We start from the raw sequence: 41,406 nt of genomic DNA on the forward strand, positions 1-41,406 counted from the left end.
CTCGACGATCAGCGCGTGACTGTTCGCGAAATGGATGTCGGGCAGCTCATACGATCGGAACCCTCGGCCTGGGATGTCATCCTGCTCGACGTCGACAACGGTCCGGAAGGGATCGTCCACAAGGCAAACGATGCTCTTTACAGTATGGCCGGGCTGATCAGCGCGAGAGCAGCGCTCAAGCCCGGCGGCGTTCTGGCGGTCTGGTCGCAGGGACCCGACAGCGGTTTTACCCGCAGGCTCAAGCAGGCGGGCTTCGCGGTCGAGGAAGTCAAAGTCCGCGCCAATGGCAAGCGCGGCGCGCGCCACGTCATCTGGATCGCGACCAACGGACCCCAGCCTGCCGCAACCGGCGCCAAGCTGTAGCCTGTTATCGGCCGTCCTTTGCCGACCGCCTCTCAATCCTCGTGCAGCACAAATTCCAGATAGAGATTACGCTGTAGCACCGAGTGGTTGTCGTCCGAGACCAGCGACACCATCAGCGCGCCGTCGTCGCGGGTCCAGACGTCGAGACCTTCCATATTGTCGATCTGGTAGCCCATGTCGGCTTGCATCAGCACCGGCCCGTCGGCAACGGCGCCCTTCTCGACGCTTTCGCCATAGATGCGCCGCAGCCGCATCTTGACGCCGCCGGCCATCGAAAAGCTGCGCTCCAAAAGCAAGAGGTCGCCGTCCGGCAGGAAGGCGCCGTCGGTGATATCGAAATCGCCGTTGCGCTTGACGGTGAAAACGCCTTTGTGCGGCCCTTCGATAACAGCCGCATAGATGTTGCCTGATTTGTCGAGGCTCTTTTCCGACACCACGACCAGCCCGCCTTCGTGCTGCCCGTGAGGATTGGCGTGGGTGATGGTCTCAAAGCCGCGATTCCGGCGAAGCTCCCAGGCAGGAACCAGGAAGTCAAGTTGCCTGAACGGCGGCTTCATCTCTTCCGGGGCAATGCTGAACTGGGCGACACGGGGGTTGCGCTCGAAGCCGACCGTGGCAATGCCGTCCTTGACCGCAAGCCCTTCGGCGTCGACATCCCATTTCTCGTCGATCAGCTGGCCCGCCTCGTCGGCCATTTCCTGCATACGGAAATTCTGGATGCCCGACGGGCGCTTTTCGGCATCGTGAGTAACGGTGCCGAAGAACCAGAAACCGGTATCGGCGACGCCGATGAAATTACTGCCGGGCTTGAGGAAGCGAAACGCCGACAGCGCGCCGAAATCGCGTGACGGCGAGGTCATTTCCAGCCCGCCGACGAATTCGAGCGGGCCGAACCGCTTCTCGTCACGGCCGATGTGAAACCGAGTTATGGTCCGTGCCGAGATTTCGATCGGCTCGACCGAAACGGTGCCGGCGGCGATGCAAGGCGACAAGGCGATGCCGGCAACGAACAGCGCTGTGGCGGCGAAAAGCGTGTGCCGAAAGCCGCCCCGCGAAAAAATCATCCGGCGCGCCGCATGCCGCCGCGTCGCGTGTCCCGCATACTTTCCTCGCCAAAAAGCGAGGCCAGTTGCTCGGTCATGGCGCCGGCCAGTTCCTCGGCATCGACGATGGTGACGGCGCGGCGATAGTAGCGGGTAACGTCGTGGCCGATGCCGATGGCCAGGAGCTCGACCGGCGAGCGCGTCTCGATCAGTTCGATCACCGCGCGCAGATGCCGCTCGAGATAGTTGCCCGGATTGACCGACAGCGTCGAATCGTCGACCGGTGCGCCGTCCGAGATCATCATCAGGATCTTGCGCTGCTCCGGCCGAGCGATCAGGCGGTTGTGCGCCCACAGCAGCGCCTCGCCGTCGATGTTTTCCTTGAGCAGGCCCTCGCGCATCATCAGGCCGAGATTGCGCCGCGCCCGCCGCCACGGATGGTCGGCGGATTTGTAGATGATATGGCGCAGATCGTTGAGCCGGCCGGGATTGGGCGGCTTGCCTTCCTTCAGCCATTTCTCGCGTGCCTGCCCGCCCTTCCAGGCGCGGGTGGTGAAGCCGAGGATCTCGACCGAGACGCCGCAGCGTTCCAGCGTGCGCGCCAGAATGTCGGCGCAGGTGGCGGCGACCGTGATCGGCCGGCCGCGCATCGAGCCCGAATTGTCGAGCACCAGCGTCACCACCGTGTCGCGGAATTTGGTGTCGCGCTCCTGCTTGAAGGACAGCGGCTGCATCGGGTCGATGACGACGCGCACCAGCCGCGCCGGATCGAGATAACCCTCTTCGAGATCGAAATCCCAGGATCGGTTCTGCTGCGCCATCAGCCGGCGCTGCAGCCGGTTGGCCAGCCGGCCGACGACGCCGGACAGGTTGGCTAGCTGCTTGTCGAGGAAGGCGCGCAGCCGATCCAGCTCTTCCTCTTCGCACAGATCCTCCGCACCCACCGTCTCGTCGAACGCGGTGGTGAAGACCTTGTAGTCGATCTCCTTCGACAGATTGGTGAAGGGATTGTCGTTGCGGCGCGCCTCGCCGGGCGTCTCGGCATCGGCGTCGTCATCGTCGGACAGGTCGTCGGCGGTGGCATCGGATGCCTCCGTCTCGGCCGATTGCTCGTCGTCCGACGACGCCTCGGTGTCGTCCGACTGCGACTGCTCGGAGCCGGAATCGTCCTCACCACCCTCTTCGCTCTGCTCCTCGCCTTGCGGCTGGTTTTCGTCATTGTCCTCGCTATCTTCGGTCTCCTGGTCGTCACCGAGCTCCTCGGCCATTTCCATGGAAGCCAGCATCTCGCGCACGACGCGGGCGAAGGCCTGCTGGTCGTCGAGCTTTGCCGACAGCCCGTCGAGATCGGCGCTGGCCTTCTCCTCGACCCAAGGGCGCCAGAGGTCGACCAGCCGCTCGCCGCTCTTCGGCACGGCGCGGCCGGTCAGCTTTTCGCGCACCATCAGGGCCAGCGCTTCCTCGATCGGCGCGTCCGCCTTGTCCTTGACGTCGATGAGGTTGGCCCTGGCGTATTTGTCCTCGAGCATCGAGCCGATATTGTCGGCCACCCCTTGCATGGCGCGCGAGCCGATAGCCTCGACGCGGGCCTGCTCGACCGCATCGTAGATGGCGCGGGCCTGTTTGCCCTCCGGCGCCAGCCTGGTGTGGATGCGCGTGTCGTGGCAGGCGCGCTTCAGCGCCATGGAATCGCCGAGACCGCGGGTGATGGCGATGTCGGCCTTCGAGGCTTTTTTTGGCAGTTCAGGCAGCCGGGCGCGGCTGCCGGCGAGCGCCGGCCGATCCTTGGCGAAACCGACTTCGAGGTCCTTGTCGCCGGCAATCGCGCGCATGCAGACGGTGACGGCGCGCTTGAAGCTGTCGGCTTCAGACCCCGTCTTCGATTTGTTGCGCGTGTTGTCGCCCGGACCCGCCATCGATCATTCCCCGACGCATGACCCCGAAAATCGGAATCGATTTTCGGAAAGGATCATGCGCGAAATCAAAGTTCTACAGCGTCCGTCGCGCGTCCAATTGGACGCGCGGCGCTGTAGCGCACGACCCTGTCCGAAAAGCGTTGCGACTTTTCAGAGCCATGCTTAGCCCAGAACCACGTTGGCGGCGCTCTCCGGCAAATCCTGGCCAAAGGAGCGCTGGTAGAACTCGGCCACGAGCGAGCGTTCCAGCTCGTCGCACTTGTTGAGGAAGGTCAGCCTGAACGCCATGCCGATATCGCCGAAGATCTCGGCATTCTCGGCCCAGGTGATGACCGTGCGCGGGCTCATGACGGTCGACAGGTCGCCATTGATGAAGGCCGAACGCGTCATGTCGGCGACACGCACCATCTTGTTGACGATCTCCTTGCCCTTAGCATCGCGATAGTGCTTGGCCTTGGCCAGCACGATGTTCACCTCATTGTCGTGCGGCAGATAGTTCAGCGTGGTGACGATCGACCAGCGGTCCATCTGCGCCTGGTTGATCTGCTGGGTGCCGTGATAGAGGCCGGTGGTGTCGCCGAGACCGACCGTATTGGCGGTCGAAAACAGCCGGAACGCCGGATGCGGGCGGATGACCCGGCTTTGGTCGAGCAGCGTCAGCCGTCCGGACGATTCCAGCACGCGCTGGATGACGAACATCACGTCCGGGCGGCCGGCATCGTACTCGTCGAAGCACAGCGCGACATTGTGCTGGTAGGCCCAGGGCAGGATGCCGTCGCGGAATTCGGTGATCTGCAGCCCGTCCTTGACGACGATGGCGTCCTTGCCGACGAGGTCGATGCGGCTGACATGACTGTCGAGGTTGACCCGCACCATAGGCCAGTTGAGGCGGGCGGCGACCTGCTCGATATGCGTCGACTTGCCGGTGCCGTGATAGCCCGACACCATGACACGGCGGTTGTAGGCGAAGCCGGCGAGGATCGCCATCGTCGTGTTCTTGTCGAACAGATAGTCGGGATCGATGTCGGGCACATGTTCGCTCGTCACCGAATAGGCCGGCACCACCATCTTGGACTCGAAGCCGAATTTCTCCTTCACCGGCACGGTGGTGTCGGGCAGGTTGGCGATGTCGCGATCGACCTTGTTCATCTTTATCAACGTCTCCACGGGCGAAGCGCCTGATTTCGCCGGCAATCGATTTTGTCCGGGGGCGGTCTTAGAGCCTTTTCCAACCTTATGAAAGTTGGAAAACGACACGGAGGTCGCTCAGCACAATCCTGCCTGCTTGAGCACGCGATAGGCCTGGAGCACATCGCGGAACCGGTCTTCCGAACCTCTGTCGCCGCCATTCGCATCCGGATGGTGGCGTTTCACCAGTTCCTTATAACGCGCCTTGATATCCTTGCCAGTCGCCTTTGTATCAAGGCCAAGCGTTTCCAGCGCCTTGGCCTCAAGCGGCTTGGCCTTGCGCTCACGCGCCTCACGCGGATCCTTCGGGCCTTTGAACAGGTCGAACGGATCACGCATGCGGTTGTAGTAGCCGGCGCGGCCGGAACGCTGCTGGGCGAAATCGGGCGAGGAGCGCGTCGAGGCGCCGTTGACGCCCATCTTCCATGTCGGCCGGTGGCCGGTCATCGCTTCCTTCTGGAAACGGGCGATCTCGGTATCGGGGACACCGGAGAAATAGTTGAAGCCCTTGTTGTACTCGCGCACATGATCGAAGCAGAACTGAAAATACTCGCCCTCCTTCATGCGTCCGACCGGCGCGCGATGGGTGCCGGCCTCCTTGCAACCGTCCCACTGGCAGATCGGCGAGCGAGACTTCAGCTCCGCATCCTTCTCCGGGCGGATGCGAATTTTCTCGAAATATTTGGGGTACGGTTTCATCTCACCCATTTATGGGCTGTTCGCCGGTGCGAAACAAGAATTGACATTTTCGCGATGATCGCCCTAACCGCTGAATCGCGGCATAAAGCGGGCGATCGGCGTATTCTGTCACGGGCGGCGGCGCCGCGCGTCGTTCCGGACGCGCAAAGGCCGCCGATTTTCGGGGTTCATGCGCCGGCCCTATGTGGTGAAGGGAAGTACGAATGTCCATACAGTCGACGATGGAAGGCAAGTTGAAGAAGGCGTTCTCGCCGGAGCGGCTGGTCATCATCAACGAAAGCCATCTCCATGCCGGCCATCACCATCAGGACTCCGATCATCACCGCACCTATGACGGCACCGGCGAAACGCATTTCCGCGTCCGCATCGTCTCATCGGCCTTCGCCGGCATGAGCCGCATCGAGCGCCACCGTGCGGTCAACGCATTGCTGGCCGACGAATTGAAGGCCGGTGTCCATGCGCTGGCGATCGAGCCGGCCGCGCCGGACGAAAAAACCAGATGGTAGGCATTAGAGCAATTCCAGGAAAAGTGTGAAACGGTTTTCCCGGGAAAAGCGCGTAGCGCTTTCCCTGGGGAATTGCGCGAAAACAAAGAGATAGAGGGGTTCGGCGTTTCCGTGACACGATGAACCGCTCTATCCGAGCGCTGCCTTCAGGAAAATCATCACCGCACCGGTCAAGGCATCGCCTTCGTCGCCGAAATTGCGATTGATCGACATGTGCGAATAGGCGCTGCCGTCGAACAGTGTCACCTCCGTTCCGGCCGCCTGCAGGCGGCCGGCGAAGGCCCGTGAGGCTGCCGCACGACCCGTTGCGCGCGAATAAGCGATGAAGGTCGGCGGATGTTTGCGGCTCCCGACATGGGTGGCAGGCGACAGCCCTCGCCACTGCGCCGGGTCGGGAAAGGCCTTTGCATAGGCCCGTGTCATGCCGCCGCTCCTCGCCAGCGCCTCCAGATCATAGGCCCTGGTATCGTTCAGAACCAGCGCCGCGACGCCGAGCAGACCGCCGCGCAGCCCGGTCAGTGCTGCGAGATGGCTGCCGGCCGAATGGCCCATCACCGCTATCCGGTTCGGATCGCCGCCGTATCCGGCGATGTTGGCGCGCACGTAGCGATAGGCCTGCTCGACATCGTTGGCCTGGGTGGCGACATCAGCCTCAGGCAGCATCCGGTAGTCGATCGAGACGAAGCAGAAGCCATTGTCGAGCAGGAAGTCCGGCTTGACGTCGACGTTGGCGCGATTGCCGGCTCGCCAGGCACCACCATGGACGAAAAGGATCACAGGCAGGGAGTTTTCGCCAGCGCGCGCGTAGATGTCGAGCCTGGCCGGTCCGTAGTCGACGGTTTGCGGAGATGGCGAAAGCCGGCGCGACGCCGCCGAAGCGCTGGCCGGCAACAACGCCATCGACATCAAAAGCAGGGTTCGCCGATCGATCACCGTCATCTCCAGACAGCCCAGTCGAAAGTGCCGGCGCGACGAGCATCCAGTCAAGGATTGATTAGCCGCGACATAATCTATCGGAACCTAAATGTCACCGGCCGGCCTGATCCTCAGCCTTGCGATCCGGTTCTTGTCGCGCTTCATGACGACGAAGCGCTTGCCGTGAAAGGTGAAAGCCTGCTTCTCGTCGGGGATCAATTGCGTCTCGTGGATGACAAGACCGGCAATGGTGGTGGCTTCTTCGTCAGGCAGGTCCCAGTCGAGCGCCCGGTTCAGGTCGCGGATCGACACGGTGCCATCGACGACGACGGAGCCGTCGGCTTCCTGCTTGACGCCCTGCACGTCGATATCGTGCTCGTCGGCGATCTCGCCGACAATCTCCTCGATGATGTCTTCCAGCGTCACCAGCCCCTCGACCTCGCCGTACTCGTCGACGACGATAGCGAAATGCGCCTTGCGCCGCAGGAAGGCGTTGAGCTGTTCCTGCAGCGTCGTGGTGTCGGGCACGAACCAGGGTTTTGTCGCGATCTTCATCACGTCGATCTGGGAAAAGTCGTTGCCGACATCGTTCAGCGCGCGCAGCAGGTCTTTGGCATGCAGCACGCCGACGATGTTGTCGAGCGAGCCCTTCCACAAGGGCATGCGGGTATGCGGGCTCTGCAGGATCTCGCGCACCACCGCCTCCGGCGCGTTGTCGGCATTGACCGAGCGCATGTTGGTGCGGTGCACCATGACATCGGACACTTCGAGCTCGTCGAGATCGGACAGGCGGCCGATGCGGGCGCGACTCTCGCGCACCACCTGGCCGTCGCGTCGAAAATCGTCGACGGCACCGTGCGATTCATCATGGTTCGAATGCTGCGGCTCGATGCGCCGCAGTTCATAGCCGAATGCAGCGAGCAGGCGCGCGCGAAAGGCAAAAGCGAGCAGGCCGAGCCCGGCAAGGACAGCAGCGACAATCCAGCCGGCTTCGTTCATCCGGGTCGGCCTCTCGGCCGACCCGGGCGGCTCTTCTGCTGACCCGGATGGTTCTCCGTCAGAAACGACAGCACTTCCGACGCCGGCACATCCTTGACGATGAAGGCCTGGCCGATGCCGCGCGTCAGGATGAAGGTCAGCGCGCCGCGCGATACCTTCTTGTCCTGGGTGATGAAGGCAAGCAGCGCTTCAGCGTCAGGCAATTCTCCCGGAATATCGGCCATGCGCGATAGCAGGCCAACGGCGCGAAGATGCGCCTCGACGCGCGCCGCATCGTCGGGACTTGCCAGGTTGAGGCGTGACGAAAAGCGATAAGCCAGCGCCATGCCGATGGCGACTCCCTCGCCGTGGACGAGACGGGCGCTGTCATATTGGGTGGCGGCCTCGAGCGCGTGGCCGAACGTGTGGCCGAGATTGAGCAGCGCGCGGTCGCCGGTCTCGAACTCGTCGCGGGCGACGACATCGGCCTTGGCGCGGCAGGCTTCGGCGATCGCCTCGGTCCGCTCCGGGCCGCCGGCAAACACTTTGCCCCAGTTTTCCTCCAACCAGGCGAAGAAGTCGGGGCGATCGATGAGCCCGTACTTGGCGAGTTCGGCGTAACCGGCCCGGAATTCCCGAATCGGCAGCGTGTCGAGCACTTCGGTGTCGGCCAGCACCAGTTTTGGCTGATGAAAGATGCCGATGAGGTTCTTGCCGCGCGCGCTGTTGATGCCGGTCTTGCCGCCGACGGAAGAGTCGACCTGCGCCAGCAGCGAAGTCGGGATCTGCACGAAATTCATGCCGCGGCGCACGATGCCGGCGGCAAATCCGGCCAGATCGCCGATGACACCGCCACCAAGCGCGACGACGACATCGCCGCGTTCCAGTCTTGCGGCGAGCACGCCATCCACCACCTCTTCGAGATGGGTGAAACTCTTGGTCTTTTCTCCAGCCGGCAGCGTGATGACGGCGGGCCGGATGCCGCCCTTTTCAAGGCCGGCCTTCAACGTCTCGAGGTGGGCGGCGGCGACATTGATGTCGGTGACCACCGCGGCGCGCGTGCCGGGCAGGCGGCGCGAAATCTCGGTGCCGGCGCGCAACAGCAGGCCGGAGCCGATCAATATGTCATAGGCGCGATCGCCGAGCCCGACTTCGACGGTGACTGTCGCATTGCTGCTCACGAGCGCACCTCGCCTGTCGCGGCTGCCACGCCGAAATACCCGCAAAGCGCGTTCACCACCTCGGCCGCGATGACCTCCTTGCGATCGTCACGGGTCGGCACGGTAACATCGGCGGTTGCGTAGACCGGATAGCGCTCGGCCATCAACTGCTCGATCACGGCACGGGGATCGGCGCTTTTCAGCAGCGGGCGGTTCTGCTTCTTGGAAACGCGGTCCATCAACAGGTCGATCTCGGCCTTCAGCCATACCGACACGCCATGCCCGGCAATGGCCTCTCGCGTCTGGGCGCTCATGAAGGCGCCGCCGCCCGTCGACAGCACCTGCGGGCCGTGTTCCAATACGCGCAGGATGACGCGCTGCTCCAGCGCCCGGAACTCGGGCTCGCCATAGCGTTCGAACAGTTCCGGGACGCTCATCCGCGACACGCTTTCGATCTCCTGATCACTATCCATGAAAGGCAGTCCCAGCATCGCTGCTACCTTGCGGCCGATCGCCGTCTTGCCGGCGCCCATAAGGCCGACAAAGACAATGGAACGGCTGCCCAGCCGGCCGAGCAGCGCGGCATGGCTCTCATCGGGAGGATTGGCTGGCAGCGAGTTCATGACACCATGATGTTTCTAAGCAGGTTCCGCAAAACTGTCGCACGGTTTTGCGACAGAACCTGCGGCAAGCAAAACAAACCAAGCAGGCCCTCTTTGCCGGCGTATCGACATCAAAAGCCTGATTGCGTCAAGCGTGGCGCGGCCGCGCGTCGTCCGAGCTTCGCCCTTGAATTGGCCGGATTGGCGTCTCATAAGGGCATAGGGTTTGGAAACGCAGAACAACAAGACGGGCGAGAATTGATGCCGACACTGTTCCGCTTTGTCGTGACGCTCACGATTCTGGCCGGCATTGTCTATGGCGCGATGTTCGCTCTGGCGATGTTCGTCGAGCCGAGAAAGGCCGAAATGAGCGTACGCATCCCTCCCGAAAAGCTCATTCCCAAGAAAAACTGAGAGACATGAACAGCGCGGCCCGCATCGAAGCCTTTCTGGAAATGATGAGCGCCGAGCGCGGCGCTGCCGAAAACACGCTTTCCAGCTATCGCCGCGACCTCGAAGACGCGTCAGTCGAGATCGACGGCGGGCTCGCTGGTGCCGCCGCCGCCGATATCCGCAACTATCTCGACGATATAGCCGCACGCGGTTTTGCCGCCACCTCGCAGGCGCGCAAGCTGTCGGCGATCCGCCAGTTCTTCAAGTTCCTCTATGCTGAAGGCCTGCGTCGCGACGACCCGACTGGAACCCTGGACAGTCCGAAGAAGGGCCGGCCGCTGCCGAAGACGATGAGCGAGGCCGACACCGGCAAGCTGATCGACCGTGCGGCGCAGGAGGCAGCTGACGCCTCGCTGAACGATGGCGACGGCCTGGCGGCACTGCGCCTGCATGCGCTGGTCGAGGTGCTCTACGCCACCGGCCTGCGGGTTTCCGAACTGGTCGGCCTGCCGGTGACGGTGGCGCTGCGCGACGATCGTTTCTTCATGGTGCGCGGCAAGGGCGACAAGGAACGCATGGTGCCACTGTCGGCAAAGGCGCGCGTGGCGATGCGGGCCTGGCTCGCTGCCCGTTCAACAGTGCCGGCTTTGGCAGATAGCCCGTTCCTGTTTCCGGCGGCAAGCGACAGTGGCCATCTCTCCAGGCAGGTCTTCGCCCGCGACCTGAAGGGCCTTGCCGCGCGGGCCGGCATCGCCTCGGCGAAAATATCGCCGCATGTGCTGCGCCATGCTTTCGCCAGCCATCTCCTGCAGAACGGCGCCGATCTCAGGGCCGTGCAGCAGTTGCTTGGCCATGCCGATATTTCAACGACGCAGATTTATACCCATGTGCTGGAGGAGCGGCTGGTGCGGCTGGTCAACGATCATCATCCGCTTGCCGACTAGGCGTCATATCGCTATGTGAGGACGACGTTCCACCGCCCGGAGCCTCTATTTCCCAGGTTCCGTCAGTCATTGCCTCCCGGCTTATCGGTCCGCCCAAGAATGTACAATTACCTCGATTTCGAAAAGCCGGTCGCCGATCTTGAAGGCAAGATTCTCGAGTTGAAGAAGCTCGCCGAGAATGGCGAGGCTGTCGACGTGGGCGATGAGATCAGCCGGCTCGAGAAACGCGTGCGCGATGCCTTGCGCGACACTTATAAGGCACTGACCCCGTGGCAGAAAGTGCAGGTGGCGCGCCATCCGGACAGGCCGCATTGCGTCGACTACATCAAGGGCCTGTTCAACGATTTCACGCCACTTGCCGGTGACCGCAATTTCGGCGAGGACCAGGCGATCGTTGGCGGCTTCGCCCGCTTCCGCGGCGAGCCGGTGGCGATCATCGGTCAGGAAAAGGGCTCGGACACGGCCAGCCGGCTGAAGCATAATTTCGGCTCGGTGCGGCCGGAGGGCTATCGCAAGGCGGTGCGGCTGATGGAACTCGCCGACCGCTTCAATATCCCGTTGCTGACGCTGGTCGACACGGCCGGCGCCTATCCAGGCGTCAATGCCGAGGAGCGCGGCCAGGCGGAAGCCATCGCCCGCTCGACCTCGGCCTGTCTCGGCCTGAAGGTGCCATCGATCTCGGTGGTCATCGGCGAAGGCGGCTCGGGCGGCGCCATCGCGATCGCCACTGCCAACCGCGTCTACATGCTCGAACACGCCATCTATTCGGTGATCTCGCCGGAGGGCGCCGCCTCGATCCTGTGGCGCGACACCACCCGCTCGAAGGATGCGGCGACCAACATGAAGATCACCGCCCAGGATCTGCTGGAGCTGAAGATCATCGACGCCATCGTTCCCGAACCGCTCGGCGGCGCCCATCGTGGCCCGGAAACAGTGATTGCCGCCACCGGCGATCTCATTGCGAAAACGATGAAGGAATTCTCCGGCGCCAACACCGATTTTCGTGAGCAGCGCCGCGAGAAATACCTTTCTATGGGGCGAAACCTTTAGCCGATGCTGTTTCGGCGCTGCAATGTGGCGAGATTGAGCACTTCCGCCACAAAAATGCCGCTGCGTTCGTTTCAATCGGATTGCCGTAAGCCCGGCGCTTGCGGTAAGGAATTTTCAAGGTTAACGGGCTTAGGTTGGGCCTGACGGCGCTGAGGCCTGCGCTCCGAAAGAAAAGACATAGCCATACCCATGCTTGCCAAGCTCGCCCGCACCGCACTTCTGATTGCCGCGATAGGCGTCGCCGGCTGCAATGATTCTTCGATGAAGGATTTTGCCCCCCACGCCAACAAGCCGCTGCCCGACAAGATCCTGGCCAGCATGAAGGCCAAGGGCATGACCCGCACCTCGCCGGTGATGGCCCGCATCTTCAAGGAAGAGGGCAAGCTCGAAATCTGGAAGGCCAAGACCAACGGCCGCTACGATTTGGTCGCCAGCTACGACATCTGCAAATGGTCGGGCAAGCTGGGTCCCAAATACACCGAAGGCGACCGCCAGGCGCCGGAAGGCTTCTATACGGTCCGTCCGGCGCAGATGAATCCGCGCTCGAGCTACCACCTTGCCTTCAACATCGGCTACCCCAACGTCTACGATCGCGCCAATGGCCGCACCGGTTCGCATCTGATGGTCCATGGCGCCTGCTCGTCGTCGGGCTGTTATTCGATGACCGACGCGCAAATCGAGCAAATCTACGCCTTCGGCCGCGACGCTTTCCAGGGCGGTCAGACCGAGTTCCAGATCCAGGCCTTTCCGTTCCGCATGACCGCCGCCAACATGGCGCGCTATCGCAAGGATCCGAACTACGAATTCTGGAAGATGCTGAAGGTCGGCTACGACAATTTCGAGATCACGAAAGTGCCGCCGAAGGTCGATGTCTGCGAGAAGCGCTATGTCTTCAACCAGGTCGCGCCTGACGGCGAGACCTTCGATCCGACCGGCGCCTGCCCCGCGACGACGCAGCCGGATTCGCTGAAGAGCGCCTTCAATGCCTATCAGAGCACCTACGAGGCGGCTTTCAGCGGCGCGGTCAAGGCCAGCGTGCCGGCGCCCAAGCCGACCATCGCCGGGATCAAGGAAGCCAGCATCGTTTCCGAGTGGTCGAAGAAGCGCGCCCGTGGCGAACGCGTGCCGATCGAGCCGCCTTCGCTCAACGCCGACGGCTCGTTGACGGCGACGGCGCGCATGGGCCGCATCGATTCGCCGGCGGGCCGCAAGATGGCCGCGCTCGACGCCGAGAAGGCCGCCAAGCAAAAGGCCGAGGAGCAAAGGCTTGCCGCGATAGAGGCGGCCAAGGCCGAGAAACAGGCGGCCAAGGCTCAGGCTCTGGCCGAAAAGGAAACGGCCAGGATCAATTCGCTGGCCGAAGAGGAGGAGGCCAGGGCCGCTGCCGAAGCGCCTGTCGCTACCGCGACAATCGCGTCGACCCCCGATGCCGCCCCGGCCGCAACGCAGGCGGCGAATGCCGGTGAAAGCAGGACGACAAGGCTGAAGAAGAAGCTGCTCGGAATGTTCGGCGGCTGAGCTTCATGCCCGAACAAGAAGATGGGGGCCAGGAAGACAGGCCCTCAACCAGCCCCGCCGCCGTCTACGACCTCAAAGGCCTGAACTGCCCGTTGCCCGTGCTCAAGGCAAAAAAGCGGCTGGCCACAATGCGGCCGGGCAGCCGGCTATGGCTCGAAACCACTGACCCCCTCGCTGTCATCGACATTCCCGCCTTCTGCACCGAGAGCGGCCATCGATTGATCGAAACGGCAGCGATACCAGGCGGCCACCGCTTCCTCGTCGAACGCGGCGGCGGCTGAGAGCAATTCCGCTCTGCGCTGCCCTCATTGTCCTGCCGGACATTTCTCCCCGTAAACGGGGAGAAAGAAGCTGGCCGCAACCTTGGCGCTCTTGCTGCAACGTTGCTGATTGGCGAAAGCGTCGGTGAGGGCGCCCTTCTCCCCGTCACTATACGGGGAGAAGATGCCGGCAGGCAGATGAGGGGCAGTGCGGCGTTCGGAAATTGAAGCTACCGCCCGGCGATGGCCAGCGGGTTGTTTTCCAGCGCCGCGCGGTCCGGTGTGTCGATCGACGGCCGGTTCGTGAAGGCGGCAAACAGCCGGCGGACGTAATCTTCCGGCATGTCGAGCGTGATCAGCACCAGCCTTGTGCCGCGTTGGCCGTCCGGCCAGGACGGCAGCCGCGCCGGCGGATGCAGGATCTTCTGGACGCCGTGGACGACCAGCGGCCGCGACGGGTCTTCCAGTAATTCGATGACGCCCTTCATGCGCAGCAGGCGCTCGCCATGCGCCGATCGCAACAGGTCGAGGAACATCTCGATCGCCGAAAACGGCACCGGCCCTTCATGAACCAACGAGTAGGAGCGCACGCGGGAATCGTGCCGATGGTCGTGGTCATGGTCGCCGTGATCATGATCGCCATGGTGGTGCTGATCATGGGCGGCTTCCTCGCCCAGCCAGCGCCGCACATCGGCGGACTTGCTGGCTGGGTTGTAGAGGCCGCAATCGAGCAGCGCCGCTGCATCGGTGCTTCTATCGCCGGCGTCGAACAGCTCGGCACCCGGATTGATCTGCCGCAGCCGCGCCCGCAAGGCCTCGACATCGCGCGGATCGGTGGCCAGATCGGCTTTCGTCAGCACGATGCGGTCGGCGACCGCCACCTGCTTCACCGCCTCGACATGGGCATCGAGCGTCGCGTCGCCGTTGACCGCGTCGACCAGCGTGATGACCCCGTCGAGCCGGAAAGCCTGGACAAGCGCCGGATGGGCCATGATCGACTGCAGCACCGGCGCCGGATCGGCGAGGCCGGTGGTTTCGATGACGACGCGGGCAAGCCGGGCGATGCGGCCGGTCTGCAGCCGGTCGACGAGATCGGCCAGCGTGTCGACCAGTTCGCCGCGCACCGTGCAGCAGAGACAGCCGTCGGAAAGCTGGATGATGCCGTCGGAGGCCTGTTCGACCAGGAGATGGTCGATCGCCACCTCGCCGAACTCGTTGATGATGACCGCGGTGTCGGCGAGCGCGGGATCCCTGAGCAGCCGGTTGAGCAGCGTCGTCTTGCCGGCGCCGAGAAAACCGGTCAGCACCGATACGGCGATGGGAAAGCCGCTGCTCATCAGGCTAGTTCATGGCCTTGGCCGGCTGGACGTTCTGGGCCGCGGTTGCGGAACCGATCACTGCCGGCTCGCCGCCGGGCGGCACCGGCAGGTCGGGCCGCCAGCTCGGCAGCGGCACGTCGGCATATTCCCGGCCCGATGCATCGAGCATGGCTTTCGGTATCGGCCCGGTGGCGCCGCCAAGGCCGACCGCGACCAATGTGGGCGCGTCGAGCTTTTTCTGGTAAGCCGATTTTGGCGCCTTCTTGTCGCCGACGGGGACGGCAGCTTCCGACTGCTCCTTAGCCGGCTTCTTCCTGCAAATCTCGTCATTCATGTCGTTGACCGATGTGGTGTCGCCATAGGAAGGCAGCGCCGCCACCGTCAGCCGGCCCGGTGTCGGCGTGGCAAAGCCGTGGTCGAGCAGCCTGGCGACGGTCTCGGCGCGGGTGATGGCCGATTTCTCGCCAAGCACCACCGCCACCAGCGTGCGCCCGTCGCGTGTTGCCGAGCCGATCATGTTGAAGCCCGACGGACAGACGAAACCGGTCTTCATGCCGTCGGCGCCGGGATAGCGGCCGATCAGAAGATTGTAATTCGGGATCTTCTTCTTGCCGACGGCCAGGCCCTCGATCGAGAACCATGCGGCATATTGTGGAAACTCCGTGCGGATCGCCATCACCAGCAAGCCGAGATCGCGCGCCGTCGTGTACTGGTCCGGCGAAAACAGCCCGTTCGGGTTGACGAAATGCGTTCCGGTCATGCCGAGCCGGCGCGCCTCGGCGTTCATGCGTTCGGCGAAAGCGGCCTGCGAACCGCCGATGTTCTCGCCGACGGCCATGGCGACGTCGTTGGCCGATTTGACCAATATCATCTTCAGCGCGTTGTCGAGCCGCATGACCGAGCCCGGCTTGAAGCCCATCTTGCTCGGCGGCTCGCTGGCGGAACGCTTCGTCACCTTGATCGGCGAATCGAGCTGGACCTCGCCCGCGGCAATCGCACGAAACGCCACATAGGCGGTCATCAGCTTGGTCAGCGAGGCAGGATACCAGCGCTCGAAAGCCTCCTGGTGCTGGAGGATCTTGCCATTCTCCAGGTCGAACACGATCGTCGGATTGGCGAGAGCCGGACCGGCCAGCGCCGGCAGCGCCACGGCGCCCGCCAGCAAGGCATGTCGCGCAAAAGTGTGCAGCGGTTTTGCGATAACGACACGCATAGAAACGACAACGCTAAAGCGCATCGCCCGGTCGAACGCGACGCGCTTTAGTTTGAGGAAATGCCTGTACCGCATGGTGGAATCCGAAATCGCCTCTTGCCGCAGTCGCCTCTGGCTCCGTAAGATTTGTTACGCAATCGCCAGCATGGTGATCCGGTCCCTTCCGGATCGCAATCTTGCGGTGCTATTTAGCCTATGTGACGTCAAGATGGCAAAGTGCCTGAATGACAAATCTAAGACAGCAGGCACAATTGCCAAGCAGCAGGCAGCGCCCGTCTGCTCCAACAGCGAGATGGAACATCATGCCGATCCTCAACCGCGCCGCCGAAATGCAGGACGAGGTCGCCGGCTGGCGTCGCCATCTGCACAAGACGCCAGAGCTGAATTTCGACGTCTTCGAGACCGCCGCCTTCGTCACCGAGAAGCTCAAAGCCTTCGGTTGCGACGACGTGGTGACCGGCCTCGGCAAGACCGGCGTCGTCGGCATCATTCGCGGCCGCCTCGGCGAAGGCACCAGCATCGGCCTGCGCGCCGACATGGACGCGCTGCCGCTCAGCGAGATCACCGGAAAACCCTACGCATCGACCATTCCAGGCAAGATGCACGCCTGCGGCCATGACGGCCACACCGCGATGCTGCTCGGTGCCGCCAAATATCTTGCCGAGACACGCAATTTCGCCGGCTCCGTCGCAGTGATCTTCCAGCCGGCCGAAGAAGGCGGCGGCGGTGGCAACGAGATGGTCAAGGACGGCATGATGGAGCGCTTCGGCATCTCCAAGGTGTTCGGCATGCACAACATGCCGGGCCTGCCGGTCGGGCAATTCGCCATCAAGCCGGGCCCGATCATGGCGGCGACCGCCGAATTCACCATCACCGTCAAGGGCCGAGGCGGGCATGCGGCGATGCCGCACGGCACGATCGATCCGATCGTCATCACCAGCCAGCTCGTCGGCGCTCTGCAGACGATCGCCTCGCGCAGCACCGATCCGGTCGAGGCTGTCGTGGTGTCGGTGACGAAATTCCACGCCGGCGACGCCTACAATGTCATTCCCGAGAGCGCCGAGATCGCCGGCACCGTGCGCACGCTGAAGGAGGAGGTCGCGAGGAAGGCGGAGGAGCGCGTGCGCGCCATCTGCGAGGGCGTGGGCGCGGCCTTCGGCGCAACGATCGAGGTCGACTACAAAGCCAATTATCCCGTCACCTTCAACCATCCGGAAGAGACGGTCTTTGCCAGCGATGTCGCCGCTGATATCGCCGGCGAGGCCCAGGTGCATCGCGCCATCCAGCCGGTGATGGGCGGCGAGGATTTCTCCTACATGCTGGAAGCGCGGCCGGGCGCCTTCATCTTCATCGGCAATGGCGACACCGCCGGTCTCCACAACCCTGCCTACGACTTCAACGACGAGGTCATCCCGCACGGCATGAGCTATTGGGTGAAGCTCGCGGAGACGGCGCTGGCCGCCTGATGCATCGCCCATAAGACTTGCCCTGCGGCTTGATCCGAGGGGTGCGCTGCGATTTGGGATGGCTACAAGGCGGGTCGGGCCCGGGACGTGGCGATGCTCCGATCGTCACTTCCGACCGGACGGCTTCCGCACAAGACCGAAGGCAATGCCCAGCGCGATACCGATTCCGATACACGCAATAATATTGTCCAACGCGACGCCGATAGCCACGCCGATCACAACGCCGAGTGGTTTGGCATCTATCATGCCGGGTCATGTAGAGTGGAAGGGGAGAGCCGCAACCGCTGGTCGGCTATTAACCGATGTTGCCTGGGGTCGCTACGGCCCGCTCTTCGGGTCATCGACCTCCAGCGCCTCCATGACCGGCGCCAGATCACTCTCTTCGGCCGGATCGGCGGCCTGCGGCTTTTCGCCTGTCCTGGCCTTGTCCAGAGCTTTCTCAATGGCCTCTTCGATGTCGCCGATCTCGTCTTCGCGCACCTCGTGACCAAAGCCGGCCGCGTCGGCATCCTGCTCGAATTGCTGAACCAGGACGGCCACGCTCACTTCGCTTTCCGCGGGCAGGTTACCGACGTTCTCCTGCAGCCAGGTTTCAAAGAACTCTTTCGTAGCACTCATGCGGCATCTCCTTCGGCACACTAAAGCGCGGCGGTGGTCCGAAGTTCCGCTGTTTTTCGGATCATCTTTGCGGTCCACTCACGGGGTTCAATCGTGGGTGACGAGGATGCAATTTCGAATTGTGAGCAAAAGCCTCTCGACGGCCATGCTTCCACCCATTGACGAAACCCGATTGATTGGGTGCAGAGCGCTCTTGGCGAAACGATCCGAAGCGGCTATGTGTCGGGCCGCGTGGTCCCGTAGCTCAGTAGGATAGAGCGGCAGATTCCTAATCTGTAGGTCACAGGTTCGATTCCTGTCGGGATCACCATATTTTTCAACCACATATCGAACCACCGCCATACTTTTTTGCAAATTAGTATGGCAATTGGTATGGCGCATTCCGCAAATGTTTGCGTTTGGTTGGTCGGCAACCCACCGCTCGATGGCATGGTCGCTCCATGAGCTGCAGTTCGTGGCGCTTCTTCGAAGCTGACGTTCGCGAGGGCCGGAGTCGGCCTTAGCCGGGCCTCCCCAGGAGAATTTAAAGCGGGAACGACTGACCCAAAACGCATATGCTTTGGTGGTGCCATTCCAAAACCGGACATTGGTTAGGAAGGAGGCTTCGGACGAGCAAAGGAGCAGAACCGTTTTCATGGCGTAGTTAAGCCTCGGCCTTGGTCATGCCGTCGCGCAGCAGCTGTATACGTTTCCAAGCCGGAAGCCGTTGCCGCCCTCATCCAGCAGGCCGCGACTGCCAATTGAATATTCGGTTTTTCTCACACCCGACTGATACCGGAGCGTCCCAAATAGCGCAGACATAGCTCGCGGGGCGAAAGCGCGTTAGTCTAGAGAACCAGTCGCTTCTCCGTTGTCGGCAAAATGCGGATCATCTCCGCCGTAGGGTGAAACTGCCGTGCAGGTGTGTCGATTTTTTGGGGCTGGCCGGTGCTGGCGGCGCGCTCGATGGCAAGCAGGGCACGCACGTCGGCAAGTCCCTCCTCTCCATCTGGTTCAGGCGGTTGTGCGCCCAGGATGCAGTCAGAGAAATACGCAGTCTGTCCGGCGAAATGGTCCGTCTGCGGAAAGGTCTTTTCGGCACTGGTGTCGCCCTGCCGAAACTTCATGCGCACGGCAGTCTCGAAACGGAAGCCTGGGTCGGCCGTTACGCTCCCCTTCGTTCCGCCCACGTGGTAAAAATCCGAATTGTCCGCGCCGAAGCTGGCAATGAACTGAGCAAGCCGGCCCTGGGGGAAGCGCAGCGTCACGGCAATGCTCTCCTCGACTTCCCCGACGACGGCGCTGCCGTTGCCGAAACTCTTGACCGCGACTGCCTCGATCGGCTCAGTAGCAAAGATATGGCGCGCGGCATTCAGGCAGTAGACGCCGATGTCCTGCAAGGGACCGCCCCAATAGCCGGCCTTAAGGCGGTGATTGTCGGGCGACGCCACGAATGAGAAGACCGCGGAAAAGATGCGGGGATCGCCGATCTCGCCGCTGCGGATACGCTCCAACAGTTCAACTGTGCCGGGCTCGTTATGCAGCCGATACGCGGTCATCAGGTGGGCCCCGCTCTCATTGGCGGCGGCGATCATAGCCTCGCATTCCGCCTCGGTTGTGGCCAGCGGCTTCTCGACGAGCGCGTGCTTGCCGGCTCTCAGGGCTCGGATCGCATAGTCGGCATGCATGGAGTTCGGCAATGCCACGTAGACCGCATCGGCGACGTCCGATGCGAGCATCTGGTCGTACCGCTCGTAGCTGAAGACGTGTTCCACACCGTGAAATTCGGCGAGCTTTGCGGCGTTTTTGGCTGAGCCGCTGACGATCGCCGAGATCGTCGAGTTTCCGGTCTGGGACACACTGGGCATGAAGGCTTCCTGTGCAATCCAGCCCGCTCCTACCACGGCATATCGTATCTTTCTCAATTGCTCCTCCGGATGGGATTACTCTCGGCACGCGTTCTCAACTGCGACGCCGTGACCCAGCAGAATCCTCTTTAAGGCCCTGACGGCAACGGTCGATTTTGAGCCAGTCGCAAACGGAATTGTCGTCGCCTCTCAGCGAAAAGGCGGGCGAGAGTCTCCCCTCGCCCGCCGCAGAGTTGCGCGCCTCGCCTACTTTGCGATGCAGGTGTCGGCGGTTTCGGGGGTACAGACGTCGAGGCCGGTGTAGGTCGGGTCGGCCGGAGCCGGCTTGCCGTCCTTCATGTCCTTCAGCGCCAGCATGGTCTTGTAGCCCATCTCGAACGGCCGCTGTCCGACCTGGCCGAGCGACAGGCCTTCCTTCATCTGGTCCATCTGCACCGGCAAGGTGTCGGCGACGACCAAGGCCAGCGCCTTCGAGGCGATCTTGTCCTTGTACGGCTCGACCGCAGCGCGATTGGCATCCGGTATGAATTGCGGAAAGCCGCCTGTCGGAACAAAGGCGTCGAGGTTTGGCGTCTTCGCCATGAAGTCCTGGAACTGCTGAACCGACAGAGGGAAGTCGTCGTTGGTATAGAGCGGGCAGCCCGGTGCTTCCGTCCAGCCGTTCTGGCCGGTCAGGGCATCGCCCGGCGAGGCCGCCGACTCCTTGCCGGCCAGCGTATCGCGTATGCCCTTCATGCGCTCGTTGTGGTTGGCCGCCGCAGCTCCGCCCGACTGGATGCAGATGGTGCCGCCGCTCGGCTTGATGGTCTGCACGATCTTGGCGAGGTTGACGCCGATCTCGTAATTGTGGGTGCCGACATAGGCGACACGCAGGTCCTTGTTCTCCGGCAGTACGTCCGAGTCCCAGGTAAGCACGGGAATGCCTGCTTCCTTGGCGGCCTCGAGCGCGACGGCCATTGCCGCGGCGTTCGACGGGGCAACGGCGATGCCGTCGACCTTCTTGGCCACCAGGTCCTGCACGATCTGCACTTGCTCCTCGCCACCGCCATGCTCGCCGGGACCGATATACATGCATTCGAAGGCGCCGTTGGCTTCCGCTTCCGCCTTCTTGCAGCCGTCGCGGGCCTGGTCGAAGAAGGGATTGTTCATGTTCTTCGGCACTAGCGCGAAAGTGTATTTCTCCTGGGCGTAGGCCTGCCCTGCCATCAGCGCGGAAAACGCCACGGCCGTCGTCAGAATGTATTTTTTCACCTGTTCCTCCACTTTATTTTGACGTCCACTATCCCCGACGGCTTGCGGCCGCCGGATTCTATTTGCGCTTCCAGGTAAACATGCCCTCCAGGGTCGCCCGCAGCGACTTGCCCGAGGTTTGCATGCCGAGAAGCACGGCAAGAATGATGAAGGCCCCGACAAAGGCGCCCTGCCAATTGGAATCGATTCCGGCCATCAGCAGTGCGTTGCGGATGACTTCCAGGAATGCCGAGCCGATCACCGCGCCGAACGCGGTGCCGTAGCCGCCCATCAGATTCGCGCCACCGATTACGGTGCCGGCAATGACGCGCAGTTCGTAACCGGTGCCCATGGCGTTGATGGCCGAGCCGCTGTAGCCCAGCAGCAGCAGAGATGCGATCGAGGCGGTGAACGCCGAAAATACGTAGGCCTGAAACTTGACCCGATCGACCGGCACGCCGGTCAGGCGCGCGGCGTGTTCATTGCCGCCGATCGCAAAGAGGTGACGGGCCCACGCGGTGAAGATGAAGACGAAACCGACGATGAGCGCAAGGATCACCATCACCCAGAAATGCGAGGACAGTTCCGGGATCCAACGCGGCACCCAGCCGTCCGGCGTGTGCCGCGGCCATTTGGCCTGGCCGATTGCCTTGACGATCGGCGCATCGGGTCCGAACTGGTAGAGCATCTGGTTGCCGGACAGCACGACCGCCGCCGAGCGCGCGATCGACAGCATGCCTAGCGTCACAACAAAGGACGGCATGCCGATATAGGCGACGAAGAAACCGTTGAAGGCTCCACAGGCCATGCCCGCGAGCAGACCGGCGCCAAACGCGACGTACCAAGGCTGATGCCAAGTCAGCAGCAGGCCGGCGACGATGGCGACCAGCCCCATCACGGAGCCGACCGAGAGATCGATGCCGCCGGTGATCAGCACCACCGTCATACCCAGCCCCATAATGGCGATAGGCGCAAAATTGCGGGTAATGTTGGTGGTGTTGTCGACCGTGCCGAAGCTGGGCTCCAGCCACGTCATAAAGACCACCAACACGAAGAGCGCGATCCCGACCCAGAAGGCTTGGCTGGCGACCATCTTCTGGAAAGCGGTCTGCTCTCTTATTCCGACCACATCGCCGATCGACGCATGGCCTTCCTTCAGCGTGTCAGTCTGGCTATGCGTCACGGATCGCTCCCGTAATCAGGCCGGTGATTTCCTCCGGCGATGTATTCTCCGTCGCCTTGTCGGCCACTTTCGAGCCGCGTCTCATCACGATGATGCGGTCGCAGACGGCGAACACATCCGGCATCCGGTGGCTGATCAGCATCACCGACACACTTTGCGATTTGAGCCGCCGGATCAGCTCCAGCACCTCGGCTACCTGGCGGACAGAAATCGCCGCGGTCGGCTCATCCATCAGCACCAACTTGGCGTTGGAGAGCCGGGTGCGGGCAATGGCGACCGCCTGCCGCTGGCCTCCCGACATTTTTTTGACCAGATCGCGCGGCCGCGTCTCCGACTTCAGCTCCGCGAACAGGTTTGCCGAGCGGTTGATCATCGCCTGCTTGTCGAGCACGCGGAACGGCCACAACCCCTTCTTCATCTCGCGGCCGAGAAAGACATTTTGGGCGGCTGTCAGATTGTCGGCCAGGGCCAGATCCTGATAGACGACCTCGATCCCTGCGCCCCGTGCCTCGATCGGCTTGTGGAAATGGCAGACCTCGCCATCGACCGCGATCTCGCCGTCGGAAGGGGGGAAGTTCCCCGCAATCAGCTTCACCATGGTCGACTTGCCGGCGCCGTTGTCGCCCATCAGGCCAACCACCTCGCCGGCAGCAACCGTGAAGCTAACCTCCGACAAGGCCCGGATAGCACCGAAGCTTTTCGAGACGCTTCTCACGTCCAGTACAGACACGCTCTCCTCCCTATTGCGACATCGGCTTGAGCACTCGGCCGACGTGCCTCTCCCTTGTTGCAATGTTTATTGCAAGATAATAAAACATGCAACTGCTATTTCGAACGCGTCGGGATGCGAGATCAAGTTTCTGCCTCGCATCAGCCTGCCCGCAGCCACTTGCTCTCCCGAGCCGAAGCCTTAATTGCCTCCACCAGTTCCTGTATGCGTTGGCCTGCCCGGAAGCCGAAAGGCTCGTCTCGCTTCCCGGCGATCGCATAGACGAACCGCGCCACCTCTATAGCCTTCAGGTCGTTGAAGCCGAGCTGGTGGCCCGGTGCGACGCAGAAGAGTCCATAGGGGTCGTGATCCGGGCCGGCCTCGATCCGCCGAAAGCCGCGCCGGCCGGCGGGATCGGCCGTGCTGTAGAAATGCAGCTCGTTGAAGCGCTCCTGGCTGAAGAAGAGCGCCCCCTTGGTACCGTAAACCTCGAAATCGTGCTGCATCTTGCGGCCGGTTGCGACCCAACTCGCTTCGATGCTGCCTGACGCCCCGTTGGCAAAACGCAGAAATGCGCGGCCGATGTCGTCGACCTCTACAGCTCGGTGCCCACCCCCGCCGTCTGGACGGCTGGCGATGACGGTAACGGTATTGCCGACGACCTGTTCCACTGGGCCGAGCAGAAACTCGGCCGTGGCCAGCGCATGGCTGCCCAGATCAGCCAACGCGCCCCCGCCAACGGGATCATGCCGGAACGTGAACGGGCTGCCCGCGTCCGCCATGTAGTCCTCGGCGTGGATGCCGCGATAGCTGCGGATCTCGCCCAACTCACCCGCGCGGATCATCTCCCGCGCCAGTGCGAGCAGCGGGTTGCAGAGATAGTTGAAACCGACCTGCGTCCTGACGCCGGCCGCTTCCGCCGCGTCGGCCATCTGCCGGGCATCCGCCGCAAGTGGCGCCAGCGGCTTCTCGCAATAGACGTGCTTGCCAGCGGCGATTGCCCCGAGCGCCATCTCCTTGTGGAAGGCATTCGGCGCCGTGATGTCGATCACGTCGATCTCAGGGTCCTCGACCAGACGCCTCCAGTCCCCGCTCGCCCGCGCGAAACCCAGCGTCCGGGCCGCCTGCGCCGCGAGGTCCTCGGTCCTGTCCGCGACGGTGTGAAGAACCAGATCGTAGGGCAGATCAAAGACACGCTGCGCCGCGGCGAAACCGAACACATGGGTCTTGCCCATGAAGCCGGTGCCGATCAGGCCGATTCTGAGTTGAGGTCTTTCAGCGGCCATTCAACTCGGCTCCGTTTACCACCAGCGCCGAGTCGATACGCCCCGCGAAAAAATCGAGCACGTTCTGCACCGACGAGATTGCCATTCGCTCGCCGCACTCGGCGGTGAGCCCGGCTATGTGCGGCGTCAGAATCACCTGGTCGAAGCCGAAGAGCGGATGGTTCGCGGCAGGCGGTTCATCGTCGAAGACGTCGATACCGGCCGCGGCGATGCGCCCGTCCCGCAGCGCCGCGATCAGTGCCGCCTCATCGACCACGCCGCCTCGCGCCGTGTTGATGAGAACGACAGTTGGCTTCATCGCCGAGAGTTCCACGGGACCGATCACCGGACGCTCGGCCTTGGGTACGTTGACGGAGATCGCGTCGGCCCAGGCTAGACCCGCTTGCAAGTCGCTCGCCGGTGCGACCGGCCCCTCCGGCCAGCCTTGCCTCTCAAGGAACGGATCGTATGCGCGCACGTCCATGCCGAATGCCGCCGCCATGCGCGCCAAGTGGCGGCCGATCCGGCCGAAGCCGAGGATCAGCAGTCGCCTGCCCGCGAGTTCGCTCGGCTCCAGCCGGTTGCGCCAGCCCCATTCGTTGTCACGCACCGCACGATCGGCGCGGATCAGCCGCTTGGTTGCCGCGAGGAGAAGCATCATGGCGTGCTCGGCGACCGACACCGAATTCACGTCGCCGACGATGGCGAGCGCGATCCCATTCCGATTGAGGGACGGCAGATCCACCGCGTCGTAGCCGACGCCATGACGTGAGACGATCTTCAGCCTCTCGGCGCGTGCGACGGTCGGGGCCGACAAGGGCTGGGTGCGAATGACGAGACCATCGGCCTTGCCGATCAGAGGTGCATAGCTCGGCTCCGAAACTTCCTCCACATAATCGTAGGTGACGCCCGGCGAGGCGTCGAGCAACTCGATCCCGCTCGGGTGGAGTTTGCCGGCCACCAGGACGTGGGGCATCAATAGCCTCCCTTGCCGGCTTCGCCCATGACGGCTTTCGCACCCGTCAATTCGCGGAAGCGGGTGACGCTCGCCAGGGCCGCAGCGGCAAGCAGGCGGGAGTCGCCCGACACGGTGGTCATGTCGAAGCCCCATTCGATGGCGCGTGCGGCGTAGTCGGCCGTGCCGCAATGCAGCGCGGCGCGCTTGCCATTTCTTTTGCAGGCCGCGACAATCGTTTGCAGCGCCTCGATCATCTCCGGCTCCTCGCGGTCGAAGGCCGGTGCGAGGCGCCCCTGGTGCAGGCTGAAGGTCAGGTCGGCAGGGCCGACATAAATGCCGTCGAGACCTGGCGTCGCGGCGATCGCATTGAGATTGCGCATCGCCTCGGCGGTTTCGACCATGGCGAAGGCCAGGACCTCGTCATTGGCCTCGGCCGCGTAGTTGGCGCCCGCCGAGAAGTTGGCGCGCGTCGGGCCGAAACTGCGCTGGCCGGCCGGCGGGTAACGCATGTAGCTGACGAACTGAGCAGCCTGTTCGGCCGTATTCACCATCGGGCAGATGACGCCATAAGCGCCGGCATCCAGCACCTTCATGATGATGCCCGGCTCGATCCACGGCACGCGCGCCATCGGCACGACGCCCGAAGCGCGCATCGCCTGGAACATCGGCAGCAGCATCGAATAGTCGAGCGCGCCATGCTGGACGTCGACGCTAACGCTGTCATAGCCCTGCGCGGCCATGATCTCGGCGGTGAATGGATTGCCGATCGAAAGCCAGCCGTTGATCGTGGGCCGGCCTTCGGCCCAGATTTGCTTCAGCTTGTTCTTGATCAAGGCGACCTCCTCAGAGCACGATCTGCGCGAGCTTGGTGTCGAGGTAGTCGCCGATGCCCTCGCTGCCGCCCTCGCGACCCATTCCGGAATAATTCGTGCCGCCGAACGGGGCTTCCGATGCCGCCAGCGCGAAGCTGTTGATGCCGACCATGCCCGCGTTCAGCTCCGCCGCCGTGCGGCGCACGCGCTTCGGGCTCGACGTGAAGGCATAGGCCGACAATCCCATTGGCGAAGCATTCGCCCGCTCCAGCACCTCGTCATCCGAGGAAAACCGGGTGATCGCCGCGATCGGGCCGAAATTCTCCTCGGCAAAGACCCGCATGTCGTCGGCGACATCGGTGAGCACCGTGGGCTCATGAAAATGGCCGGCATTGAACGCTGCGGCGCGATGCCCGCCCGCGACCAGCTTCGCACCGGCCTTCACGGCGTCGGACACGATGTCTTCGATCTCGGAAAGCCGGCCGGCATTGATGAGCGGCCCCATCTGCACGGATGGGTCGAGCCCGTCGCCGAGCTTCAGTGCGTTAGCGCGCTGCGCGAAGCCCTCGACGAAGGCATCGTGCAGGCTTTCGTGGACGAAGAAACGGTCCGGCGTGACGCAGACCTGGCCGGAATTGGCGTATTTGGTCGGCACGGAGACGTTGAGCGCGGCATCCAGATCGGCGTCGTCGAAGACGATCAGCGGCGCGTTGCCGCCAAGCTCCATAGACACCTTCTTCACCGTGTCGGCAGCATCGCGGATCATCTGCTGGCCGACGCGGGTCGAGCCGGTGAGGGACACCTTGCGCACCGCCGGCGAGGCCATGATCGGCGCATAGGTTGTGCTCGTGGGTCCAACGACAAGGTTGACGGTGCCGGCAGGAAGATTGCCGGCGCGGATGCAGTCGACCATCAGCATCGCCGTCCCCGGCGTCTGACTTGACGGCCGGACGATGGTCGAGCAGCCGGCGGCGAGCGCCGGCGCCACCTTGCGGGCGACCAGGGCTGCCGGAAAGTTCCAGGCGGTGAAGGCGGCTGCGATCCCGACAGGCTCGTGCAGAACTTCGAAACGACCGCCGGGCACGCGCGATTCGATGACGCGCCCATAGATCCGGCGGCCCTCTTCGGCGTACCAGCGGAACTGATCGACAGCCAGCCCCCATTCGCGCTCGGACTGGGCAATGGGTTTGCCGGTCTCGCTGGAGATCATCCGCGCCGCTTCGTCCTTGCGGCGGCTCATCTCGTCCGCGATAGCATGCAGCGCGGACGCGCGCTCAAAACCACCCTTGGATTTCCATGCGGAAAACCCACGGGCGGCGCTAACCAGCGCCTCTTCCGTGTCCGCGCGCGTGGCAACAGGAACCTCGCCCAGCGGCTTCTCCGTCGCCGGACTCATGACGGGTGCGGCTCCACCGTCGGATGCCTGGCGCCACTTGCCGTCGATGAACAGTCCGTAATTCGCGTACATGGCTTATCCGATCTCGCTGACCTTCACGGAGCGACCTTCGACCGCCGATTTCATCGCCGCTTCGGCCAGGATCAGGGCGCGACGCCCGTCCTCGAAGCCGACCTGCGGCGCCTCGCCCTTCTCGACAGAGGTGACGAAAGCATCGATCTCGGCGTCAAATGCCTCGCGGTAGCGTTCGATGAAAAAATCCAGATAAAGCGTGGCGGCTTCCGTGCGCGTGGCCGAATAGCGGCGCAGTTCGTGGGGCTTGCGATTGCCGCTGATCACCATGCCTGTGCTGCCCAGCAGCTCGACGCGCTGGTCATAGCCATAGGTGGAGGTGCGGGAATTGTTGATGTGGCACTGCTTGCCGCTTTTGGTCCGCATCACGACCATGACGCTGTCGTAGTCGTTCAGCTCCGCCATCATCGCGGGGTCGATCAGCCGGCCACCGATGGCGAACACCTCCTCCGGCTCTTCTCCCAGCATGAAGCGGGCGAGGTCGAAATCGTGAATCGTCATGTCGCGGAAGAGTCCGCCTGCAACCTCATAGTAGGAGCGAGGCGGCATTCCCGGATCGCGCGAGGTGATGATGACCTGGTGCAGCTCGCCGATCTCGCCGGATCGTACCGCGTTCCAGGCCGCGCGGTGACCGGGGTCGAAACGCCGGTTGAAACCGATCTGCACCGGCACGCCCTTGGACGAAATTGCCGCGGCGCAACGGTTCACCCTTTCCAGGCTGAGATCGATCGGCTTCTCGCAGAGCACAGGTTTGCCTGCGGCCACCGCCTTTTCGATGTAATCGGCGTGCGTATCAGTCACCGTTGCGACAAGGACCGCATCGACATCCGCCGAAGCGAATACCTCATCGGCGGACGAAGAAGCGCGGACGCCGTGCCGCGCCGCTACAGCCTCCGCAGACGATTTATCGATGTCATAGACAGTGGCCAATTCCGCACGAGGATGCGCGGCAATGTTCGCCGCATGCATCCTGCCGATCCGACCGCAGCCGAGCACAGCTATCCTTAGCAAGAAATCCTCCCGGTTTGAATTTTTGCAATGATCGTTGCAAACATGTTGATTTGTCAATGGGCATTCCGTATAGATTTGGAAAGACCGTCGTTAGGGAGGAGAAAAACATGACCAGGACCACCGTCCGTCTGACCATGGCGCAGGCGCTCGTGCGTTATCTGTGCAACCAGTTCACGGTCGTCGACGGCGAGAAACTTCCGCTTTTTCCGGGCGTCTTCGCCATCTTCGGGCACGGCAACGTGACGTGCCTTTCCGAAGCGCTCGAGGCGGTGAAGGACGTGCTGCCGACCTGGCGTGGCCAGAACGAGCAGTCGATGGCGCTCGCCGCGATTGGCTTTGCGAAGGCGAAGCGCCGGCGCCAGATCATGGTTGCGGCGACCTCGATCGGTCCGGGCGCGCTGAACATGGTGACGGCAGCGGGTGTCGCCCATTCGAACCGGCTGCCGGTGCTGCTGCTCTCCGGCGACACCTTCATCAATCGCCGGCCCGATCCGGTCATGCAGCAGGTCGAGCACTTCGGCGACCCGACCATCAACGTCAATGACGCCTTCAAGGCGGTCACGCGCTACTGGGACCGCATCGTTCATCCCGAGCAGATCATCTCGTCGCTGCCGCAGGCGGTTGCGGTGCTGCTTGATCCGGCCGATTGCGGGCCGGCCTTCATCGCTCTGCCGCAGGATGTACAGGAGATCGCCTGGGATTACCCGCAAGCCTTCTTCGAGCCCACGGTCCACGCGATTCCCCGCCCCCGGCCGGATCGTGCCCGCCTCGAAGAGGCCGTGCGGCTTCTCAAGACGGCCAAGCGCCCCTTGATCATTTCTGGCGGCGGCGTGCGTTACTCCGGTGCCGAGGCCGCCCTTGCGAAATTCGCCGAGGCGCGCGGCCTACCACTCGCTGAAACCATCGCCGGCAAGGGCACGGTGACGCACGACCATCCCGCCCATGTAGGGCCAATCGGCATCGTCGGCTCGACATCGGCCAACGCGCTTGCGGGTGAAGCCGATGTGATCCTGGCCGTCGGCACACGGCTCATGGACTTCACAACTGGATCGTGGAGCGCGTTCAGCCCCGACGCCAAATTCGTCTCAATCAACGCCGCACGGTGGGATGCCACGAAACACCGGGCTCTCGCCGTGGTTGGCGATGCGCTGGAAACCATCAACGAGGTCGAGGCCGCGCTCGGCGACTGGAAGGCCGACGGCGGGTGGACCGAAAAGGGCAAGGTCGAGTTTGCCAAGTGGAACACCGCGCTCGACGGATTCCAGAAGCCCACGAATGACCCGGTACCGACATACGCGCAGGTGGTGGGCGTGGTGAACACAAAGGCGGGCGAACGCGACCTGCTGATCACGGCGGCCGGCGGACTGCCCGGCGAGGTGATGAAGAACTGGCGGGTCAAGGAGCCGAACACCTTCGACTGCGAGTTCGGCTTCTCGTGCATGGGTTATGAAATCTCTGCCGGCTGGGGCGCGGCTATGGCCGACCCTACCCGCACCCCGATCGTCATGATCGGCGACGGCACCTACATGATGATGAACTCCGACATCTATTCGTCGGTGCTCGCCGGCCACAAGATGATCGTCGTCGTCTGCGACAATGGCGGCTATGCGGTGATCAATCGGCTGCAGAACGCCAAGGGCGGCGCCTCCTTCAACAACCTGATCAAGGACTGCCGGGTCAAGGAGCCGTTCTCGGTCGACTTTGCCAAGCACGCGGAAGCTATGGGCGCGCTCACGCGGCGTGTCGAAAGCCTCGCCGATCTCGGCCAGGCGATCGAATGGGCGAAGACCACCGACCGCACCACCGTCGTCACCATCGTCTCCGACGCCTTCACCTGGACGCCCGGTGATGCGTGGTGGGACGTCGGCGTGCCCGCGGTCAGCGAGCGCGAACAGGTTCGCGAGGCCCATTCCGCGCAAGCCGAGGGCCGCAAACGGCAGCGCATAGGTGTCTGAGTTTACCGGACGCCCCTCGGTGCGTCCTCTGCCGGAACGATGCGACACTCCCTGAGCATTGTTCCGGCAGTATGTTTTTCGTGGCGCCAACAGTCGGCGGAAGCGGCTGGAATGATGATAGGAGAAGAAAGATGAGAGCCAAGCTTGGCATCGCGCCGATCGCCTGGTGGAACGATGACCTTCCCGAATTGAGCGACGACGTTTCGCTTGAGGAGTGCCTGCGGCAGGCTCGCGAGGCCGGTTTCACCGGCATGGAGACCGGCCGCCGCTTCCCGATGGACGCGGCGGTGCTTGAGCCCATCCTGAGGCAGCACGGCATGAGCGTCTGCGGCGGCTGGTTCTCCGGTCTGCTGCTTGACGGCAATATCGAAGCGGAGAAAGACCGCATCGCCCAACAGATGCAGCTTTTCAAGGCCGTCGATGCCCCCTGCATCGTCTATGGCGAGACTGCGGGCACTATACAGGGTGATCGTTCCGCACCGCTCTCCACCAAGCGGCGGCTCTCTGAAGACGAGATCAGGATCTATGGCCGCAAAATGACTGCTTTCGCCGAATGGTGTTCGGACGAGGGTATGCCGATTGCCTATCACCATCACATGGCCGCACCGATCGAGACCGAAGAAGAACTCGACCTCCTGATGAAACACTCGGGCGCGGCGCTGCCGCTGCTCTACGATGCCGGCCACATGGCCTTTGCTGGCGGCGACGTGCTGCGGGTGATCGACAAGCACCACGCCCGCATTTCGCATGTCCACACCAAAGACATCCGCCAGGCAGTCGTGGATGGGCTCGACCGCACCCGGGAAAGTTTTCTCGACGCGGTGGTCAAGGGAGCCTTCACCGTGCCCGGTGACGGCTCGCTCGACTTCGAGGCGATCGTCAAGCGCTTGGCGAACCACGGCTACGAAGGCTGGTTCGTCGTTGAAGCCGAACAGGACCCCATCAAAAGTCCACCGCTCGAAATGGCGAAGATAGGGCACAAGGAACTGCTGCGTGTGATGGCCGCGGCTGGCTACACGGTGGAGGGCTGAACGCATGAACCGGATGGATGGAAAGGTCTGTGTCGTCACCGGCTCGACGCAAGGGTTGGGAGCGGCCATCGCGCATCGACTTGCCGAAGCGGGCGCTACGGGTCTCGTGACGCTCGGCCGCAACGAAGCGAAGGGCCGTGCCGTGGCCGAGGCGATCACGCGCGACACCGGCGTGCCGGTCCACTTTGTCAATGCCGATCTCGGCAAAGTCGAGGATTGCCGACGCGTGATCGCGGAGGCCGAGCGCGTTTACGGCAAGATGCATGTGCTGGTGAACGCAGGTGCCCGCACGGACCGTGGCACCATCCTCGATACTTCGCCCGAACTCTTCGACGCCCTGTTCGCCGTCAATGTGCGCGGTCCTTATTTCCTCATGCAGGAAGCCATCAGGCACATGATCCGCAATGGCATTGAGGGTGCGATCTGCAACATCGGCTCGATCTCGGAACATGCCGGCCAGCCCTTCATCAACGTCTACTGTGCCACCAAGGCGGCGCTGGCAACGCTGACCCGCAATACAGCGTTTTCCGTTATGAAAAACCGCATCCGCGTCAACCAGTTGGACATTGGCTGGATGGCCTCTGACAACGAGCGGGAATTGCAGGCGAGCGAGAAGGGCGATCCCGACTGGGAAGCGAAAGCCGTAGCAAACCTGCCCTTCGGCCGGCTTATCGACCCGGCCGAGGTTGCCCGCACCGTCAACTTCCTTGTTTCGGATGATGCTGGGCTCATGACAGGTGCTGTGGTGGACTACGACCAGACAGTCCTTGGTGCCGCATCCGGTCCCATGGCAGTGCCTGAAGAGGCGATGGCGCTCTCGCCCTCCGACGCCGATTGAGAATCGACCGTCCGCGGACCGCAATACTGCAACAACGCCAGGTTTGCAGTCCCTACCGCTCGGTAACCGTTGGAATGCGGGGATTGACCGCGTTGTTTTGAAGCCTCGCCGCCAAGGCTACGGTCAAAGCCTGCGCAAGGCACATAGGAGCCGCCAGCGAGCGCGAGAAAGTGTATTCGTGCTCCGGCACGGCGAAGAGAACGCGCGCGCTCTTGGCCAAGGGAGACAGCGTGCTGTCCGAGATCGCCACGATGGGTATGCCTCTCCCCGCGGCTTCTTCCACGACATTGACGACTTCGTTCGCGTAGAAGCGAAACGAGACCGCAAACAGCAGGTCAGTTTTCCGCATCGCGCGGGCCATATGCGTGGCCAGCCCACCGCCCGGATCCAGGAGCACGCAGCGCTTGCCAAGCATGGTCAGTATATAGCGAAGGAGTTCGACCACCGGTGCCGAGCGAAGTTGTCCGATCAGATAGACGACATCGGCCTTCTCGAGCAGGCTAACGGCTTCCGCCAGATCCTCGGGTTGAATGGCGGTGAGCATCTCTTTCAGGGACGCTATGTCACGGACGACCAAATCGTGCATGAATCCCATCTCGCTGCGATCCGTCCGCTCCCCCAGTTCCTTCTCCAACGCCTTGACGCGGGCTTCGAAGCCGGGAGCTGCGGTGGACAATCGTTTCTGGAAGAGGCCCTGCAGGTCCTTGAACCCCTCATACCCCAGTGCTTGGGCAAAGCGGACGAAGCTGGACGCGTGAACGCCGCTGCTTTCCCCGATCAAGTTCACCGATCGCACCGCGACGTCATTCGGATTTTGGGTGAGGTACAACGCAATCTTCTGGTACGACTTGCTCATCCCGTCATACCGGTCGTGAATTACGCGGATGAGATCCTCATAGTCCTGGGGCGCCTCGACTTTTTCGTCCATGATGCACATCCTTGCAATTTTTATTGCATGATGGTGTCTTTGAACGTTTTTGACCAGCAGAGAATTGTCGCCTTCGTACTACGCACAGTTCAGCTTCGCGGTTCGCTAGTTTTCGCCGCGCGCGCGATCGCGAGCAGGGCGCACACGTCCGCAAGCCTCCCGAGCGGCTTGTCACCTAAGTCGCGTCATCTGCCTGGCTCTCCGCCCAATGCCGGTGATTGAGCCCGAGTCGCATCATGACTATCGAAATCCAGAGGACGATCAATGCGCGAAGATGCCTCGTGCAAGGTCGTGTCTTACTACCGACTTGAGGGTCGACTGGCTTTCACCCCGACGGCGTTGCGGCTCGCCCCGTCTGATTCACTGTCGGTAATCAGCGAAAGGTAGCGCTGAAGAGCCTTCGAGAACTTGGCTTGCCAGATCTCATGCGCAGTACGGAGATCTCCGTCCCGCAAGCTTTCGAATAGCTTGACGACATACTTCTCGGCATCGCCCTTTCGGTCAGTATAAACGACCCCCAGTTGATGGTTGAAGCGCCTCACATCTGCGGTCAGCTCGGAAAAGTAGCGGATGGTCCGCTGCAATCCCGTCGCATCAATGATCGCCTGCTGGAACTCAAGATCGTTGCGAACGGTCTCGACCTGGCTATCGAGGTTAGCGAACTTGACGGCATTCTCAGCCAATTTTTCGAGGCGCTTGATGTCAGCCGAGGCCAAGCGACCTGGTTCCGCGAGCAGATGGTCTAGGGCAATTTTTCCCAGTGCCATCCGGATATTGTAGACTTCGATGACGCTGTCTGCGTCCACCGCCCTGACGGATGCTCCCTTGTTCCGCTTGAGCTCCACGAACCCCTCGCGAGCAAGCAGGCGCAACGCTTCCCTGACCGGATGTCGGGAGACGTTCAACATGTCGGTAAGCTGTTGCTCGACCAGCCGGTCGCCGGGCTTGAAGCGCCCGGCAATGATCGCGTTCCGGATTTGCTCCGCAGCGAACTGCGTGCTTTCCATCTGCGTCATGGGAGCCAGAATGGCGCCCGTTTCATTTGCGTGTCGCATCAAAGATCCTCATAAGGCGACCGCAGAAGATCGGCAGCACAGGCGTTCGGAATGTAGACTATATACAAATTCGATCACCTGATGAGAAGCCTGCCACTAAGCTATCCCTACGGAACAAGTGGAAAACGTTCTGTCCCGCCTGACTTGCCGTTCCTGTCGTTTCAGTGCGTGTCCCGATTTAGGTAGTTGCGCTGCAGCGCCCAATCAGCCTCGCTGAACTGATCCCGTGCAAAGTTGAACTGATGCCGGTGCGGATAGATGTAGTCGACATTCGCGACCGCCTCGGCCAGGTCTGTGGTAGTGTGAAGCCGCGACATCATGGCATCGATGCCGTCCGATCCGGCCAGGTTTCCTTTCTCCAGGTCGACAAGCGCCTGCCGGACGAATGTTGTTGTGGCGTCTTCGGAGATGTCGAAGACGTGGACTTCGTAGGCCGCGCGCGCAAACACGAGAGCCCAGGAGGAGCCAACGACCCCTGTGCCCAACCGCTACCGTCGCCATCGGCGTTTCTCCATCCCGCAGTGTTCGTAGTTGGTTCCTTCAATCCCTGCTCTCGAACCCTGCCGTGCAGACCGATCAGCAGAGCCAGGGTAAGACGCATGGCACCTAGCGCACCGATGCGTTCGTTCGTCTCGTCTAGTTAGAGCGAGATCGACAGGTTCTTCACGGCAAGGGCACCCGCACCACGATACGCAGTGATCTCGATTTCGAAGAGATACTCAGGTCCGCCCAGCGGGCCGCAGCTGACGCAGCTTGCCGGAGAGATGCCCCGGAACTTCTCGCCCATATAGGCCATGACTTCCGGGACATCTTCCTGGCGCGGAATGAAGATGCGCCGCCGCACCACATCCGCAAGGCTGCTGCCGACCGCCTCAAGCGCGCCTTCGACATTCTTCATCGCCTGCCTTGCCTGCTCGATCGCCGTCTCAGGCATCGCACGGGTCTTGTAGTCGCGTCCTGCGGTCAGGGACATGAAGATCCAGTTGTCGAGGGCGACGATCCGCGAATAGCCTTCCTTCTCTTCGAGGATGCTGCCGGACTTGAGCTTCACGAGTTCCATGCAGTTCTCCATGTTGCGATCAGATCGAGATGCCGCCGTCGATCGCCACCGTCTGACCGGTGATCAGCGCGCCGGCGAAACCGAGGAAGACGATAAGCTCCGCGACATCCGCCGTGGTGCAGACTTTCTTCAGAGGTGTGCTGGCGAGGGTGCTCTGACGACGCTCCTCCGACCATTCAATCGCCCACGAGCTTTCGACGACGCCGGGCGCCACAGCGTTGACGCGCACATCGGGAGCGAGCGCACGCGCCAGGTTCTTCGTCAGGTTGATGACGGCAGCCTTGGAGCCGCTATAGGCGATGGTGCTGGCCACGGCGCCGAAGCCGGCGATGGAAGCGGTGTTCACGATCGAACCTTTGGCCATCTTGAGAGCAGCCGCCGCGGCCTTCGAGCACCTGAAAACGCTCATCAGGTTGACATTCAGCAGATTCGCCCAAAGCTCCTCCGTTATGTTGTCCAGGTCGTTGATCGGCACCGGGATCTTCACGCCCGGTATTCCCGCGTTGTTGACAAGCAGGTCGAGACGGCCGAGCTTCGCCACCGCCTCGAGCACCATTGCCTTGGCCTGCCCGGCATCGCCGACATCGCCTGGAGCACCGATGACGTCGAGGCCCTCCTTTTGGAGCTCAGCGAGAGCAGCCTCGCCCCGCTGGTCCGCCGGCAGATAATTAATTGCGACCTTGGCGCCGGCCTTGGCCATCATGCGCGCGGTTTCGAGGCCGATGCCCGACGCGCCCCCGGTAACGAGCGCCGCCTTTCCCGTGAGATCGTACGAGATCATGAGTTAACCCTCGATGGTGCGTTGGATGGAATTCGCTAGGCGACTGAGCTTCTGACGATTTCAAGGGGCTTGCGATTCTCGCGTCGCAGGAACTTCTGTGTCTGTTCTTTGCGGGGATGGTCGATCACCTCTTCGGCCGTGCCGATTTCACAGACTTCGCCCTGGCAGAGAAAGGCCACGCGGTCGGCCGATTCCCGAGCGAAATTGATATCGTGTGTGACAACCACCATCGTCATGCCCTCGCTCTTCAGGAGGCGCATTGTCTCAAGCACTTCGCCGACAAGTTCGGGATCCAGTGCGGAAGTGACCTCGTCGAAGAGCATGTAGCTCGGCTCCATCGCAAGCGCCCGGGCGATGGCGAGACGCTGCTGCTGGCCGCCCGAGAGCTGAGATGGCAAGCTGTCGCCCTTGTCGCCGAGCCCCACATGCTCGAGGTGCTTCTGCGCAAGTGCGCGCGCCTCCGCGCGGCTGCGCTTTGCGACCACCCGGGGTGCCAGCGCGACATTTTCCAGCGCCGTGAGGTGCGGGAAGGCGTTGTACTGCTGGAACACGATGCCCAGCTTGCAGCGCAACTTGTTGATATCGGTCTTCGGATCGTGGACGCTGATGCCGTCTACGAGGATTTCGCCGCCTTGGATTGGTTCGAGCCCGTTGATGCATTGCAGGAGCGTTGATTTTCCCGACCCGCTCGCGCCGATGAGGCAGACGAGTTCGCCCTTTTCGACCGTGAGATCGATGCCCTTGAGCACGATCACCGATCCGAAGGCCTTCTGGACGTTGCTGATGCGGATCATACGCGGACCTTTCTTTCGAGGTGCCGGCTGTACCGGGAAACAGGATAGCAGATAAGGAAATAGAAAAGCCCCGCCCCCATCAGCAGCAACCAGGTCTCATGTGTCCTGGTGATGAGTATTTGGGTGGAACGCATGTATTCGATGTAGCCGACTACGCCTGCGAGAGCGCTGTCCTTGATCAGGCTGAGGACGAGCCCGATCCACGGAGCCAGTGCGGTCCTGAATGCCAGGGGCATGGATATGTACAAAAGCTCCTGGTAGCCGTTCATGCCGAGCGAGCGAGCGCTCCTGCGGTATTGAGCCGGGACCGATAGGAGGCCCGCCCGAACCACCTCGGCAGTTACTGCCGACATCCAGGCACCAAGCGCGACGGTACCGAACCAAAAGGGTGAAGCGCCGAAGCCCAGGATCGACAGAAGGCTGTTGGCGAGTATCAGCTGGATGATCATCGGCACGCTGCGCAGGATGTCGATGAAGGGGGCCGTGGCGATCCTCACGGTCACGGACACGGTGCGCAACCAGCCAAGGACGATCCCGGCAAGGGTGCCGACAAGGGTTGCTGCGGCAGCCAGCCTGACGGTGTTGAGCAGCCCCTGAGCCAGGAAATAAGCATCCGACCAGGCGAGGCCTTGGTTTGCGAACTGAAACTGCACGCCTAGCTCCTGTATATGAGGCGGAAGGCCAGGTGGGACGAGAACTGCAGCCCTTTGGCGATGAGGTAATAGATCAGCGCCGTGGCCAGAAAGAACTCGAATGTCCGGAAGGATGCCGACTGCGCGTACTGCGTGGCGCCCGAGAGCTCCTGCAGTCCGACCAGCATGCCAAGCGAGGTGTTCAGCATGCCCCAGATGCCTTGTGTGACATAGGCAAGGAAGATCACCTTGAACATCTGCGGAAAGATCACATGGATAAAGCTCTGCGGGCTGGTCATGCCGAGTGAGCGCGAAGCCGACAGCTGCTGTCGCGGGATGGCGTTGAGGCCACCCCTGAATATTTCCGTCATGTATCCGGCGTTGTTGAAGGAAACGGAGATGAGGACGGCGGCGTAGCTGGGGATGTTGATGTGGAAGGCGCCCAGCCCGAAATAAAAGAGATAGAGCTGAAAGACGGCAGGCGTGTTGCGCGACAGCTCCACCCACCAGGTCGAAAAGCGGTAGGCCCATCCCTCGCCCTGCTGGCGCGCGACAGCCATGGGCATCGCAATGAGTGTGCCGACAATGAAGGCGAGAATGGTGATCTGGATCGTCACCCAGGCTCCGGCCAGCAGCAGAGGCAGTGAATCCCAGACGATGGACCAGTAGAACTGATAGCCGTTCATGCCAATCATCCTGTGCTCTTTGCCGGCAGGCTTTCCTGCCGGCACAAGCCCTATGGTTAGAAGTTAATGCCTTCGGCTGTCAGCGGCGGCAACGGACCATCCCCGTAGTACTTGTGATAGACCTCGGCCCAGCGGCCGTTTGACACCTGAGTGAACACGAAAACCCGCGCCCAGTTCAGGAATTGTTGGTCGTCACGCCGTACCGCAATCGAACCAAAATCGGCGAGAGGAGCCAGCCCGGCCATCACGAATTCCGGAAACTGACCACTTTGCGATAGCGCGTTGAAGACAGCTACATTGATCACGATGGCGTCGATCTTGCCCTGCTGCAGAGCAAGGAAGGTTTCTGAATCGCTCGCAAAACCGGTGTAGGTCGCTCCCGAACCCTTCCAGCCCTTGCCAAGCTCGTCCTTGAAGAGCTGTTCAGGCGTGGTGCCCACGACGCCACCGAGTTTTTTGGCTGCCAAGTCGGAGTACTGGGTGATCCCGGTGTCCTTGCGCGTCACCACGGCCATGACGTTGTTGGTATAAGGCTGGGTGAAGGCTACCGTCAACGCACGCGCCGGGGTCGGCGTGGTGGATGCGATCAGCACGTCGATGCGGTTCGAAACCAAGGATGGGATACGATCCGGCGATGGCGTCTCGACGACCACCGGCTCCGCGCCGAGCGCCTTCGCCATGTCCTTGCAGTAGGTGACGTCATAGCCGTCGGGCTCGTTGTTCTGGTCGCGAAATCCGGCGGGCGGGCTGTCCAGCATGATCCCGCAGCGCAGCTTCTTGCTCTGGATGATCGTGTCCAGGGCCGAGTCGGCATGCGCTTGGCCGGCGAGCGTCAAGGTGGCTACCGCTGTCGCCAGCAGAGCCTTAACAATCGTTCTCATTTCATTCCCCTTTTCTTTGTTACAGACCAAGTTGTTGGCTGAGCATTTGTGAGGCCGCTCAACTCGCCTTTCTCGCCAGCCCGGGTGTCACGCCGAGAGCTTCGATAGGTCCCACTTCCTTCTCGATCAGCGGCACGACTTCATTCTTGAATCGAACGATCGATCGATGCGCCAGCTCGATTGGCATGCAGCCGAAGGAGAAGTTGCAGGTGTAGTTGCTTGGATTGAGACGTTTGATATCCGCGACCATTTTCTCGGCAACGGTGTGTGGATCGCCCACCACCATGTTGTCCGCATATTGGTCGAGCGTGTACTCGCCTTCGAACGCCTGGTTGCTGATGTAGCTGTTGTCGTCGAGCGGCGGTGAGGCCTGGCGCAGATGATGCGCCATACGCCCCACGTACCTGGCACGCTCCGCCACGGCCAATGCCTCCCTGCGGCTGTCGGTTATGGCCAGATACTGCATGATCGCCAAGGGTTTGGCCGAAGGCTGCTCGCCGATGGACGTCCAGGCATCATTAAGTCCGTCGACCATCTTGTAGAGCACGGGTGATCCGAGCGTGCTGGCTGCAAGGAACGGGACCGCTTTCCATTTCTTGAAGCGATCGAGGAGCTTGGGGTGCGACGACGTCACAAAGATCGGCGGAAGAGGCTTCTGCTGGGTGCTGATCGCGAAGCTGGTCTTGGGGAGGGAAATATGTTTTCCCTTGTACTCGACCTCGCCATCGACGAGCGCCCTTTCGATGACATCCCAATACTCAAGGAAAACGTCGACCCTGTCGTCCAGCACGACATTGTAGCGGTCAAACTCATAGCGTTGATAGCCCGTACCCATGCCGATGATGAGGCGGCCCTCAGTCTGCGTGTCGGCGACAGCGATCTCCTGGGCGACACGGAGCGGGTTGTAGAGCGGCAGCACGATAACGCCCGGGCCGAGCTTGATCCGCTTGGTCCAGCCGGCCGCGTAGGAGCACATCATCAGCGGCGACGGAGAGCTCGAATAGTTGGCGAAGTGATGCTCGGCGAACCACGCGACATCGAAGCCGAGCTCATCGGCGGTCTCCACCATCTTGCGCGTGTCGCGCATCACGCCCGGTGCGCCGTCGGGATGATCGCGAAGTGTCATCAGGTTGAAAAGACCAAGCTGCATTCATTTGCTCCTAAAATCCTTCGGCGACGGCTGTCGACGTTTGGCGAACAGTCCTATCCAGCCTTCTGCAGGACCATGGGTGAAGTCAGCGCATAGGCGCCGTTCTGGTAGATCAGCGGGTCGACATCGGAGGCGAATGCCACCCACGCGACACGTCCGATGATTATGTCGTGTGTGGCGTAGGAGATCGCCTGATCCATTTCGCAGAACAGGTTCGCCTGGGCGCTTGCCAGGTACGGTATGCCGTCCTTTTCGATCCACTCGCCGATGTCGAAACGCTTCTCGGCCGGCCGTCCGCCGCTGAAGGAGTTGGATATGTCGGCCTGCGAGGCTCGAAGCACGTTGATGCAGTAATGCCCCTCTTCCTTAAGCGGCACGCTGATCGACGAATTGCGGTTGACGCAGGCGAGGATCGACATCGGAGCGAAGCTGAGCGGTGTGACCGATGTGACGGTGATGCCATATCGGCAGCCTTCATGCCTGCATGTGATCACGCTGACCGTGGATGCCACGCGCCGCATCGACTGACGGAAATGCTCGGTTCTCAGATCCTGCGAGAGCATTTTTCTTTCCTCGTTATCGGCTCAAAAAATTGCAGATTATCTACAATCCGTCAACGTGTTTTTTGGGCGATTTGATGCATGCCGCCGCCGGCCAAAAGGCGCCCCAAGAGAGCTCTCGGCCGCCTCGTCGCAGGAACGAAAATGGAGAGAAGCAGAACTTTCGTGTGCAGTTTTTGCACACGAACCCCCATGACTACTTGATTTTGTCTATTTGTATGTCCCATCCGTCATGGGACACAATCGAAAATTGTTCTGTCTTGACCAGTTAGCTGTCCTATCCTGTTCTCCAAGAGATTAGTACCAATAACTAATTGGTTTTAAAGGGATATTTTCGCCAGGCAGATTCCTAATCTGTAGGTCACAGGTTCGATTCCTGTCGGGATCACCATAGTTTCAAAGGTCCATTCTGGACACATAG

Annotated in this window: 43 protein-coding genes and 2 tRNA genes (1 of these 45 cut by a window edge); 13 read left to right on the forward strand and 32 right to left on the reverse strand. The window is 62.2% G+C overall.

What is annotated here, in order from left to right:
- On the forward strand, window positions 1–363 hold the 3' portion of the coding sequence (locus NMG70_RS32310; protein WP_254028231.1) for a spermidine synthase. It extends 339 nt beyond the left edge of the window; 363 of the gene's 702 nt are visible here — the last part of the coding sequence; its start codon lies beyond the left edge, outside the window; it ends in the stop codon at window positions 361–363.
- A gap of 32 nt (window positions 364–395) precedes the next feature.
- Here NMG70_RS32310 and NMG70_RS32315 read toward each other — a convergent pair whose 3' ends face one another.
- The 4 genes from NMG70_RS32315 to NMG70_RS32330 all read right to left on the reverse strand — a co-directional run bounded on the left by NMG70_RS32315 (window position 396) and on the right by NMG70_RS32330 (window position 5,218).
- Window positions 396–1,427, reverse strand: coding sequence for an esterase-like activity of phytase family protein (locus NMG70_RS32315; RefSeq protein WP_254028232.1), 1,032 nt, complete (start codon window positions 1,425–1,427; stop codon window positions 396–398).
- On the reverse strand, window positions 1,424–3,322 hold the full coding sequence (gene cobT, locus NMG70_RS32320) for a cobaltochelatase subunit CobT (RefSeq protein WP_254028233.1): 1,899 nt from the start codon (window positions 3,320–3,322) through the stop codon (window positions 1,424–1,426). The genes NMG70_RS32315 and cobT overlap by 4 nt, the downstream gene beginning before the upstream one ends.
- A 162-nt stretch (window positions 3,323–3,484) precedes the next feature.
- Complete coding sequence (gene cobS / locus NMG70_RS32325; protein ID WP_254028234.1) at window positions 3,485–4,471, reverse strand: cobaltochelatase subunit CobS; 987 nt, start codon at window positions 4,469–4,471, stop codon at window positions 3,485–3,487.
- Window positions 4,472–4,588: 117 nt separating this feature from the next.
- Complete coding sequence (locus NMG70_RS32330; protein ID WP_036262308.1) at window positions 4,589–5,218, reverse strand: J domain-containing protein; 630 nt, start codon at window positions 5,216–5,218, stop codon at window positions 4,589–4,591.
- A 194-nt stretch (window positions 5,219–5,412) separates the two neighbouring features.
- On the opposite strand from NMG70_RS32330, the gene NMG70_RS32335 reads away from it, so the two are divergent.
- Entirely contained in the window at window positions 5,413–5,715 is a 303-nt protein-coding gene (locus tag NMG70_RS32335; RefSeq protein ID WP_254028235.1) for a BolA family protein, read from the forward strand.
- Between the two features lie 129 nt (window positions 5,716–5,844).
- On the opposite strand, the gene NMG70_RS32340 is transcribed toward NMG70_RS32335, so the two are convergent.
- The 4 genes from NMG70_RS32340 to NMG70_RS32355 form a co-directional block, all read right to left on the reverse strand.
- A complete protein-coding gene (locus NMG70_RS32340) occupies window positions 5,845–6,648 on the reverse strand; it encodes an alpha/beta hydrolase (protein ID WP_254028236.1) in 804 nt (267 codons plus the stop codon).
- 87 nt (window positions 6,649–6,735) lie between these two features.
- A complete protein-coding gene (locus NMG70_RS32345) occupies window positions 6,736–7,629 on the reverse strand; it encodes an HlyC/CorC family transporter (RefSeq protein WP_254028237.1) in 894 nt (297 codons plus the stop codon).
- Complete coding sequence (aroB, locus tag NMG70_RS32350; protein ID WP_254028238.1) at window positions 7,626–8,789, reverse strand: 3-dehydroquinate synthase; 1,164 nt, start codon at window positions 8,787–8,789, stop codon at window positions 7,626–7,628. The genes NMG70_RS32345 and aroB overlap by 4 nt, the downstream gene beginning before the upstream one ends.
- Window positions 8,786–9,391 (reverse strand): shikimate kinase, encoded by a 606-nt coding sequence (locus NMG70_RS32355; RefSeq protein WP_254028239.1) that lies wholly within the window; start codon window positions 9,389–9,391, stop codon window positions 8,786–8,788. Before NMG70_RS32355 ends, aroB begins: the two co-directional genes overlap by 4 nt.
- Before the next feature lie 240 nt (window positions 9,392–9,631).
- Here NMG70_RS32355 and NMG70_RS32360 point away from each other — a divergent pair, with 240 nt between their 5' ends.
- From NMG70_RS32360 to NMG70_RS32380, 5 genes are all read left to right on the forward strand, one after another.
- Window positions 9,632–9,784 (forward strand): histidine kinase, encoded by a 153-nt coding sequence (locus tag NMG70_RS32360; protein WP_091593135.1) that lies wholly within the window; start codon window positions 9,632–9,634, stop codon window positions 9,782–9,784.
- Window positions 9,785–9,789: 5 nt separating this feature from the next.
- The gene (locus NMG70_RS32365) at window positions 9,790–10,707 is read left to right on the forward strand and encodes a site-specific tyrosine recombinase XerD (protein WP_254028240.1); all 918 of its coding nucleotides are present in this window, start codon (window positions 9,790–9,792) and stop codon (window positions 10,705–10,707) included.
- Window positions 10,708–10,806: 99 nt separating this feature from the next.
- The gene (locus tag NMG70_RS32370) at window positions 10,807–11,757 is read left to right on the forward strand and encodes an acetyl-CoA carboxylase carboxyltransferase subunit alpha (RefSeq protein ID WP_254018271.1); all 951 of its coding nucleotides are present in this window, start codon (window positions 10,807–10,809) and stop codon (window positions 11,755–11,757) included.
- A 189-nt stretch (window positions 11,758–11,946) separates the two neighbouring features.
- A complete protein-coding gene (locus tag NMG70_RS32375; RefSeq protein WP_254028241.1) occupies window positions 11,947–13,275 on the forward strand; it encodes a L,D-transpeptidase family protein in 1,329 nt (442 codons plus the stop codon).
- Window positions 13,276–13,280: 5 nt separating this feature from the next.
- Window positions 13,281–13,556, forward strand: a complete 276-nt coding sequence (locus tag NMG70_RS32380) for a sulfurtransferase TusA family protein (protein WP_254028242.1) — start codon at window positions 13,281–13,283, stop codon at window positions 13,554–13,556.
- A gap of 209 nt (window positions 13,557–13,765) precedes the next feature.
- Here the strand turns inward: NMG70_RS32380 and NMG70_RS32385 are convergent, their stop codons facing one another.
- Together NMG70_RS32385 and NMG70_RS32390 are read right to left on the reverse strand one after the other, a co-directional pair.
- Window positions 13,766–14,872 carry a CobW family GTP-binding protein gene (locus NMG70_RS32385; protein ID WP_254028243.1) on the reverse strand — a complete coding sequence of 369 codons (1,107 nt, stop codon included), beginning with the start codon at window positions 14,870–14,872 and terminating at the stop codon, window positions 13,766–13,768.
- Window positions 14,873–14,876: 4 nt separating this feature from the next.
- A complete protein-coding gene (locus NMG70_RS32390) occupies window positions 14,877–16,142 on the reverse strand; it encodes a D-alanyl-D-alanine carboxypeptidase family protein (protein ID WP_436798504.1) in 1,266 nt (421 codons plus the stop codon).
- Window positions 16,143–16,369: 227 nt separating this feature from the next.
- Here NMG70_RS32390 and NMG70_RS32395 point away from each other — a divergent pair, with 227 nt between their 5' ends.
- Entirely contained in the window at window positions 16,370–17,533 is a 1,164-nt protein-coding gene (locus tag NMG70_RS32395; protein ID WP_254028244.1) for a M20 aminoacylase family protein, read from the forward strand.
- 105 nt (window positions 17,534–17,638) lie between these two features.
- On the opposite strand, the gene NMG70_RS33485 is transcribed toward NMG70_RS32395, so the two are convergent.
- Both NMG70_RS33485 and NMG70_RS32400 read right to left on the reverse strand, forming a co-directional pair.
- The gene (locus NMG70_RS33485) at window positions 17,639–17,779 is read right to left on the reverse strand and encodes a glycine zipper domain-containing protein (protein ID WP_495663993.1); all 141 of its coding nucleotides are present in this window, start codon (window positions 17,777–17,779) and stop codon (window positions 17,639–17,641) included.
- Window positions 17,780–17,851: 72 nt separating this feature from the next.
- Window positions 17,852–18,229, reverse strand: a complete 378-nt coding sequence (locus NMG70_RS32400; protein ID WP_254028245.1) for a hypothetical protein — start codon at window positions 18,227–18,229, stop codon at window positions 17,852–17,854.
- A 155-nt stretch (window positions 18,230–18,384) separates the two neighbouring features.
- On the opposite strand from NMG70_RS32400, the gene NMG70_RS32405 reads away from it, so the two are divergent.
- Window positions 18,385–18,461: transfer RNA gene (locus NMG70_RS32405), tRNA-Arg, on the forward strand.
- Between the two features lie 517 nt (window positions 18,462–18,978).
- On the opposite strand, the gene NMG70_RS32410 is transcribed toward NMG70_RS32405, so the two are convergent.
- The 9 genes from NMG70_RS32410 to iolG form a co-directional block, all read right to left on the reverse strand.
- On the reverse strand, window positions 18,979–20,034 hold the full coding sequence (locus NMG70_RS32410) for a Gfo/Idh/MocA family protein (RefSeq protein WP_254028246.1): 1,056 nt from the start codon (window positions 20,032–20,034) through the stop codon (window positions 18,979–18,981).
- A 210-nt stretch (window positions 20,035–20,244) separates the two neighbouring features.
- On the reverse strand, window positions 20,245–21,249 hold the full coding sequence (locus tag NMG70_RS32415) for a substrate-binding domain-containing protein (protein WP_254028247.1): 1,005 nt from the start codon (window positions 21,247–21,249) through the stop codon (window positions 20,245–20,247).
- 58 nt (window positions 21,250–21,307) lie between these two features.
- Complete coding sequence (locus NMG70_RS32420) at window positions 21,308–22,411, reverse strand: ABC transporter permease (protein ID WP_436798505.1); 1,104 nt, start codon at window positions 22,409–22,411, stop codon at window positions 21,308–21,310.
- A complete protein-coding gene (locus NMG70_RS32425) occupies window positions 22,401–23,141 on the reverse strand; it encodes an ATP-binding cassette domain-containing protein (protein ID WP_254028248.1) in 741 nt (246 codons plus the stop codon). Before NMG70_RS32425 ends, NMG70_RS32420 begins: the two co-directional genes overlap by 11 nt.
- Before the next feature lie 140 nt (window positions 23,142–23,281).
- Window positions 23,282–24,406, reverse strand: coding sequence for a Gfo/Idh/MocA family protein (locus NMG70_RS32430; RefSeq protein ID WP_254028249.1), 1,125 nt, complete (start codon window positions 24,404–24,406; stop codon window positions 23,282–23,284).
- On the reverse strand, window positions 24,396–25,361 hold the full coding sequence (locus NMG70_RS32435; protein WP_301555203.1) for a hydroxyacid dehydrogenase: 966 nt from the start codon (window positions 25,359–25,361) through the stop codon (window positions 24,396–24,398). The genes NMG70_RS32430 and NMG70_RS32435 overlap by 11 nt, the downstream gene beginning before the upstream one ends.
- Entirely contained in the window at window positions 25,361–26,176 is an 816-nt protein-coding gene (locus NMG70_RS32440) for an HpcH/HpaI aldolase family protein (protein ID WP_254028251.1), read from the reverse strand. The genes NMG70_RS32435 and NMG70_RS32440 overlap by 1 nt, the downstream gene beginning before the upstream one ends.
- Window positions 26,177–26,186: 10 nt before the next feature.
- On the reverse strand, window positions 26,187–27,623 hold the full coding sequence (locus NMG70_RS32445) for an NAD-dependent succinate-semialdehyde dehydrogenase (protein ID WP_254028252.1): 1,437 nt from the start codon (window positions 27,621–27,623) through the stop codon (window positions 26,187–26,189).
- 3 nt (window positions 27,624–27,626) lie between these two features.
- On the reverse strand, window positions 27,627–28,592 hold the full coding sequence (iolG, locus tag NMG70_RS32450) for an inositol 2-dehydrogenase (RefSeq protein ID WP_254028276.1): 966 nt from the start codon (window positions 28,590–28,592) through the stop codon (window positions 27,627–27,629).
- A 149-nt stretch (window positions 28,593–28,741) separates the two neighbouring features.
- Between iolG and iolD the strand changes: the two genes are divergently transcribed.
- From iolD to NMG70_RS32465, 3 genes are all read left to right on the forward strand, one after another.
- Window positions 28,742–30,589 carry a 3D-(3,5/4)-trihydroxycyclohexane-1,2-dione acylhydrolase (decyclizing) gene (gene iolD, locus NMG70_RS32455; RefSeq protein WP_254028253.1) on the forward strand — a complete coding sequence of 616 codons (1,848 nt, stop codon included), beginning with the start codon at window positions 28,742–28,744 and terminating at the stop codon, window positions 30,587–30,589.
- Between the two features lie 131 nt (window positions 30,590–30,720).
- A complete protein-coding gene (gene iolE, locus NMG70_RS32460; protein WP_254028254.1) occupies window positions 30,721–31,620 on the forward strand; it encodes a myo-inosose-2 dehydratase in 900 nt (299 codons plus the stop codon).
- Window positions 31,621–31,624: 4 nt separating this feature from the next.
- The gene (locus tag NMG70_RS32465) at window positions 31,625–32,458 is read left to right on the forward strand and encodes an SDR family oxidoreductase (RefSeq protein ID WP_254028255.1); all 834 of its coding nucleotides are present in this window, start codon (window positions 31,625–31,627) and stop codon (window positions 32,456–32,458) included.
- A 52-nt stretch (window positions 32,459–32,510) separates the two neighbouring features.
- On the opposite strand, the gene NMG70_RS32470 is transcribed toward NMG70_RS32465, so the two are convergent.
- The 11 genes from NMG70_RS32470 to NMG70_RS32520 form a co-directional block, all read right to left on the reverse strand.
- On the reverse strand, window positions 32,511–33,386 hold the full coding sequence (locus NMG70_RS32470; protein WP_254028256.1) for a MurR/RpiR family transcriptional regulator: 876 nt from the start codon (window positions 33,384–33,386) through the stop codon (window positions 32,511–32,513).
- A 299-nt stretch (window positions 33,387–33,685) separates the two neighbouring features.
- On the reverse strand, window positions 33,686–34,441 hold the full coding sequence (locus NMG70_RS32475; RefSeq protein WP_254028257.1) for a GntR family transcriptional regulator: 756 nt from the start codon (window positions 34,439–34,441) through the stop codon (window positions 33,686–33,688).
- A 161-nt stretch (window positions 34,442–34,602) separates the two neighbouring features.
- On the reverse strand, window positions 34,603–34,926 hold the full coding sequence (locus NMG70_RS32480) for a 3-hydroxyacyl-CoA dehydrogenase NAD-binding domain-containing protein (protein WP_254028258.1): 324 nt from the start codon (window positions 34,924–34,926) through the stop codon (window positions 34,603–34,605).
- A 155-nt stretch (window positions 34,927–35,081) separates the two neighbouring features.
- Complete coding sequence (locus tag NMG70_RS32485) at window positions 35,082–35,501, reverse strand: RidA family protein (RefSeq protein ID WP_254028259.1); 420 nt, start codon at window positions 35,499–35,501, stop codon at window positions 35,082–35,084.
- Window positions 35,502–35,520: 19 nt separating this feature from the next.
- Window positions 35,521–36,282 carry an SDR family NAD(P)-dependent oxidoreductase gene (locus NMG70_RS32490; RefSeq protein ID WP_254028260.1) on the reverse strand — a complete coding sequence of 254 codons (762 nt, stop codon included), beginning with the start codon at window positions 36,280–36,282 and terminating at the stop codon, window positions 35,521–35,523.
- 35 nt (window positions 36,283–36,317) lie between these two features.
- Window positions 36,318–37,076, reverse strand: coding sequence for an amino acid ABC transporter ATP-binding protein (locus NMG70_RS32495; protein ID WP_254028261.1), 759 nt, complete (start codon window positions 37,074–37,076; stop codon window positions 36,318–36,320).
- Window positions 37,073–37,729: an amino acid ABC transporter permease gene (locus NMG70_RS32500; protein ID WP_254028262.1), complete on the reverse strand. Its 657-nt coding sequence runs from the start codon at window positions 37,727–37,729 to the stop codon at window positions 37,073–37,075. Before NMG70_RS32500 ends, NMG70_RS32495 begins: the two co-directional genes overlap by 4 nt.
- 2 nt (window positions 37,730–37,731) lie before the next feature.
- On the reverse strand, window positions 37,732–38,394 hold the full coding sequence (locus NMG70_RS32505; RefSeq protein ID WP_254028263.1) for an amino acid ABC transporter permease: 663 nt from the start codon (window positions 38,392–38,394) through the stop codon (window positions 37,732–37,734).
- Between the two features lie 56 nt (window positions 38,395–38,450).
- Window positions 38,451–39,230, reverse strand: a complete 780-nt coding sequence (locus NMG70_RS32510) for an ABC transporter substrate-binding protein (RefSeq protein WP_254028264.1) — start codon at window positions 39,228–39,230, stop codon at window positions 38,451–38,453.
- Between the two features lie 103 nt (window positions 39,231–39,333).
- Window positions 39,334–40,425: an LLM class flavin-dependent oxidoreductase gene (locus tag NMG70_RS32515; protein WP_301555205.1), complete on the reverse strand. Its 1,092-nt coding sequence runs from the start codon at window positions 40,423–40,425 to the stop codon at window positions 39,334–39,336.
- A gap of 53 nt (window positions 40,426–40,478) precedes the next feature.
- Window positions 40,479–40,988 carry a flavin reductase family protein gene (locus tag NMG70_RS32520; protein WP_254028266.1) on the reverse strand — a complete coding sequence of 170 codons (510 nt, stop codon included), beginning with the start codon at window positions 40,986–40,988 and terminating at the stop codon, window positions 40,479–40,481.
- 292 nt (window positions 40,989–41,280) lie between these two features.
- On the opposite strand from NMG70_RS32520, the gene NMG70_RS32525 reads away from it, so the two are divergent.
- Window positions 41,281–41,376: transfer RNA gene (locus NMG70_RS32525), tRNA-Ser, on the forward strand.
- Window positions 41,377–41,406 lie beyond the last annotated feature (30 nt).

The sequence above is a fragment of the Mesorhizobium ventifaucium genome, from assembly GCF_935822925.1.
In the GTDB taxonomy this organism is placed as follows: Bacteria; Pseudomonadota; Alphaproteobacteria; order Rhizobiales; family Rhizobiaceae; genus Mesorhizobium; species Mesorhizobium ventifaucium.

Coding starts and splice junctions, on each gene's coding strand:
- NMG70_RS32515 (WP_301555205.1), bottom strand. CDS start 40,425: ATGCAGCTTGGTCTTTTCAACCTGATGACACTTCGCGATCATCCCGAC.
- NMG70_RS32375 (WP_254028241.1), top strand. CDS start 11,947: ATGCTTGCCAAGCTCGCCCGCACCGCACTTCTGATTGCCGCGATAGGC.
- NMG70_RS32345 (WP_254028237.1), bottom strand. CDS start 7,629: ATGAACGAAGCCGGCTGGATTGTCGCTGCTGTCCTTGCCGGGCTCGGC.
- NMG70_RS32495 (WP_254028261.1), bottom strand. CDS start 37,076: ATGATCCGCATCAGCAACGTCCAGAAGGCCTTCGGATCGGTGATCGTG.
- NMG70_RS32430 (WP_254028249.1), bottom strand. CDS start 24,406: ATGGCCGCTGAAAGACCTCAACTCAGAATCGGCCTGATCGGCACCGGC.
- NMG70_RS32330 (WP_036262308.1), bottom strand. CDS start 5,218: ATGGGTGAGATGAAACCGTACCCCAAATATTTCGAGAAAATTCGCATC.
- NMG70_RS32385 (WP_254028243.1), bottom strand. CDS start 14,872: ATGAGCAGCGGCTTTCCCATCGCCGTATCGGTGCTGACCGGTTTTCTC.
- NMG70_RS32370 (WP_254018271.1), top strand. CDS start 10,807: ATGTACAATTACCTCGATTTCGAAAAGCCGGTCGCCGATCTTGAAGGC.
- NMG70_RS32390 (WP_436798504.1), bottom strand. CDS start 16,142: ATGCGGTACAGGCATTTCCTCAAACTAAAGCGCGTCGCGTTCGACCGG.
- NMG70_RS32485 (WP_254028259.1), bottom strand. CDS start 35,501: ATGGAACTCGTGAAGCTCAAGTCCGGCAGCATCCTCGAAGAGAAGGAA.
- iolG (WP_254028276.1), bottom strand. CDS start 28,592: ATGCATGCGGCGAACATTGCCGCGCATCCTCGTGCGGAATTGGCCACT.
- NMG70_RS32490 (WP_254028260.1), bottom strand. CDS start 36,282: ATGATCTCGTACGATCTCACGGGAAAGGCGGCGCTCGTTACCGGGGGC.
- NMG70_RS32445 (WP_254028252.1), bottom strand. CDS start 27,623: ATGTACGCGAATTACGGACTGTTCATCGACGGCAAGTGGCGCCAGGCA.
- NMG70_RS32335 (WP_254028235.1), top strand. CDS start 5,413: ATGTCCATACAGTCGACGATGGAAGGCAAGTTGAAGAAGGCGTTCTCG.
- NMG70_RS32475 (WP_254028257.1), bottom strand. CDS start 34,441: ATGCGACACGCAAATGAAACGGGCGCCATTCTGGCTCCCATGACGCAG.
- NMG70_RS33485 (WP_495663993.1), bottom strand. CDS start 17,779: ATGATAGATGCCAAACCACTCGGCGTTGTGATCGGCGTGGCTATCGGC.
- NMG70_RS32435 (WP_301555203.1), bottom strand. CDS start 25,361: ATGCCCCACGTCCTGGTGGCCGGCAAACTCCACCCGAGCGGGATCGAG.
- NMG70_RS32360 (WP_091593135.1), top strand. CDS start 9,632: ATGCCGACACTGTTCCGCTTTGTCGTGACGCTCACGATTCTGGCCGGC.
- cobT (WP_254028233.1), bottom strand. CDS start 3,322: ATGGCGGGTCCGGGCGACAACACGCGCAACAAATCGAAGACGGGGTCT.
- cobS (WP_254028234.1), bottom strand. CDS start 4,471: ATGAACAAGGTCGATCGCGACATCGCCAACCTGCCCGACACCACCGTG.
- NMG70_RS32380 (WP_254028242.1), top strand. CDS start 13,281: ATGCCCGAACAAGAAGATGGGGGCCAGGAAGACAGGCCCTCAACCAGC.
- NMG70_RS32355 (WP_254028239.1), bottom strand. CDS start 9,391: ATGAACTCGCTGCCAGCCAATCCTCCCGATGAGAGCCATGCCGCGCTG.
- NMG70_RS32470 (WP_254028256.1), bottom strand. CDS start 33,386: ATGGACGAAAAAGTCGAGGCGCCCCAGGACTATGAGGATCTCATCCGC.
- NMG70_RS32315 (WP_254028232.1), bottom strand. CDS start 1,427: ATGATTTTTTCGCGGGGCGGCTTTCGGCACACGCTTTTCGCCGCCACA.
- iolE (WP_254028254.1), top strand. CDS start 30,721: ATGAGAGCCAAGCTTGGCATCGCGCCGATCGCCTGGTGGAACGATGAC.
- NMG70_RS32505 (WP_254028263.1), bottom strand. CDS start 38,394: ATGAACGGCTATCAGTTCTACTGGTCCATCGTCTGGGATTCACTGCCT.
- NMG70_RS32365 (WP_254028240.1), top strand. CDS start 9,790: ATGAACAGCGCGGCCCGCATCGAAGCCTTTCTGGAAATGATGAGCGCC.
- iolD (WP_254028253.1), top strand. CDS start 28,742: ATGACCAGGACCACCGTCCGTCTGACCATGGCGCAGGCGCTCGTGCGT.
- NMG70_RS32395 (WP_254028244.1), top strand. CDS start 16,370: ATGCCGATCCTCAACCGCGCCGCCGAAATGCAGGACGAGGTCGCCGGC.
- NMG70_RS32520 (WP_254028266.1), bottom strand. CDS start 40,988: ATGCTCTCGCAGGATCTGAGAACCGAGCATTTCCGTCAGTCGATGCGG.
- NMG70_RS32465 (WP_254028255.1), top strand. CDS start 31,625: ATGAACCGGATGGATGGAAAGGTCTGTGTCGTCACCGGCTCGACGCAA.